General features: G+C 39.6%; 65 protein-coding genes and 1 pseudogene (1 of these 66 only partly in view). 21 read left to right on the forward strand and 45 right to left on the reverse strand.

The genetic code is table 11. The features are described 5' to 3' along the window. Window positions 1-192 precede the first annotated feature (192 nt). The 11 genes from P8610_RS03490 to yfcC all read right to left on the reverse strand — a co-directional run bounded on the left by P8610_RS03490 (window position 193) and on the right by yfcC (window position 11284). Window positions 193-1020: a GNAT family N-acetyltransferase gene (locus P8610_RS03490; protein WP_394603103.1), complete on the reverse strand. Its 828-nt coding sequence runs from the start codon at window positions 1018-1020 to the stop codon at window positions 193-195. Window positions 1021-1148: 128 nt separating this feature from the next. Then, a complete protein-coding gene (locus P8610_RS03495) occupies window positions 1149-1787 on the reverse strand; it encodes a response regulator (protein WP_289495998.1) in 639 nt (212 codons plus the stop codon). Window position 1788: 1 nt separating this feature from the next. Further along, window positions 1789-3609: a GAF domain-containing sensor histidine kinase gene (locus tag P8610_RS03500; RefSeq protein ID WP_394603104.1), complete on the reverse strand. Its 1821-nt coding sequence runs from the start codon at window positions 3607-3609 to the stop codon at window positions 1789-1791. A 252-nt stretch (window positions 3610-3861) separates the two neighbouring features. Beyond that, complete coding sequence (mgtE, locus tag P8610_RS03505) at window positions 3862-5220, reverse strand: magnesium transporter (RefSeq protein ID WP_394603105.1); 1359 nt, start codon at window positions 5218-5220, stop codon at window positions 3862-3864. Between the two features lie 174 nt (window positions 5221-5394). Further along, window positions 5395-5796, reverse strand: a complete 402-nt coding sequence (locus P8610_RS03510) for a DoxX family protein (RefSeq protein WP_394603106.1) — start codon at window positions 5794-5796, stop codon at window positions 5395-5397. Window positions 5797-5954: 158 nt separating this feature from the next. Beyond that, window positions 5955-6704, reverse strand: coding sequence for a type I methionyl aminopeptidase (gene map, locus P8610_RS03515; protein WP_394603107.1), 750 nt, complete (start codon window positions 6702-6704; stop codon window positions 5955-5957). Between the two features lie 92 nt (window positions 6705-6796). Then, the gene (locus P8610_RS03520; RefSeq protein ID WP_289496004.1) at window positions 6797-7402 is read right to left on the reverse strand and encodes a TVP38/TMEM64 family protein; all 606 of its coding nucleotides are present in this window, start codon (window positions 7400-7402) and stop codon (window positions 6797-6799) included. Window positions 7403-7523: 121 nt separating this feature from the next. Continuing rightward, window positions 7524-7910 carry a hypothetical protein gene (locus P8610_RS03525; protein WP_394603108.1) on the reverse strand — a complete coding sequence of 129 codons (387 nt, stop codon included), beginning with the start codon at window positions 7908-7910 and terminating at the stop codon, window positions 7524-7526. Between the two features lie 114 nt (window positions 7911-8024). Further along, window positions 8025-8480: a pyridoxamine 5'-phosphate oxidase family protein gene (locus P8610_RS03530; RefSeq protein ID WP_394603109.1), complete on the reverse strand. Its 456-nt coding sequence runs from the start codon at window positions 8478-8480 to the stop codon at window positions 8025-8027. Between the two features lie 96 nt (window positions 8481-8576). Then, window positions 8577-9749: a beta-aspartyl-peptidase gene (gene iadA / locus P8610_RS03535; protein WP_394603110.1), complete on the reverse strand. Its 1173-nt coding sequence runs from the start codon at window positions 9747-9749 to the stop codon at window positions 8577-8579. Window positions 9750-9781: 32 nt separating this feature from the next. Then, window positions 9782-11284, reverse strand: a complete 1503-nt coding sequence (yfcC, locus tag P8610_RS03540; protein ID WP_289496008.1) for a putative basic amino acid antiporter YfcC — start codon at window positions 11282-11284, stop codon at window positions 9782-9784. Window positions 11285-11457: 173 nt separating this feature from the next. Between yfcC and P8610_RS03545 the strand changes: the two genes are divergently transcribed. Together P8610_RS03545 and P8610_RS03550 are read left to right on the forward strand one after the other, a co-directional pair. After that, window positions 11458-13050 (forward strand): sigma-54 interaction domain-containing protein, encoded by a 1593-nt coding sequence (locus P8610_RS03545; protein ID WP_394603111.1) that lies wholly within the window; start codon window positions 11458-11460, stop codon window positions 13048-13050. Between the two features lie 37 nt (window positions 13051-13087). Then, the gene (locus P8610_RS03550; protein WP_394603112.1) at window positions 13088-13525 is read left to right on the forward strand and encodes a winged-helix domain-containing protein; all 438 of its coding nucleotides are present in this window, start codon (window positions 13088-13090) and stop codon (window positions 13523-13525) included. Window positions 13526-13817: 292 nt separating this feature from the next. Here P8610_RS03550 and hpaD read toward each other — a convergent pair whose 3' ends face one another. From hpaD to P8610_RS03580, 6 genes are read right to left on the reverse strand one after another with little or no spacing between them, the layout of a single operon-like run. Further along, window positions 13818-14801, reverse strand: coding sequence for a 3,4-dihydroxyphenylacetate 2,3-dioxygenase (hpaD, locus tag P8610_RS03555; RefSeq protein WP_394603113.1), 984 nt, complete (start codon window positions 14799-14801; stop codon window positions 13818-13820). An 11-nt stretch (window positions 14802-14812) separates the two neighbouring features. Then, window positions 14813-16288: a 4-hydroxyphenylacetate 3-monooxygenase, oxygenase component gene (hpaB, locus tag P8610_RS03560; protein ID WP_394603114.1), complete on the reverse strand. Its 1476-nt coding sequence runs from the start codon at window positions 16286-16288 to the stop codon at window positions 14813-14815. A 12-nt stretch (window positions 16289-16300) separates the two neighbouring features. Continuing rightward, the gene (gene hpaE / locus P8610_RS03565; protein ID WP_394603115.1) at window positions 16301-17815 is read right to left on the reverse strand and encodes a 5-carboxymethyl-2-hydroxymuconate semialdehyde dehydrogenase; all 1515 of its coding nucleotides are present in this window, start codon (window positions 17813-17815) and stop codon (window positions 16301-16303) included. Further along, window positions 17799-18590, reverse strand: a complete 792-nt coding sequence (locus P8610_RS03570) for a fumarylacetoacetate hydrolase family protein (protein WP_289496013.1) — start codon at window positions 18588-18590, stop codon at window positions 17799-17801. The genes hpaE and P8610_RS03570 overlap by 17 nt, the downstream gene beginning before the upstream one ends. Beyond that, on the reverse strand, window positions 18591-19514 hold the full coding sequence (hpaI, locus tag P8610_RS03575; RefSeq protein ID WP_289496014.1) for a 2,4-dihydroxyhept-2-ene-1,7-dioic acid aldolase: 924 nt from the start codon (window positions 19512-19514) through the stop codon (window positions 18591-18593). Further along, on the reverse strand, window positions 19511-20191 hold the full coding sequence (locus P8610_RS03580; protein WP_394603116.1) for a GntR family transcriptional regulator: 681 nt from the start codon (window positions 20189-20191) through the stop codon (window positions 19511-19513). Before P8610_RS03580 ends, hpaI begins: the two co-directional genes overlap by 4 nt. 211 nt (window positions 20192-20402) lie before the next feature. Here P8610_RS03580 and P8610_RS03585 point away from each other — a divergent pair, with 211 nt between their 5' ends. Together P8610_RS03585 and cspD are read left to right on the forward strand one after the other, a co-directional pair. After that, a complete protein-coding gene (locus tag P8610_RS03585) occupies window positions 20403-20693 on the forward strand; it encodes a late competence development ComFB family protein (protein WP_066237155.1) in 291 nt (96 codons plus the stop codon). A gap of 196 nt (window positions 20694-20889) precedes the next feature. Next, window positions 20890-21090: a cold-shock protein CspD gene (gene cspD, locus P8610_RS03590; protein WP_066237152.1), complete on the forward strand. Its 201-nt coding sequence runs from the start codon at window positions 20890-20892 to the stop codon at window positions 21088-21090. A 95-nt stretch (window positions 21091-21185) separates the two neighbouring features. Here cspD and P8610_RS03595 read toward each other — a convergent pair whose 3' ends face one another. Both P8610_RS03595 and P8610_RS03600 read right to left on the reverse strand, forming a co-directional pair. Next, a complete protein-coding gene (locus P8610_RS03595) occupies window positions 21186-21338 on the reverse strand; it encodes a hypothetical protein (RefSeq protein WP_289496016.1) in 153 nt (50 codons plus the stop codon). A gap of 292 nt (window positions 21339-21630) precedes the next feature. Beyond that, complete coding sequence (locus P8610_RS03600) at window positions 21631-22506, reverse strand: hypothetical protein (RefSeq protein WP_394603117.1); 876 nt, start codon at window positions 22504-22506, stop codon at window positions 21631-21633. 134 nt (window positions 22507-22640) lie between these two features. On the opposite strand from P8610_RS03600, the gene P8610_RS03605 reads away from it, so the two are divergent. Together P8610_RS03605 and P8610_RS03610 are read left to right on the forward strand one after the other, a co-directional pair. Continuing rightward, window positions 22641-24116 carry a methyl-accepting chemotaxis protein gene (locus P8610_RS03605; RefSeq protein ID WP_394603118.1) on the forward strand — a complete coding sequence of 492 codons (1476 nt, stop codon included), beginning with the start codon at window positions 22641-22643 and terminating at the stop codon, window positions 24114-24116. 79 nt (window positions 24117-24195) lie between these two features. Then, entirely contained in the window at window positions 24196-24672 is a 477-nt protein-coding gene (locus P8610_RS03610; protein ID WP_394603591.1) for an NUDIX domain-containing protein, read from the forward strand. Between the two features lie 26 nt (window positions 24673-24698). Here P8610_RS03610 and P8610_RS03615 read toward each other — a convergent pair whose 3' ends face one another. Continuing rightward, on the reverse strand, window positions 24699-25100 hold the full coding sequence (locus P8610_RS03615) for a hypothetical protein (protein ID WP_394603119.1): 402 nt from the start codon (window positions 25098-25100) through the stop codon (window positions 24699-24701). 326 nt (window positions 25101-25426) lie between these two features. Continuing rightward, entirely contained in the window at window positions 25427-26371 is a 945-nt protein-coding gene (locus P8610_RS03620; protein ID WP_394603120.1) for a hypothetical protein, read from the reverse strand. A 268-nt stretch (window positions 26372-26639) separates the two neighbouring features. Here P8610_RS03620 and P8610_RS03625 point away from each other — a divergent pair, with 268 nt between their 5' ends. Continuing rightward, window positions 26640-26975 carry a toprim domain-containing protein gene (locus P8610_RS03625; protein ID WP_289496021.1) on the forward strand — a complete coding sequence of 112 codons (336 nt, stop codon included), beginning with the start codon at window positions 26640-26642 and terminating at the stop codon, window positions 26973-26975. 105 nt (window positions 26976-27080) lie between these two features. Here the strand turns inward: P8610_RS03625 and P8610_RS03630 are convergent, their stop codons facing one another. From P8610_RS03630 to P8610_RS03645, 4 genes are all read right to left on the reverse strand, one after another. Further along, the gene (locus tag P8610_RS03630; RefSeq protein ID WP_289496022.1) at window positions 27081-27455 is read right to left on the reverse strand and encodes a VOC family protein; all 375 of its coding nucleotides are present in this window, start codon (window positions 27453-27455) and stop codon (window positions 27081-27083) included. Window positions 27456-27473: 18 nt separating this feature from the next. Beyond that, entirely contained in the window at window positions 27474-28697 is a 1224-nt protein-coding gene (locus P8610_RS03635) for an MDR family MFS transporter (RefSeq protein ID WP_394603121.1), read from the reverse strand. A gap of 580 nt (window positions 28698-29277) precedes the next feature. After that, window positions 29278-29910: a DsbA family oxidoreductase gene (locus tag P8610_RS03640; protein WP_394603122.1), complete on the reverse strand. Its 633-nt coding sequence runs from the start codon at window positions 29908-29910 to the stop codon at window positions 29278-29280. 15 nt (window positions 29911-29925) lie between these two features. Beyond that, a complete protein-coding gene (locus P8610_RS03645) occupies window positions 29926-30414 on the reverse strand; it encodes an NUDIX hydrolase (protein ID WP_394603123.1) in 489 nt (162 codons plus the stop codon). A 167-nt stretch (window positions 30415-30581) separates the two neighbouring features. On the opposite strand from P8610_RS03645, the gene P8610_RS03650 reads away from it, so the two are divergent. Together P8610_RS03650 and P8610_RS03655 are read left to right on the forward strand one after the other, a co-directional pair. Then, the gene (locus tag P8610_RS03650; RefSeq protein WP_394603592.1) at window positions 30582-31241 is read left to right on the forward strand and encodes a deoxynucleoside kinase; all 660 of its coding nucleotides are present in this window, start codon (window positions 30582-30584) and stop codon (window positions 31239-31241) included. A gap of 44 nt (window positions 31242-31285) precedes the next feature. After that, window positions 31286-31501, forward strand: coding sequence for a hypothetical protein (locus P8610_RS03655; RefSeq protein WP_394603124.1), 216 nt, complete (start codon window positions 31286-31288; stop codon window positions 31499-31501). A 19-nt stretch (window positions 31502-31520) separates the two neighbouring features. Here P8610_RS03655 and P8610_RS03660 read toward each other — a convergent pair whose 3' ends face one another. The 7 genes from P8610_RS03660 to P8610_RS03690 all read right to left on the reverse strand — a co-directional run bounded on the left by P8610_RS03660 (window position 31521) and on the right by P8610_RS03690 (window position 36968). After that, window positions 31521-31853: a hydrolase gene (locus P8610_RS03660; RefSeq protein ID WP_289496027.1), complete on the reverse strand. Its 333-nt coding sequence runs from the start codon at window positions 31851-31853 to the stop codon at window positions 31521-31523. A 336-nt stretch (window positions 31854-32189) separates the two neighbouring features. Continuing rightward, window positions 32190-33125 carry a magnesium transporter CorA family protein gene (locus P8610_RS03665; protein WP_394603125.1) on the reverse strand — a complete coding sequence of 312 codons (936 nt, stop codon included), beginning with the start codon at window positions 33123-33125 and terminating at the stop codon, window positions 32190-32192. Window positions 33126-33215: 90 nt separating this feature from the next. Then, a complete protein-coding gene (locus tag P8610_RS03670; RefSeq protein ID WP_394603126.1) occupies window positions 33216-33590 on the reverse strand; it encodes a cupin domain-containing protein in 375 nt (124 codons plus the stop codon). 11 nt (window positions 33591-33601) lie between these two features. Continuing rightward, window positions 33602-34024, reverse strand: a complete 423-nt coding sequence (locus P8610_RS03675) for a DUF1992 domain-containing protein (RefSeq protein ID WP_289496030.1) — start codon at window positions 34022-34024, stop codon at window positions 33602-33604. Between the two features lie 106 nt (window positions 34025-34130). After that, the gene (locus tag P8610_RS03680) at window positions 34131-35060 is read right to left on the reverse strand and encodes an MFS transporter (RefSeq protein ID WP_394603593.1); all 930 of its coding nucleotides are present in this window, start codon (window positions 35058-35060) and stop codon (window positions 34131-34133) included. After that, window positions 35027-35353: an MFS transporter gene (locus tag P8610_RS03685; protein ID WP_394603127.1), complete on the reverse strand. Its 327-nt coding sequence runs from the start codon at window positions 35351-35353 to the stop codon at window positions 35027-35029. Before P8610_RS03685 ends, P8610_RS03680 begins: the two co-directional genes overlap by 34 nt. A gap of 655 nt (window positions 35354-36008) precedes the next feature. Next, complete coding sequence (locus P8610_RS03690; protein ID WP_394603128.1) at window positions 36009-36968, reverse strand: ABC transporter substrate-binding protein; 960 nt, start codon at window positions 36966-36968, stop codon at window positions 36009-36011. Window positions 36969-37165: 197 nt separating this feature from the next. Here P8610_RS03690 and P8610_RS03695 point away from each other — a divergent pair, with 197 nt between their 5' ends. The 6 genes from P8610_RS03695 (at window position 37166) to P8610_RS03720 (ending at window position 41891) form a co-directional block, all read left to right on the forward strand. Then, window positions 37166-38167, forward strand: coding sequence for a FecCD family ABC transporter permease (locus tag P8610_RS03695; protein WP_394603595.1), 1002 nt, complete (start codon window positions 37166-37168; stop codon window positions 38165-38167). Further along, window positions 38164-39207, forward strand: a complete 1044-nt coding sequence (locus P8610_RS03700) for a FecCD family ABC transporter permease (protein WP_394603129.1) — start codon at window positions 38164-38166, stop codon at window positions 39205-39207. Before P8610_RS03695 ends, P8610_RS03700 begins: the two co-directional genes overlap by 4 nt. A 16-nt stretch (window positions 39208-39223) precedes the next feature. After that, window positions 39224-40042 carry an ABC transporter ATP-binding protein gene (locus P8610_RS03705; protein WP_394603130.1) on the forward strand — a complete coding sequence of 273 codons (819 nt, stop codon included), beginning with the start codon at window positions 39224-39226 and terminating at the stop codon, window positions 40040-40042. Continuing rightward, window positions 40017-40775: an IucA/IucC family C-terminal-domain containing protein gene (locus P8610_RS03710; RefSeq protein ID WP_394603131.1), complete on the forward strand. Its 759-nt coding sequence runs from the start codon at window positions 40017-40019 to the stop codon at window positions 40773-40775. Before P8610_RS03705 ends, P8610_RS03710 begins: the two co-directional genes overlap by 26 nt. 90 nt (window positions 40776-40865) lie before the next feature. Continuing rightward, window positions 40866-41150 (forward strand): hypothetical protein, encoded by a 285-nt coding sequence (locus P8610_RS03715; RefSeq protein ID WP_394603132.1) that lies wholly within the window; start codon window positions 40866-40868, stop codon window positions 41148-41150. 15 nt (window positions 41151-41165) lie between these two features. After that, window positions 41166-41891 carry a hypothetical protein gene (locus tag P8610_RS03720; RefSeq protein WP_394603133.1) on the forward strand — a complete coding sequence of 242 codons (726 nt, stop codon included), beginning with the start codon at window positions 41166-41168 and terminating at the stop codon, window positions 41889-41891. A gap of 45 nt (window positions 41892-41936) precedes the next feature. Here the strand turns inward: P8610_RS03720 and P8610_RS03725 are convergent, their stop codons facing one another. From P8610_RS03725 to P8610_RS03735, 3 genes and pseudogenes are all read right to left on the reverse strand, one after another. Continuing rightward, the gene (locus P8610_RS03725; protein ID WP_394603134.1) at window positions 41937-42299 is read right to left on the reverse strand and encodes a cupredoxin domain-containing protein; all 363 of its coding nucleotides are present in this window, start codon (window positions 42297-42299) and stop codon (window positions 41937-41939) included. 112 nt (window positions 42300-42411) lie between these two features. Continuing rightward, window positions 42412-42729 (reverse strand): annotated as a pseudogene (locus P8610_RS03730) (redoxin domain-containing protein); the annotation flags it as partial. 15 nt (window positions 42730-42744) lie between these two features. Beyond that, complete coding sequence (locus tag P8610_RS03735) at window positions 42745-42927, reverse strand: hypothetical protein (RefSeq protein WP_289496041.1); 183 nt, start codon at window positions 42925-42927, stop codon at window positions 42745-42747. Between the two features lie 124 nt (window positions 42928-43051). Here P8610_RS03735 and P8610_RS03740 point away from each other — a divergent pair, with 124 nt between their 5' ends. Then, complete coding sequence (locus P8610_RS03740; RefSeq protein WP_394603136.1) at window positions 43052-43765, forward strand: thermonuclease family protein; 714 nt, start codon at window positions 43052-43054, stop codon at window positions 43763-43765. A gap of 51 nt (window positions 43766-43816) precedes the next feature. Here the strand turns inward: P8610_RS03740 and P8610_RS20320 are convergent, their stop codons facing one another. The 4 genes from P8610_RS20320 to P8610_RS03755 form a co-directional block, all read right to left on the reverse strand. Further along, window positions 43817-44098 (reverse strand): HesB-like (seleno)protein, encoded by a 282-nt coding sequence (locus tag P8610_RS20320; RefSeq protein ID WP_425590820.1) that lies wholly within the window; start codon window positions 44096-44098, stop codon window positions 43817-43819. 130 nt (window positions 44099-44228) lie between these two features. Continuing rightward, window positions 44229-44423 carry a hypothetical protein gene (locus P8610_RS03745; RefSeq protein ID WP_394603137.1) on the reverse strand — a complete coding sequence of 65 codons (195 nt, stop codon included), beginning with the start codon at window positions 44421-44423 and terminating at the stop codon, window positions 44229-44231. Window positions 44424-44580: 157 nt separating this feature from the next. Then, window positions 44581-45165, reverse strand: a complete 585-nt coding sequence (locus P8610_RS03750; RefSeq protein ID WP_289496044.1) for a DedA family protein — start codon at window positions 45163-45165, stop codon at window positions 44581-44583. 436 nt (window positions 45166-45601) lie between these two features. Next, window positions 45602-46024, reverse strand: a complete 423-nt coding sequence (locus P8610_RS03755; protein ID WP_394603138.1) for a CBS domain-containing protein — start codon at window positions 46022-46024, stop codon at window positions 45602-45604. A 279-nt stretch (window positions 46025-46303) separates the two neighbouring features. Between P8610_RS03755 and P8610_RS03760 the strand changes: the two genes are divergently transcribed. Further along, the gene (locus tag P8610_RS03760; protein ID WP_394603139.1) at window positions 46304-47302 is read left to right on the forward strand and encodes a metal ABC transporter solute-binding protein, Zn/Mn family; all 999 of its coding nucleotides are present in this window, start codon (window positions 46304-46306) and stop codon (window positions 47300-47302) included. Between the two features lie 34 nt (window positions 47303-47336). On the opposite strand, the gene P8610_RS03765 is transcribed toward P8610_RS03760, so the two are convergent. From P8610_RS03765 to P8610_RS03775, 3 genes are all read right to left on the reverse strand, one after another. Continuing rightward, entirely contained in the window at window positions 47337-49145 is a 1809-nt protein-coding gene (locus P8610_RS03765) for an ABC transporter ATP-binding protein (RefSeq protein WP_394603140.1), read from the reverse strand. A gap of 2 nt (window positions 49146-49147) precedes the next feature. Then, window positions 49148-50911, reverse strand: coding sequence for an ABC transporter ATP-binding protein (locus P8610_RS03770; RefSeq protein WP_394603596.1), 1764 nt, complete (start codon window positions 50909-50911; stop codon window positions 49148-49150). Between the two features lie 186 nt (window positions 50912-51097). Continuing rightward, a complete protein-coding gene (locus P8610_RS03775) occupies window positions 51098-51634 on the reverse strand; it encodes a copper resistance CopC family protein (protein WP_394603141.1) in 537 nt (178 codons plus the stop codon). Window positions 51635-51855: 221 nt separating this feature from the next. Here P8610_RS03775 and P8610_RS03780 point away from each other — a divergent pair, with 221 nt between their 5' ends. Continuing rightward, a complete protein-coding gene (locus tag P8610_RS03780; protein WP_082820548.1) occupies window positions 51856-51942 on the forward strand; it encodes a YjcZ family sporulation protein in 87 nt (28 codons plus the stop codon). On the opposite strand, the gene P8610_RS03785 is transcribed toward P8610_RS03780, so the two are convergent. The 3 genes from P8610_RS03785 to P8610_RS03795 form a co-directional block, all read right to left on the reverse strand. Further along, window positions 51939-52091 carry a hypothetical protein gene (locus tag P8610_RS03785; RefSeq protein ID WP_394603142.1) on the reverse strand — a complete coding sequence of 51 codons (153 nt, stop codon included), beginning with the start codon at window positions 52089-52091 and terminating at the stop codon, window positions 51939-51941. The genes P8610_RS03780 and P8610_RS03785 overlap by 4 nt on opposite strands. Window positions 52092-52316: 225 nt before the next feature. Continuing rightward, window positions 52317-54410 carry a peptidoglycan D,D-transpeptidase FtsI family protein gene (locus tag P8610_RS03790; protein ID WP_394603143.1) on the reverse strand — a complete coding sequence of 698 codons (2094 nt, stop codon included), beginning with the start codon at window positions 54408-54410 and terminating at the stop codon, window positions 52317-52319. 144 nt (window positions 54411-54554) lie between these two features. Further along, entirely contained in the window at window positions 54555-55610 is a 1056-nt protein-coding gene (locus P8610_RS03795; RefSeq protein ID WP_394603144.1) for an EAL domain-containing protein, read from the reverse strand. A gap of 94 nt (window positions 55611-55704) precedes the next feature. Between P8610_RS03795 and P8610_RS03800 the strand changes: the two genes are divergently transcribed. The 3 genes in view from P8610_RS03800 to P8610_RS03810 are tightly spaced (at most 12 nt apart) and all read left to right on the forward strand, a layout consistent with a single transcriptional unit that may run on beyond the window. Then, on the forward strand, window positions 55705-56484 hold the full coding sequence (locus tag P8610_RS03800) for an ABC transporter permease (protein ID WP_394603145.1): 780 nt from the start codon (window positions 55705-55707) through the stop codon (window positions 56482-56484). 3 nt (window positions 56485-56487) lie between these two features. Beyond that, window positions 56488-57273 carry an ABC transporter permease gene (locus tag P8610_RS03805; RefSeq protein ID WP_394603146.1) on the forward strand — a complete coding sequence of 262 codons (786 nt, stop codon included), beginning with the start codon at window positions 56488-56490 and terminating at the stop codon, window positions 57271-57273. 12 nt (window positions 57274-57285) lie between these two features. Then, a protein-coding gene (locus P8610_RS03810; RefSeq protein WP_394603147.1) for an ABC transporter ATP-binding protein crosses the window boundary here: on the forward strand, window positions 57286-57429 show its start. It continues 825 nt past the right edge of the window; only the first 144 of its 969 coding nucleotides appear in the window; the start codon lies at window positions 57286-57288; its stop codon lies off the right edge, out of view.

Below are 57429 nucleotides of genomic sequence, written 5' to 3' on the forward strand. Positions count from 1 at the left end.
TCTCTGATGGCGCTCGTATTTCTCTGATGGCGCTCGTATTTCTCTGATGGCGCTCGTATTTCTCTGATGGCGCTCGTTCAGCGTGCATAAATGCCGCTGAACGAGCACATATTTCCACAAATGAACAAAATCATACTCTGAACGATCATATATCGTGCTCAAAATTCAACAATCTTTAAAAAAACAGCACCTTTATTTTACAAGCGTTGTTTGCTGTTCTGCAGATACATGGCGCACAGGATAGTTCATGCTCCAAAAGCCGATATCTTTAAATCCTAACCTCTTATAGATGGATCCTGCTTTCGGATTATCGTAAAAAAGGCAAACCGCTTTCCCCTCAGCCAGGATGTCCTGACACAATGCTTCCATGCATAGAGATGCAAGACCTTGATTTCTTTTATCTGGATGTGAACAAACACCTACAATCATAGCTGATAAAGAATTTTCAGCGGTTGAAGATGCACAGGAAACGATCTTATCATGATCTTTGATAAAATACGTACGGCCTGTTTTAGTAGTTAATGCTTGTTCCAAGCTTTGTTTAGCTGTAGGCCGAATGTCAAACTCTTTTATCAGGTGCCTTAAGTCCATAATGCTATCAACATCTGATAGTTCCGCTTGCCTAATATTTTCTCGAGAACTGCTTTTGTTTAAGAATTGAGCATCTCTTAGTTCAGCAAAATAGGTTTCTTTCATTCGCTCAAAAGCTACATATGGTCGAAACTGTTCGGTTATTTCCTTTTTGCCGGAAAGCATCTCATAATTGTGATCTTTATTGATAATCTCTGAGAATGCTTCGGCATTTATCGTTCCTTTTGCATAAGGCAGATAGTTACCCATGTAACGGAGAAGAATACCTGTTATTGCACCGTCTTCACCCACATCAGCCCAGATTTCCTGAAATTCTGTTTCATATCCAAAGTTTTCAATGTCTGCAATAATAAATAAATTCAGAGCAGGTTCTTCACTTAAATAGTCCATTACTTTTTCATGCCAAGTTTGATCAGTCTTAATAATCATCTGCACTTCTCCTCCCTTATGTTGTATATATTCTAGCTGTAAAATGGAAAAATGCAACATTTTTTTAGTGTGATGGTTTTTAATTATTTTATTTTGGCACAATAAAAAAACCAGCCATATAGACTGGTTTACATCGGTACGAGCTGGTTTTGTACGGCATAGATGACAGCTTGTGAGCGGCTTTTCACTTCAAGCTTCTTAAATATTTTACTTACATGAATTTTTACTGTCTTATCACTGATAAAGAGTTTATCTGCAATTTCTTTATTGCTCAAACCTTCAACTAATCCGATCAACACTTCCTGCTCACGTTCAGTCAGGTTCGTTTCATCTTGTTTTATTTGCGTCTGCTGAAGGTGGATGTTTACTAGTTTCTTTGTCATTCTTGGGGTAATCATTGATTCCCCTCTATAAACCGCATGTATGGCATCTACCACATGTTCGGATGGTGCATCTTTTAACAAGTAGCCATCTGCACCGGCTTTTAATGCAGATAGTAAATATTCGTCATGCGTGTACATAGTCAGAACGAGGATACGGATGTTCGGATGTTTTGCTTTTATAACCGATGTCGTTTCCACACCGTTCATTCCTGGCAAGTTAATATCCATAATAATAACATCTGGCATCAATTCTTGAGCGGCCGTTAACGCTTCTTCACCTGATATTGATTCACCGACAACTTTTATATCGTCTTCAAATGATAAGATGTTCTTTAATCCATCTCGTAAAATAGCATGGTCATCTACAAGTAATATAGAAATCATATTAAAAAGCCTCCTTGGATTCTATTTGAGGAATGTGTAATTTAATTTCGGTTCCCTTTCCTTTTGCAGAATCAATATGAAGGGATGCACCTAGACTCTCGGATAATTCGTTCATGTTCAGTATGCCATAATGAGGCTCTTGCCTAGCTTTGATCATCGATTCAAATAGCGAAAATCCTTTGCCATCATCTTTTATCTTAAAAATGACTTGTTCTTTAGAGTAGCTTAAAAGAATTTCGACTTTGCTTGCATCCGCATGCTTTAGCGTGTTATGAAGACTTTCTTGAAAAATATCAAAAATGACTTTCTCTACCATTGTACTAAGCGGATATCTAGTGCCGCGCTCTTGGAAGCGAATTTGTATGTTATGACCTTCATCTTTGACAGCCTTCACTTTGGATTGGATGGCTTGATGAAGTCCTATTCGTTCGGTTGGATATGGGCGCAAAGCGTAGATAGATTCTCGCAAGTCCTTTAAACTTCCTCTTAATTTTTCAGTACTTACCGCTACAAGCTGTTTTGTTCTTTCAGGCTTTTGTTCAAATACGCGCTGAGCAGTTTCAAGCTGCATAACAGATCCGGCTAATGTTTGTGCAATGCCATCGTGAATTTCACGGGCAATTCTGTTCCTTTCTTCTAACAGCACCCGTTTTTCACGTTCGGAGATCAGCAGTTTGGATTTCCAAGCAACCGCCAGCTGATTAACAAGCGTTGCCATTGACTGCTCATCGACAGAGGAAAATGAATGTGTTCTGGTTCTTCCTGTAAGAAGTACACCCGTAACTTCATCCTCAATGGTAAGTGGTGCGATCATGATCGACTTTATACTGCTTTGAAAATAATGAAACACCCATTCGTTATCTTCACTCTTTTTATTAAACAAAACCATTTTAGAGTTAGCCTCAATATGCTGGAGCAAATTCTCTGAAAGATCTTTGCTTGTGGAAAGACCGCCATTTTCGTACGCTAGTTTCCATGTCGTTCCATCAAAGAGATAAAGAAGCACAGCATCCGTGCCAAGAAACTCTAAAAAAGGAAGTTCAACTTGCTTTAACCAATTCTTTGAAGGTAATTGAGCATTAAACGTAGTACTGATATCATAAAGTGCTTTTAACCTGTTTTGCTCCTGACGCAGCCTTGCTATAAAGGAACATATAAGTGCAATTGCGACCAAGGGAGAGAAGAAAAAGATATAGGAAAAAGCATCTACCACACCACGATTTTGGCTGCCCAACAAAAACATTAACGTAATGTAGAGAACAGAAAAGAGCGTTACAAGTGTTTCTGAGATCGTTTTTGTTTTCCAAAATTGAAAATAATAAACTTGCGGCCGTAAAAGAAGTACGATATCTACTATTAAATTATTGAAAAGATAATAAAAAATCGCTATTCCAATCATCCGTATTTCAGCGGACCAAAACAGACTCCATTGTGCACTAAAAGTTAATAGTAAAAAGTCTGTCATATGAACGGCACCAAAAAAGCTGATCATTAGCTGAGAAGGATTGAAAAGTACGATACGCAACGGGCGCTGATTCAATGCGTTAACTAAACAAACCATGCACCCAAAAACAAAAACCGCTATCCCCCATCCGTAAAGAAGCTCTATCGTGTACAGCAAAGGAAAGCTAAGTGCACTTATACCTTTCCAGATTGGAATCGGATAATACTCTGTTATAAAGAGAAAGATCAATAGCGTTAAGAATACGAGAAGATCTGGTGTTTTGGAAATCGAAAACAGACTTAGAATCAAGATGACCATACCTGCTGCAATAATAAGCGAAACAAATGAACTAGCTGCTTTATCCCGGTTTATCCCCATTTTTCTCACCTGCTTTATTTAAATGCCTCTTATAAAAAACCTGTCTAAATAATCTGTCAATTTATTCTATTATATCATAGGGTTTCAACCGCTTTATTCAGCCGTAAAAAAACCGAAATTAGTCGAATGGCATATGCCGCTGACCAATTTCGGAAAAAACTAATGTTTTATTTCATTATCGCATGTTAAAAGAGTGCGTTCTATTGAGCAAAAGATGTAGATTTCATAGTACGAAATATCTAACCTGATACACTATAATAAATGAGATAAGAACATTGTAGCTGTACCAAAATAAACTAAAAGCGAAAAAATATCATTCAATGTTGTAATAAGCGGCCCTGACGCTACTGCCGGGTCAATCTTAAGTCTGTAAAGCAGCAATGGAATGAGTGTGCCTGCTAAAGTCCCAATAATTAAAGTAAAAAATAAAGAGCTTCCAACTACAAAACCTAAAATCAGATTACCTTTCCATAGATAAGCCACGATCGAAATTAAGATACCACATGTAACACCTATAATAAAACCAACACCAAATTCACGCATGATTAATTTAAGGATCGTTTGACGGTCAATATCATGTGATACAAGTCCGCGTACTACAACAGCAAGAGACTGTGTCCCAGTATTTCCTGTCATTCCCGCAATCATTGGCATAAAGTAAGTGAGGGCTACTGCTTTTTCAATCGTTCCTTCGAATGTACTGATAATGCTTCCTGACAGAATTCCGATAAACAGAAGTAAAATGAGCCACGGAAGTCTACGATATGAAGCGATAACTGCACTCGTCTGGAAATCAATCGATTTACCAGTAGCTGATAATTTCTCAATATCCTCGTTTGCTTCTTCAATTAATACGTCCAGCACATCATCGACCGTGACAATTCCTATTAATCGATCTTGTTCATCTGTTACAGGAACCGCGATAAAGTCGTATCGCTCTATCGTTCGGGCTACTTCTTCCTGATCCGTTTCTGCAGGAACGGAAATGACCCTGTTGTACATAATATCTTCAATCTTTTCGTGCATCTCGGCTAGCAGAAGATCACGATATGAAACAACACCAACGAGTTTTTTATCATCGTCGATAACATATAGATAATAGATGTTCTCAGCAAATCCTGCGAACGTTTTAAGTTTTTCAACCGCATCGCGAACGGTGTACACTTGCGGAATCCAAACAAAACGGTTCGTCATGATTCCACCAGCAGTATCTGAATCATATTGCATCAAGCTTTGAACTGTTTTGGATTCATCTGCTTTCATGGATGATAAGAAATCCTGAATTTCATTAACGTCCAAGTTGCCGAGAAGATCGGCAAGGTCATCGTTTTCCATTAAGTTCATGATATGAGATGACCGTTCTATGCCAAGTTTATGCAGAATCTCCATTTGCAGATCGCTATCAAGTTCTTGAATTAATGAAGCAATCTGTCTAGTCGTTAAAAACGTTACGAACTTATGCCTGTGTTTTTCCGGCAGATTCTTATACACGTTAGCTATATCATAAGGGTGCAGTTCATCAATTAATAGCTGAAATTCTTTCTTGCGCAGCTCTTTTAAATTTTTAATTACATATAATAAAATCTGATTTTCTGACATCTCTTTAAACAAGGAACGTCACCTCCTTATAAAGTACTTCACTATTATAAAATATTTATTTATATGTGACTATTGTTTCGTAGCTGAACTTTGCTGTGTTCGCTCTGTTCATAGGATATGGTATTTCACAAATAAAAAACCACTTATCAAAAGTGGTTTCTTCACGTAAGATCTCTATTCTATTCCCTACTTCAGCCAGAGGTAATCCAGTGAATATTCCCCTGCACCAGTTAAGGCAACTCCGACAACTACAGCGATTAAAATCAAGTTGAACTCATAGCCGTTTGCTGTTACCCAAAATCCATTTTGCAAGTGTACTTTTAATATCGCAACGAGCATCGTTCCAGCAATCAAAATAGCTCCAATTTCAGTAAACAGTCCTGCGGCAAATAACAATCCTCCCCCAAATTCAGCAAGACCTGCTATTAATGCCATCGTGTAGCCAGGCTTAATGCCTATCGACTCCATCCATCCACCCGTTCCTTTTAAGCCATAACCACCAAACCAGCCAAATAACTTTTGAGCACCATGTGCTGCCAGTGCAAGACCAACCACTAATCGGATAATAAGCAATCCTAATGATAACATTTAATAATTCCCTCTTTTCGATTAAATTTTGTTTTACTCACTTTATGTTAGTATATTACAATTAGTAACTTGTATATGTCAAGTTACTTTAAAAAAATAATTTTATAAGTAAAAAAATTTACCGCCTTCTTATTAGAGAATATGCGGTAACAAAACTTTTAAAACTGTTCAGTTAAAATTATCGGTCCCTCTTTTGTGATCGCAATTGTATGTTCATATTGAGCGGATAAACTTCGGTCAAACGTTACCGAGGTCCATCCATCTGATTTCATAGTTATATAAGGCATACCTTTGTTGAATATCGGCTCTATCGTAATAACCATACCTTCTTTAAGCGTTGTTCCAGTATTTCGTTCTCCAACATGATGAACTTGAGGATCTTCATGAATGTTACGCCCAATACCGTGTCCAATAAATTCTTTTACGATAGAGTATCCCTTTTTCTCAGCATAAGACTGGATAGCATAGCCTATATCCCCTAATCTATTGCCAACTTGCGCTTGTTCAATTCCTTTATACATGGCTTTTTTTGTCGCATCCATCAAACGTTGAGATTCTTGCGAAATGGTTCCAACTCCATATGACCAAGCTGAATCTGCGAGCCAGCCATTTAGATTCACAACAAAGTCTATGGTGATGATATCTCCATTTTTCAACACGTTTTTATTAGGAAGTCCATGACATACCTCATGATTAACAGAGGCACAAGTTGCAAACGGATAGCCCATGTAGCCTTTTTGAGCAGGTTTTGCGCCGCGCTCCAACAGAAAGCTCTCTACAAACTGATCCAGTTCTAAAGTGGTGATTCCTGGTTTCACCAAATTTCTCAATGCTTGATGACAGGAAGCTAGAAGCTTGCCTGCTTCTCTCATCTTCTCAATCTGCTTTTGTGATTTAAGCTTAATCAACCCGAACTCTCCCCTTCCTCTTTTTTATCTATATTCCAGTCTAAAGAGGTTCGTGAAGCGGGTTAAATGAAAAAAGCATCGAGCGATTGTACCTACGCCCGATGCTCTGATTGCTTAAGTCTTGATTCTACCACTTTGCCGCCTAACCATAGCACGAATATGCCAAATGCAATCAACCCTAATTTAAGGGGGCTTTTTAATACGTCAATAAAGTCATAGCCGATAAAAGAAACAATCGCGATCATCACTAATTTGCCGAGAGCTAGAGCCAGCAAAAATGTTTTCGTATTAATTCTCGAAAGCCCGCCAACAACGTTTACTAATGCAGATGGAGTAAACGGAAAACAATAAATAAGAAACAGCATGCCAAAACCGTGTCGTTCCACCCAATTTAGCATCCGAGTTGTGTTTGTGTGTCTGTTCAAAAAATCCAGGAATTTTTTTTGCCCATATTTTCTGACAAGCATAAAAACGATGATTGACCCCGCACATACCCCAATCCACGAATAAAGAAATCCTAACCAAAATCCATATGCTGCTGCATTTCCTGCAACAAAAATAAATAGAGGCAGGATTGGCAGGAAAGATTCTAGCATAGGCAGCAAAACCCCTGGCAAGAAACCAAGATCTTTGTATTGATCAAGCAGCTGCAGAATATTTTTTTCAGTAAAATAGCGTTCCCAGTTTCTCCAGTCCATCTATCGTTCACCCTTTTCTTCCTCATACCCTCATCGTTGCCACAGAAAACTTGTTTAAAACCGACTTTAGGAAAAACAAGGAGTTAGTTCTCTAATTTTATCATAAAGAAAGAAGAGGGTACTATTTACTGACTGATTTTGAAGGGGGATTTTCGAGCCTGTTCCCGATAATGATAATGCAGCAAAAGGCTGCTGCGAATGAGGCTATTCCATAAAATGAACTACCGACGTTCATCCCATTTGCATCCGGATTTCCAGGGAAAAGAAGCGAGTAGATTCCCTGTGAACCGTGAAGCAATATCCCTAAAGCTGCTAAGAATTTAATTATCCAAGTGTATTTGAATCGGTTAAGTCCAATCATGAGTGCAGCAATTCCCCAGAAAAGCAGAAGGTAACCCCAAACATTCAGCCCTTTAGATTTTTCCTCTAGTAAACTGGTTATGTTCAAAATGCCAATGAATAAGGAAATAAGACCAGAAAAAAGCAATAAGCGCCATGTTAATGACATTGCAGATCCTCCTATACTTTTTCCGAATTAAGCGATAAATAAAAACCGCCATAACAGGATGTTTTGACGGTTTAAGCTAGTATTCTGCGGTTTTCTTCGTTGTTAGAAGCTGGTTTATTTCATCAGAGCAGCATAGACTTGCTCGTCCAGCTCTTTTGCTTTCTTTTCATTATACGTTTTTTCGTATACGGGTTCTTGAACGATCTTTGCGCCCCAGAACATGCTCTCAAATACATGCTCGATATCAACTTCAATCTTTGCAAGCTTTAAAGGCACGCCTTCCATTGCAAGTTGGAGTATATTTGCTTTTCCGTTAATCGAATACACTGTCTCAAGTCCAACAACCGTAAGAACGACATTCGGATTATCCTGGATGTTCGTTACGATGCGGGAGTTGTTTGTAACGGTAAATCTAATCTTACCTTCTGACAAACTTTTCACCCAGGAAATCGCGTTTACGGATGGAGCTTTCGTTTCTGCGTCAACTGTTCCTAGTAATACGAGTTGCTCGCCTTGCAGGTGTTCAAACAATTCAGGACTTAACGTTGTTGGTGTTTCCTGTTTCGCCATATGATCGCCACCTTCGAATGATTTATATGTATGTTTCTTATTTTACCATATATTTCTTAACTTAAAAGTGAAAAGGAAGCTGAAAATCAGCTTCCTTTACTCTTCAAATGTTCCCTTGATCACGGCTTCTCCATCTCGTACCATTACTTGCCCTAAAGCAATAACAGAATCAATGTTTAGGTCTTGGTTAAGCAGAACAAGATCAGCATCCAGACCTTCCTGCAGCCTTCCTTTTTCTCTGAGCTTTAAAACTCGGGCAGGATTAGAAGTAATTGTCTGCAATGCTGTTTGAAGTGGAACACCTTCAGTCAGGATGGCATCTCGCACTTCACCATATAACGAGTTTACCTTGCCGATACGAAGTCCTGTAAATTCACCAAATTCATTAAATGCAGGCAAACTTCCCTGTGCGTCTGATGTGAACGTTATTTGCTCAATCAACACTCCTGCATCGAGCATTCTTTTAAGGCCGATGCTGCATTTAACTTCGCCTTCTTCTAAAAATTGCTTCGTTGTACTTGTTGTAAAATCTACGATACCGCCTTTTTTCGCATATTGAATTCCCGCTTCAAACAAATAGGAATTTCGGTTAATATGCGTCGGGTAAAATTGGGAAATAGGCAGATCTGTCGTCTCCACAACTTCTTCAATTAAAGATAACATACGTTTACTGTCGCCAAGGTGGATATTCACTATACCTGCTTTTCCTGAAAGCATGCCCCCAACTCTTGCTTGTGAAGCTAGCCTTGCCAGTTCGTGAGCGTCCGGCTGGCTGGAACGATGGTCAGCGATAGCGATCTCACCTACACCAATGATTTCATCAATCATCATAATGTCTGTTTCAATATTCCCCGTTAACGTTTTAACAGGAACTTGATAGCTTCCAGTGTGCACAAAACATGAGATCCCTTCTTCTTTTAAGGCTTTTGCTTTTGCGATTAGGTTGGTCATCGTTCGGGCTGTTCCGTCTGTACCAATCACACCAACAATCGTTGTCACACCTGCTTTAGTAACATCAGACAAATAGATCTCAGGAGTCCTCGTTTTATATCCGCCTTCTCCTCCGCCGCCAGTAATATGAACATGTGCATCGATAAAGCCTGGTACCACCATTTTTCCTGTTGCATCAATAACATGGATATCAAGTGCTGGTGCCGGCCAATCAATATTTTCTGAGATGCTGGCAATCTTCCCGGCAGCTATAAGAATATCCCTTTTACCGAGATAATGAGGCGCGTATACCTCACCGCCTTTTATAAGTGTAAACATGTAAATCAGTCCTTTATTTTTTCAAAGATAAATTATTTAAAACCAATTAATACAGCTATAACAATTATGATTGAGGCAAATGTAAACAGAACGGCCTGGAACTTAATTTGGAACTTAAACCATTTTCCCCAATCCAGTCGTGCGACTCCTAGTGTTCCCATAAGAGCCGCAGAAGTTGGTACGATCATGTTTGTAAAACCGTCACCCAGCTGGAAAGCAAGAACCGCTACTTGCCTTGTTACACCTGCAAGATCAGCAAGCGGTGACATTAAAGGCATTGTAAGTGCCGCTTGACCTGAACCAGATACAACAAAAAAGTTAAATACAGATTGAAACACATACATGATCCATGCAGAAAGTGCAGCAGGAACATCTTCAACAATGCCACCAGCTGCATGAAGAATCGTGTTCAAAACTGATGCTTCAGCAGGGTTGTCTCCACCAAGTATAATAACGATTCCTTTCGCCATACCAACGATAAGTGCTGCTGGGAGAAGATCTTTTGCACCTTCTTTAAAGCCATCAGCGATTCCGTTCACCGTCATGTTGTTCATCTTGAAGATAATACCAATTATACCCGCAACTAAACCAATCGTAAAAAATTGAGTAGCGATTTCTGGAATATAATATGCTCTTTCCACAACTCCCCAAACGATCCAAGCAACTCCTGCTAAAATCGTAAGAAGAATGAGGATATGTCCTGTTCCAAAGTTTGACTTAATATCTGTATGTTTAAAATCGTCACGGAAGTATGCATCTGAATCATAAGATAAGGAACGCTTCGGATCTTTTCTAATTCTTGACGCGTAAATCCATGTATAAACAATCCCTACTAATGTAAAGAAAGCCCACATACCGATTCGGAATGGCGCCCCGGAAAGCACTGGAATTCCAGCAACTCCTTGTGCAATTGCTACACCGAACGGGTTCATCCAAGATGTTGCAAAACCAATCTGCGTTGCAACGTACGTAATCATAATCGCTGTTATAGCATCATAGCCAAGAGCTACAACAACGGGGACAAGGATCATGGCAAAGGCAATCGCTTCCTCGCCCATTCCAAAAACAGCGCCGCCTAGAGAAAACAATAAGAACATAAGCGGAATAATAAGTGCTTCTCTGCCTTTCGTATGGTCGATCATTTTTAAAATACTGTCTTCAATCGCACGTGTTTTCATAATGATACCGAAGGCGCCACCAATAATTAGGATAAAGGCAACAACACCAACAGCTGATCCCCATTTATCTCCAGAAACAAGTCCTTCAAAGATATAGTTCAAAAACCCAGCGCCGCCGCCTTCTTCAAAAAGGCTTACACCTTGAGTAGCAGGCTCACCATCTTTCCCTTTTACATATGAAAAACTATCAGGGACAAGCACTGTTTTTGTCTGCTCTTCACCGCCCTGCATAAAGGTTGTTTCTTTTGTCTCAAATTGACCTGCCGGAATGATATACGTTAATAATGCCATTAGTGCAACAACAAAAAACACGATAACAAACGTATCCGGCATTGTAATTCCTTTTTTCTTATCCACGTTTATTCCCCCTTTTCTTAATCACCTAATCTAATTGCAAGAATTGTGCCAACATTCCGCCTCCCTTTGTAAAGGTTTCTTAAGTTTTTGTTTCCTTAATTGGGTGTTTATTAGATAATAGTTTCATAACCAATTAACAACCTAAAAAAGACCATTTAAAGAAGGTGTATAGGATGGAGCTCCAAAAACAGATTGTTCTATTAGCAGGTACAAAAGAAACACGTATTGCACTGTCTCATCAGCTTCAATCAATTTTAGGCGATTATTTTCATATTAGAAGCTATTCTTCCGAAGAGATGCTGCCTTCACAGCTTCAGAACGAAATTGTTATTTTATCCTCTTATCTTATAAGACGTGAGGTAGCTCACTGTTTAAGTGAATCTTGTAAAGTCATCACGGCAAGACGCACCGTAAATTATGAATATATGGATCAGCTTCTTCAGCTGCCTGAAGGTACAGATGTTATGTACGTTAACGACTTTCCTCAAACAGTCGAACAGTCCGTACAAACTCTCGTACATCTTGGAATCGATCACTTAAATTACCTTCCCTATTATCCTGGCATTCCTCACTATCAATACTCAGAGATCGCTGTGACACCTGGGGAGATGCATCTAGTGCCAAGAGAGGTTAAGAGAATTATTAATATCGGCGTACGCTTAATCGACATAACTACTATAACAGAGATTTTGAGCGAACTCGGTGTATTGGATGACAGGGCGACAGGTATTTCTGAACGGTTTACCAAAAAAATTATTCAGCTGTCCAAGAAACTTGCACTTGCTAATCAAAAAGCTCTTCAACTTAACGAACACCTAGACAAAGTATTAAATGGTGTAAATGATGGTATTTTGTCATTTGATCATTCAGGAAAAATTACCGTATTTAACGAAGAACTGGAGAACATATTTTCAACTGCTTCCAAACAAGCTGTCGGAAAGCATATTAAACAAATTATTAAAGACAAAGAACTGCTAGACTTTTTATCAGATACTGAAAACGAACAATCTGACCAGTTTTTCACAATCAACGATACAAATGTCATGGTTCACCGCTTTACATTACCAGCTGAAAATACGATGATTGCGACATTTAAGAACACGAGCACGACCATCTCGATGGAAAAAGCCGCACGATATGAACTGAAGCGAAAAGGTTATATTGGTAAGTATTTTTTCAGTGATATCATCGGCGACTCCGAACAGATCATCTTAACAAAAAATATTGCAAAGAAGCTGGCGGCAACAGACCTTTCACTTCTTATTCAAGGCGAAAGCGGAACAGGCAAAGAACTCTTTGCGAGCTCCATTCATAATGAATCGAGCAGGAGAAACGGGCCATTCTTAGCAGTAAATTGTTCTGCGCTTTCAGAAGATTTATTAGAAAGTGAACTTTTCGGTTATGAAGAAGGAGCATTTACAGGAGCAAAAAAAGGCGGAAAACAGGGTCTCTTCGAACAAGCAGAAGGCGGAACTATTTTTCTGGACGAAATTGGCGACATTAGCGTTAAACTCCAAACACGCCTCCTACGGGTTCTGCAGGAAAAAGAGTTGCGGAGAGTCGGAGGAACACGCGTCCTCCCTATAGATGTAAGGGTCATTTCTGCTACCAACAAGGATCTGGCGACTGATATAAAGAACGGACTATTTCGCGAAGATCTGTATCATCGGCTGAACGTTCTCTATTTAAAGATTCCAGCGCTCCGAGAACGCAAAGGAGACATTCCGCTTTTACTGAATCATTTTTTTAGGTATGCGTTCTACTAAAAAGATGACCGTTGAAAGCGAAGTGGTACGCCACCTTATGAATAGATCTTGGTCGGGTAATATTAGAGAATTAAAGAATGCCATTGATTATATGCTTGCAGTGTGTGACGGGGAAAAGATTACTGTTCAGGATCTGCCTCAAGAAGTGATGCGAATCAGAAGTTTGGAGAGGACTTTAGAGGCAGAAGTTATGAAAGAGACTGCTGTGACCTCTGATGAATTGCCGCTTATAGCGCCAAATGAAGAAGCTGCGATTTTGAACTGCATCTATCAAAACCACTGTTCTGGTAAACCATCCAGCCGGAAAAGCTTATTGATGGATTTAGAATTAAAAGGCGTAAAACTATCGGAAGCTCAGATCAGATTGCGCTTAGACCTCTTGGAGCGGAAAGGGTTTATCGTGAAAGCAAAAGGGCGAAAAGGAACAAGGCTGACCGAGAGCGGGCTTGTTTATATTAAGAATGAATTGGCGTGAGAGGGTTTTTTTATGGTAATAGGATGTTATTTTCAGGGGTGCAATTATAAAACTTTGGAATCGCTCGTAAACCTCTAGAATCGCTCGTAAATTTCTAGAATCGCTCGTAAATTTCTAGAATCGCTCGTGAATTTCTAGAATCGCTCGTAAATTTCTAGAATCGCTCGTAAATTTCTAGAATCGCTCGTAAATTTCTAGAATCGCTCGTCCAGCTTGCATAATCTGCCGCTGGACGAGCACAAAAAGCTGACTTCACTAAGGAAGTCAGCTTTTATCTTCTATCCATAATAGATCAAGTCACAAAATCTGGTTTACGCTGCGCCAAAGTAGGACTTTTCAGCTCTACAGGCTCTCCTTTTTCAAGATTCAAGAAAGAAGTCGCCTCGTTAAACCAGCTGTCAGGAGCTTTGTGGCCCCAGAACGTTTGACGTCTCGGGTCATTAATGTCCCACTTGATCGGTTTAAAGTCAGGATCACTCGTCAGATAATCCCCGTTATATAGCTCTATTCGATTTCCATCCGGATCGCGAACGTATAAGAAGAATGCGTTCGATAAACCATGTCGTCCAGGACCGCGCTCGATATTGTCTGCATATCCCATGCTCGCCATCACATCACAGCAATGAATTAGACTCATTGGATCAGAAAGCCAAAAGCCTACGTGATGAAGACGAGGCCCTTCTCCGTTCATAAAGGCAACGTCATGAACAGTCGGCTTGCGGTGAAGCCACGCTGCCCATGTTCGATCGTCTTCTGTTGCCGTATATTCCGAGACTCTAAATCCAAGTTCATCTGTATAAAACTTAACAGCCCCTTCCACATCCGGAACCATACAGTTGATGTGATCGATACGCTGAACACGTGCACCGCGGTATAGATCATACTTTTGGATACAGCGTTCAACACTCTCCATCTCAACAAAAAACTCTAGTGGTATGCCAGAAGGGTCTTCTACGCATAAGGTTTTACCGATTCCAACTTTAGAGTCTGCATCTTTCCACAGCACTTTGGCACCTTTTCCTTTAAAAAAGGATTCCAGCTCATTCAAGTGGCTGTCTTCCCAAACTTTGTAGCTCACCACATGAACCCCAGGCTTATCTGCCTTTTTCAACAGAAGGCTGTGATGCGAGTGTTCTTCCAACCCGCGTAATGCCATCCACTCTGAGGTAGCGGCCGTTTCGATAAATCCCAGAGCATTCACATAAAAATCACGGGAAGCATGGAGGTCTGTTACGTTCATGACAACACGCGCAATTCGTATAATGTTAAAATCCATGACGACTCCTCCTATACACTCGTGTAATTATGGCTTTTAGAATTCACGCGCTGCAGAAATTCTTTCACCATCGCTTTATAAGGCTCTTTGTTAAATTGATCATAATAAATGTTCGACATACGCGCTGGATCTCCAAAGAAGTAGTACTCATATAGCGCTTGACGGCCTCCGAACGTACTGATGGAGATGTCCCATGCCAGGCGGAACAATTGCGTGCGCTCATAACCATCAATGTTTGCGCCTTGTGTATAGCGATGCACGAGTTCACCGATATCGTCTGCGTTAAAGTCTGCTTCTGTCGGAATCCCCATCAAACCTGAAGCTCCGAGGATTTTCACGATTTCAACGATGCGCTGATACATTTTCGGGTACCAGTTACGCGCTGCATTCAGCGGCGCAAAGTCTGGCGTCATGTTCCCGTATTTATCAATGGAAGCGTTGTGTTCTGCACGGTAAAGGTGAGAACGCATCGTTTCGAGAATTAGCATGACTTCAGATGCTTTCTCTTTAACATGCGGAAATACATCGATGCCGATCGATTCCATCATGTTTAAAATAACGCCTAGCACAAATTCCGTTTTTACCGTATTTTTAGCAATTACTTGATGTGCCATATGAACGATTGCGTTTGTTTCAACGTACGTACGGTTACAAATATCGGAGCTTCCGCTTACAAAAACGCGCTCCCACGGTACTAGTACATTATCAAAAACAACGATTGCATCACTTTCCTCAAATCGCGAGCTTAGTGGATGATCCCATTGGCTTCGTCCCGTATCGAACGATTCTCGGCAAAGGAACTTCAATCCTTCCGTGTTGTTCGGAATCGCAAAAGCCATTGCATAAGGATCGTCTTCAGAAGATGCTTTATTCAGCGTCGATGGGAAAACGACGATCTCATCCGTTACCCCACCGAGCGTTGCTAACAATCTAGCACCTTTCACTACAATTCCATCTTTATTTTTTTCAACGATGCGAGCTGATAAATATGGATCTTTTTGCTCAGACTGCTTTTTCGAACGATTTGTCTGAGGATGAATGAGTGTATGCGTTAAGCTGATGTCATTTTCTCGGCAATAGTCGTAATACTTTCTGGCGTTCTCCGCAAACATCGGATCATTTTGTGCAAAGAAGTTACCAGACGTACCAAATGCCATGACGCTCGTATTCAAATAATCAGGTGTACGCCCCATCATGCCACCCGTGTAGCCCGCCCACTCAGAAATCATTTCACGGCGGCGGATCAGATCGTCTACCGTTTTAGGGGCAATAAAGGAAAGTCCAACTTTATCACCCGTTTGTTCAGAGGTGTATAGCATCTTGTCTGCTTTTTCGTGCTGGAGGTCATACAAGTTGGCAATGGATCTTACGATGTTTCGAAATGCGGGATGAGAAGGTACATCTTCTACTTTCTCACCATGAATCCAAACATTATTCTTAGCCTTTGAAATTCCTTGAATATATTGTTCCCCCGTGCGTGCAGGCAAAGAAATCCCTCCTTAATGTTTCGCTTCCGTCTGAAGCGTTTGTTTTTTCTTTCCAAATTGCTGAATGTGATGATCTGCGAGTGCAACATGCACCACTTTCATCTCTGTGTAAAACTCAAACGCGTAATGGCCACCTTCACGACCGATTCCAGAATTCTTGGACCCACCGAACGGAATACGAAGGTCACGAACGTTTTGCGAATTCACCCACAGCATGCCGGCTTCAACGGCGTTTGCAACGCGAAGACCTTTTTTCATATCGTTCGTCCAAACATAACCAGCGAGGCCATACTTGATATCATTTGCGTAATCAATCACTTCTGATTCGTCTTTAAACGTCATAACAGACAAAACAGGTCCAAAGATTTCTTCTTGTGCGACCGTCATATCATTTTTCACGTTCAACAGAAGAGTTGGCGCGACAAAGTTTCCTTTTTTGTGAGATTCAGAGAGAGTCTGGCTGTATACTTCAGCCCCCTCATTTGCAGCGATCTGCAGGTAACGCTTCACATTTTCATAGTGTTCTGTATGGATGAGAGGTCCGACTTCTGTTTCTGGATCAGATGGATCACCAACGATAATGTTATCCACCCTCTCTTTTAAGCGGGCAACAAACTCATTCTTAATCGATTCATGAACAAATAGTCGGGAATTCGCTGTACATCTTTCCCCATTAAAAGAAAAGATTCCCCATACACATGCGTCAAGTGCGCGTTCAAAATCACAATCATCAAATACGATAATCGGTGACTTTCCTCCAAGCTCCATAGAAAAGCGCTTAAGCGAGGCGGCTCCGTTTCTCATAATCTCTGAACCCGTCTTTGTCTCTCCTGTAAACGAGATCAGCTGCACATCTTCGTGAGCAACAAGGGACGCACCAGCTGTTTCACCAAAACCATGCACGACGTTAAATACCCCATGAGGCAGCCCTGCTTCATCAACAAGTTCTGCTAGTTTGTTAGCCGTCAATGGTGACCATTCTGCAGGTTTTAAGATGACGGTGTTTCCTGTCGCAAGAGCCGGGGCAATCTTCCATGTTTCTAGCATGAAAGGTGCATTCCACGGTGTGATTAGCCCTGCTACGCCTACAGGCTTTTGGATCGTATAATTCATGAACTCGTCATCTACGTGATACGCTTCACCCGACATACGGTTTTTTACCATTTCAGCATAAAATCTAAAGTTATCTGCTGCACGACCTACCATTTTTCTCGTTTGGGCAATCGGAAGTCCTGTATCGTATGATTCCAGCAAGGCAATCTCTTCAATGTCACGGTCGATCAGCTCGGCAATCTTATAAATATATTGAAGACGCTTTTCCTGCTTCATCTTGCCCCAAGGTCCTTGCTTAAAGGCTTCTTTTGCCGCTTTAGCTGCTAGATTAATGTCTTCTTTCGTACCTTCACTTACCGTGTTGATCTTTTCGTTCGTATATGGATTGACATTAACGAAAAAGTCTCCTTTATGCCCTGAAACAAACTGTCCGTCAATATAGTGCTGGATCATCTCTTTAATTTCCGGCTTCATGATCCTTCCCTCCAGTTGGCACCTTTTCTGTGCGTCCATCAACAATCGTGTTTTCAAGTGACCCAAGATAATCAATCTCAAGTCTTACAACATCACCAGGGTGAACGTGAGAAATTCCTTTTGGTGTACCCGTCCAGATCACATCATTCGGTTCAAGCGTCATGAATGATGACACAAATTCAATGATTTCAGGGATTGAATACATCAAGTCTTTTGTGTTCCCTTGCTGTCTAAGTTCCCCGTTTACATACGTGCGCAGTTCAAGGTTTGTAACATCCGGAATATCAGCAGCATCTACATAAAAAGGACCCATCGGACCAAACGTGTCGTGCCCTTTTGCACGGACAGGCGGACGGTACCAGTTATTCACAAAGTCACGCACAGTTACGTCGTTTGCAATGGTGTAACCGCTTACAAATTCCATCGCATTTTCAGCTTTAATGTTTCTTCCCTCTTTACCAATAACAACGGCAAGTTCATTTTCATAGTGCATGTAAGTTGCACCATCTGGATAGAACACTTTTCCTTTGTGTCCTACAAGTGACGAGTTTGGTTTGATAAACAGAACAGGTTCTGCCGGCTTTTCAAGTCCTAGTTCATCAGCATGATCTGCATAATTTAGTGCGAGGCCGATCATTTTGTTCGGCTGAAAAGGAGGCAGCCATGTGTCGATCTCACTTACTTTTGCCGTTTTACCAGATGAGAAAGTAATCACATCATCAACAATTGTTCCTTTTTGTTCTCTTCCTTCAAATATCACGCGTGCATGTTTCATTTATACTTCACTCCCTATTTTTTCTACTAATCCGTAATCAGCAAGTACGCTTCTGATCTCTTTTTGCAGAGACTCCGTTGGCAGGTCCATTGGCAGTCTTAATTTCGGATTGATTCTGCCCATCATTCCCAGTGCTGCTTTTAACGGCGCTGGATTCGTATCTTTAAAGAGAACATCGTTTAATGGCATTAAGTCATAATGAAGCTTCAATGCTTCTTCTACATTTCCAGAATCCCATGCGTTATACACTTCTGCTACTTTAGAAGGCAATACATTTGCTGTTGCTGATATGTACCCTGCTCCGCCAATCGCAAGCATCGGGTAGCAAAGAAGTTCAATGCCTGAATACAGCAAAAAGTCACGACCGCAGTTTAATAACACACGGTTAATGTGTTCAAAGTCTTTATTGGATTCTTTTACACCTATAATGTTCGGACAGTCTTCGTTAAGGCGTGCCAGTGTTTTTACTTCTAAATTAACTGCTGTTCTTCCTGGGATGTTATAGATGATTAGTGGAATGTCTACTGAGTCAGCGATCAGTTTAAAGTGTTTGTATAGAGCATGCTGAGAAGGCTTGTTGTAGTATGGGACGATTACCATAGCGGCATCTGCACCCATTTCTTGTGCGAGTTTTGTTAAGTGAAGAGATTCTTGATGGTTGGTTGATCCTGTTCCAGGTACGATTGGCACACGTTTGTTTACGGCCTTTATCGCTGTTTCCATAACAAGCTCACGTTCTTTTAATGTTAATGATGATGGCTCACCAGTTGTACCAGTTACAGAGATTCCGTGGCTGCCAGACTGAATGTGCCAGTCTATCAAACTTTTGAGTGTATCGAGATCCAATGACTCATCATCATGAAAAGGGGTGATGATGGGTGCAATGGATCCTCTCAATGATTTTTTTGCTTCTTCTACGTTCATTTTTTCATCTCCTTAAGATTATTTTGAGATTCATCCTCGAGAAATGCTTTTAGCGTATTCAATTTATGATTCCTTGTAAAAGTCTCAATCTTCTTTGGGTCTTCTCTATTTTCGAGCATCTCAATCAGTTGATAATGTTCAGCAATGGAACGCTTCATTCTTGATGGTTTCATCGTTGTTCCTTGTTTTCGGACTGTCCCTAATCTTTCCCATGTTGAATGAATCTGTTCCATTAAAAATTGATTGGTGCAATAATGGTAAGTAAGTTTGTGAAATTCTTTGTTGTAGTTGGAGAAGAGAGAAAAATCAAGATCATCAAGGGCATCTTCCATAAGTCTTGTATACGCTCTTAAATCTTCAAGCTTTTCATGAGGAAAGTAGATAGATGATTCTGCAGTCGCAAAACCTTCCAATACGGCTAAAACGGATAGTGTTTCTAAATATGCTTGTTCATCGAACGGGGTTACAATCGCTCCCGAATAAGGTTTAAATGAAATTAAGGAATCCGCTTCAAGCAATCTGATCGCTTCACGAACAGGTATGGCACTCGTTTGAAGTTCCCTTGCTAGTTGGTCGATCACAAGTTTGTGACCAGGCGGATACCTGCCATCTAAAATACGAGAACGGATGACTTGGTAAGCATATTGCTGTTTGTTTGGTTTATTTCGAGTCTTCATATTTCTATGTTAATCTCAAATCATATATGATTTCAAGTATATTTTCAGAAAAATCATATATTATAGTTAATTTAGTAAGATGGTAGCGGTTTATAATAAAAACGAAAATAATTATAGTCAAATAGTCTTGTTGAATGTAGTATAAGTTTACATATGTAGTAAGAATAAGCTATTCTATTCATATAGATTGTGTAAAAGGGGTAAAAAGCCCATGAATGTAAAAAATGCAATGGAAATCCTAGTAGACGAAGCACTAAAAAATTATTGGGGACAACTTCAACTTCCATGCAAATGTGAGATTTGTAAAGCAGATGTATTTGCCATTACTCTCAATAATTTGCCTCCCCGCTATGTGTCAAATGAAGATGGCTATGCTTTTGTAAAAGCACAAAACTTCGATGACCAATCAAGGGTTAATATTCTAAATCAGATCGTAAAAGCAACTGGCATCGTAGCAACACGTCCTTCACACGAATTAAAACCATCTCCTGCTACTGAGTAGAAGGAAGATGGTTTTTGTTTGGCCGATTAACTCCTGTCTCTTTATTCCTATTTTTCAGAAAAGTTCCTTGCGATAGCATTACCAATTGTGATATATTTGTGACAACCATTCAGTACTGGATTTCGTCTTATTTAAGAGTTTGAAAGTAGTTTGGTAATTCCGGCACAAATGTGCAAACGTTCTAGGAGGCATTCACATGCAAACAGGTAAAGTAAAATGGTTTAACGCAGAAAAAGGTTTTGGATTCATCGAGGTTGAAGGTGGAGACGACGTATTCGTACACTTTTCTGCTATTCAATCTGAAGGATTCAAATCTCTTGACGAAGGTCAAGAAGTAGAATTCGAAATCGTTGACGGAGCTCGCGGACCTCAAGCAGCTAACGTAACTAAAAAATAAGCCTAAACCATATATAGAAAACCCGGCAGCGATTGCCGGGTTTTTTTCTATGTAATGCTTTATCTGTAAATGAAGAGGCTCCCTTAAAGGAAGCCCTAATCTTTTATTCCAATTTTCATTTTATAGTTATCTATTTTACCTAGTATGTCTGTCTTATCTTCCTGCGAGAATATTCCTAATTTGTGAAGAATCAATGTGTACTGCTGAAGTTTAAATAATGAACTCTCTTTGTACCACATGGCAATCACCTATCTTTCCTAAAGGAAACTTTTTTAACCTTTGTAAATATTATATGCCACATGCTACAGTTATGATTCTTATTTGTCTTTTAACATAATGGTGATGCATTTGCATGGTCCTTTATTCGCTTCATTGGCTAGTTGATTGGAGTGGAAGGTTCGAGACTCCTGCGGGACGAGCGGGTAGGTGAGACCACTAAAGGCGCAAAGCGGCAGGGGGCTCACCGATCGCCCCGCGGAAAGCGAAGAACCCGGAACGGAAATCAACTACTTCCAAGAGCAACCAAGTTGGTGAAACACTTTATTTCGTTTGAAGCGTAGAAAGCATAGCCCAGATCGCTTGCTCCCATTTTTCTTTATTCTTATGATGTGGTAAATTCACCGTGTATTTCACCTTATCCCCATTACTTAGGGTCTGGATCACAATGTATTTCTTGAATGAATCTTTTGAAGCTGTAATAAATAGTAAAGTAGATTCAAACGCTGGCCCTGCTATCTCACTCCCGTTCACTTCTTTTACCTCACCAACCGCTTTCAGTTCATCGTTTGCCCATTCTTTCAGATCATCAATAGATGCATCTTCTGAGAGAGGCTCGATTCGTACGAAAGTCTCAGCAAAAGCCGTTGCAAAAAGTAAATCTTTTCGCGGTTCTTCCGCTGTAAACTCAAAGTCACCTAGTTTATAAAAATGATAGTCCAGCTGCTCACTCTTTGTAAGTGCTGCTTCCTCTTCCACAGAAGTACCGTTTACAGAGTAAGTTAGCATTTTTGTTTCTTCCTCTTCATCTGAACTTGTTTCCGATGGTGTTATTTTCTCAAGCAGCCACTGATCATTCTCATTCTTCTTATACGTAATGAGTACTTTTGATCCTTCTTTTAAATTCGCTACCGAATCCCTTACCTCTTCCGATAAACGAAGAACGAGAGTCTCACCTGCAGCTTCCACTTCAATTGAATTATTATCGATCTGACCAATGTACGTACCCTCTTCATCAATAGAAGATACGGGTTCTGAAGCTGGTTCATCTTTTGTTTCTTTCTTACTTTCTTTTTGTGTTGGCTCAGCTGTCTTAGAAACGGGTTCTTTCGTTTCAGTTTTATTCGATTCACTGTTACATGCTGAGAGCATAACTACTATCAATGCTATCAAAATCATTGTCCATGTCTTTTTTGTCATTACAATCACCTCATAAAATTAGACGAAAATAGAAAAAAATTGTTACGTTCTTGAAAAAATCGGCTTTAATTCTGTTACTAAATTGTCGATATTATGAACAGCACTTATACATTCTAAAACGGAGATGACTAAATTTGAATCCTTCATTTGCCTCAAATTTACAAACCAACAAGCTTGTTACAAAAATGTTATGGGGAATGTATTTTCTAGGACTAGGAAGTACTTATGCTAGTACGAAGACCATCGATAGTGTTATGTTCTACGGTATAGCCGGATTGGTTATCCTTCTCTCACTTACCGTATGGACGTATCGAAAATGGGCTCCCCACGCTGTTCAATATTATGTTGTGATTGGTCTTACTTTGCTGACTATTATTATGGCAGACTCTAATCCAAAGATCTCCACTTACCTCATGACTTATGTTTGCTTAGCTGTTATCACGTTATATCACAATTACATTTCTATCTTACTATCGGGTATTTGCGGTTTATTGTTAACGAATTTTTTCTTTTTTCAATACAAAGACACAATGTTTGCGGGACAAGACCCTAAAATAATCATATCATTAAACGTGTTTCTAATCGTTATTACTGCGGCGCTTGTCGCTCAAGCAAAAATGGGTCAGCGAATGCAAGAGAATATTTTAAGCGCTGAAAAACAAGCAGAAAACGACAAAAAGAAGCTTCAGCATTTATTAGCAAAAATCCAAGATGCATCAGAGAATCTGCATAGATTTAGCCAATCGGTAAAAGAGAACGTTTCAAGAACTGGAGAGATCTCAAGCAACATCACATACGCTTTTACCGAAGTTGCAAAAGGCGTAGAATCACAGGCAGTTAGTGTCGGCGGAATGAGTCAATCGGTAACTAGTACAAACGATGTAGCAAAGGGACTGTTTCAGCACTCTAACGATATGAAACAACTATCTGAACAAACGGCAGCTATTACAAAAGCTGGAGAAAACCAAGTATCCGAGCTCACTTCAAAAATGAAAAAAGCAAACGAACTTATGAACCAAACGAATACGTTGATGCACGAATTGAATGCACAGAGTGAATCGATCGAAGGCATTTTAACGACGATAGAAGAAATCTCCTCACAAACAAACCTGCTCGCTTTAAATGCAGCTATTGAAGCAGCACGTGCTGGCGACCAAGGCAGAGGGTTTGCAGTTGTTGCCGATGAAGTTCGCCGTCTAGCTGAGGATTCACAAAATTCTACGAAACAGATTGCTAGTATCCTTGGAGAAATTCGCAGTAAAGCTCAACAGGCAGCTCAATTTGTGAACGGTTCACAAGGCGTTGTTACTTCAAGTCTTGAAGCAACACAGAAAACTGCTGATAACTTTAGCCAAATTCTTTTGAATACCGATCAAGTTGCCGTACAATCTTCACAAGTCCAAGAATTGATCAATCAATTGTACGAGTCTACCGGTTATATTGTTGGAGAAATCCAATCTGTTTCAGGAATAGCAGAAACATCAAGTGGATCTGTTGAAGAAGTCCTAGCATCTGTTGAAGAACAGCATCGATGTGTGGAAGAAGTAGTTGAAAGCTTCAACCAGTTCGAGGCCCTAACCTCAGAACTGAATAATCTTGTAAAAGAATAAACAGTTAAATGCCTTTTCATGTTAAAGTGAAAAGGTGTTTTTGATGCAGGAGGGGTAACGTATCCATACACATAGGGGCATTTATTGTATATGTTTAAATGAAACGGGACACCTGCTTGTGATTGAAAAAAATGGTGGTCCTTATAAAAATCGACTTGACCTTCCTGGCGGGACACCTGAAGAAAACGAATCAGAATACGAGACTGTCGTCCGTGAAGTTTTAGAAGAAACAGGATATCACGTATTGAGTGGCGTGAAGCTGGGAGAACGCTGCTACGAACTTCCGTGGAACTACAAGCAGTGGAATCTGTCACGACATACTGCTGTTTATTATGTATGTACAATTGATGAAGATTACAAATTGCCTATTGCAGACATACCTCTTCAAGATTCAATCGGCATTCAGTGGATTGAACCTCAGGAATTAATAGAAGATTGGTGTTCCCCTCTCGTATGGGAAGCCGTTCAATATGTATCATCAAAAAGTTTGCCCACTAAAAGGAAGACGTATCATTCTTGGGATGTGCTGGGACGAACACTATATCCAAAATCATAAAAACAACCGCCCTTTGGCGGTTATTTTTAATAGCAATAAAATGAGCTGATTTGGCGTGTATCCATACCGAAGTAGACCCATCGGTAACCAATCCAACGGTATCCTGCAATCGTTCGGCGTCTAGCAAACGTAAGCCAAGCCCAGAAACCCGGTCCCCATGTCGGCCAAATATAAACGTATCGATACAGACATTGCCTTATTGTAATTGGATCAATAGCGTAAAGCCCCGGTTGGCCTCCACCGCCACCTTGCAAGCTATATCCTTGTGACTGGGATGGTGTGAATGAAGGTGGTGCTGATGTTGGAGCCATTCCGCCTCCTGGAGGTCCACCCGGAGGTCCGCCTGGCGGGCCACCTGAAGGGCCAAATCCTTGCCCGCCTCCTGGTCCGCCTTGGCCAGGAAAGAAAGGAAAATCTCTATTATTCAATCAATTCAACTCCTGAAAAATTGTATTCTCTCTACTTTATTCATTAATCCTTGAAACGTATAGACAAGTATCCCGTAATGAAATAAAAGGATTGCAGCAGGTAGAATTCGGGTATATTACTTGAAACACCTATGTTTTTAAAAAGGAGGATGAAAAGATGGGACGAATAAGCAAAGGAATTAAAGGCATGGCTTTCGCCTATTTATTAAAACAAGGAAAAAAGAGGCTGCTGCCTATCATAAAACGTAAATTAAAAAGCAGATAAAGAAATTGACCCTTTTAACGGGGTCAATTTTTTTTATTAGCTGGGTTCAATATTTATTTTTTCAATCCCCTCTAATTTCTCTGTATAGACGCATTTCATCACGAAGAAAACGAACCTCAAACTCGATGACGGACATCCCTGTTTCTTTTTGAAACAATTTATAAAAGTTTTCTTGATTGCTGAGCAAAAGATTTTTTATTTTTGCTTCTTTTCCGTCACGAACTAGCTGATCAATCGCATAATAACTTTGACGATACGGTAGATGGGGTGAATTACGGCGGTTTTCATATGCCCATTCTTCTACAGAATCTAAGCGAGAAAATGGTATTAAGTTAAGCGGTGAAAAGTTCGGCACTTTTCTAACACTTTGTTTACCCGCATATTCGGCAATTCCTTCTTCAAACCACCTTGGCAAGTGCCGATTATCCATTCCATTTTCAGATAGATAACTTACAATCCAATGGTGCGTATACTCATGACCAATTAATTCTAGAAATCGTTCTCGGTCGCCGTCCATTTGTTTTGTAACGAGCAGGTGGATCGTTTCTTCAGACGGAACATACAGTGCTTGCAAATTTTCATAGGAATGGAAAGGTAAGTACTTTTGAAAAATTAAAGGATTTCGATATAAAATAATCGTGACTGGAACAGGTTGGTGAATGTCAATCAGTTTATTAAGGTAAGCTTGCACTTTTCGAATATGCACAAGCGCTGCCAGCGCCAAGTTGTCATCAGGTTTTTCATAAAAGACAAATGACGCAGGATCTGATTTATTTTCCAATGTCTTTAAAAACGAAATCTTTTCAAAGATCCTATCTTTTTCAACAAGCAGCGCTTCCAGATAATATTGATTTTTCACTCTAGCTGATAGTGATTGAGATAATGAGGTATCTAACACATAATTCGTTACAGAAAAGAAGACGGTTGATATCGCGATTAGAATAATAATAAAGAATGAGGCACGCCTTTTCAGTTTGACTTCAGTTGATGAGTTTCCTTTCATCAAATCGATAAACCCTAAACAAAATACGATGAAACAAAGGATTAATATGAGAACACCTATTAATAAACCTTTTATATCATTTAGCAACAAAAACAAGCCATATATAAGCAGGGGCCAAAAGAAGCTATAAATCATTATTTTTAAGATGAATATCAGCTTCTTCAAATACATACACTTCCTTTTCTTTGTCCAAATAAATCCGTAGAAGTTGTACTATTATCGATATGCTCTCCATAAAATTATAATGAATCTTAGTTTTACAGGAGGCGCTATGACCGGATACATCGTTGAAGGCAAAAGTGATCAACTGAAAGTGCAAAGTGTTCATCCCCATGCCCATTTTGTCATTTTAAACGGGATTTCGTTTCGTATTAAAGAGAGAAGAGCAATTGAAGAAGCATTAATCCTTTGTGATGAAGTTTATGTATTAACAGACCCTGATGAGCCCGGTGATAAAATCGCATTAAAAATCATGGAAACCTATCCAGAGATCAAGCGAATTCATATTGATCCAAATAAAGCACGCAATGTAAGAGAACATCGCTATAAATATGGTGTTGAATATTGCTCTAATCAGTATTTAAAAGAAACGCTCCCTGGGATCTAGGTATGTTCATGGATTTCTTTATGGCGATTTCATAACCCTTTTCTTTTAAACAAACTTTACAAAACGCAAAAAAGACTGCAAAGAAAATCTCTGCAGTCTTTCTTTCTATTTACTTTCAAAAAACTCAAGCGACTCTTCGTCAGGACCATAAAAGAAAAAGTATTTTCCATTTGGAAGTTCTGTAATTTCTTTATCTTTCATCGCAACACCTTTTTCTATTAATTGTTCATACTTCTCTTCGATGTTCGTTACAGAAAACGCGATGTGATGGACTTTACCTTCGTTCGTAACTTCACCAGTATAACCAGCGATCAATTCCACGAGTACTTTTTCATTTACTCCCAAAAAGGCTAACTCTACTGGAACACTCGTGTGGTCAAAGCGATCTAAAAGTTTGAGACCAAGTATCTTGGTGTAAAATTCGATTGATTCATCCATGTTAGATACCATAATACCTGTGTGTTCAATTCCTGTAATCATTATTAAAATTCCCCTCTCTTAAGTTGAAACAGATTGTTGCTCTGCAAGTGATTTACGAATACCTTCTCCATACTGAAAAAACGGTAAAGACAGAAGTGAAATAAGAGTTAAGCAGCCAAACACGTAAAATCCATGTTCAAATCCAAACGTGCTTAGTAGCAATCCGCCAATCCAAGGCCCTGCACTAAACCCTATAGAACGAAATGACATCGCTCCAAAATATGTACCCCTCATATGCTCCGGCGCTAAGTCGTCGAGAAGCACATCACTCATCACAAAGACTATAATTTCTCCAACCGTTAAAAAAACCATAGAGATAACAAGAAAAATCCAGCTCGTCGACAAACCGAAACCCAGTAGCGCAAGGCTGAATGCAAAACTTCCAAACCTAAGTGCGTTCATCGGTTGAAATCGTTTGACATAGTTTGTGACAGGAAACTGCAGAAGCAAGACAGTTACAGCATTTGTTACGACCAGATAAGCAAAAAGCTTAACGCCGTTTTTAAATTGCGGCGCATTACTTATATATTGCGCAAGTGTAGTATCCATTTGTGACTGTGCCATCATTACAATTGTGTTCCCAATCAGAAAAAATGCAAGCACCTTGTCTTTTGATAGTACAAGGATAGCTGACTTCATGGAGAACTTTCTTTCTTCTCCAGCTTTTAATTCGGACGAATGTCCTTTTAATGTGATTACGATGACCAAAGCATATAAAAGATAAGCGATTGCCGTGATATAGAAGGCTTTTGTCGAGGAAGTTGTTCCTAGCTGTGTTCCAACAACAGGACCGATTGCTGCACCGACATTGATAGCAAAATATCGAGCGTTAAATACGCGCAGACGGTTTTCCTTTGTTGTGACATCTGCAAGCAAAGCCCTGGATATTGGTTCAAACCAAGATCGGCATAGTCCGTTCAACATATTTAACAAAAAGAAATGCCACACTTGATCTGCGATAGCAAACCCAACAAACACAGCACTCCATGTAAAAATAGCGACTGTCATTACAGGCAGCCGCCCGATACGATCAGAAAGATAGCCTCCAAAAAAACCGCCAAATGTTCCAGTAAGGGCACTGATGCCAATAATCAAACCTACTGTAGCAGGCTCAATTCCTTTTACACTATACAAATAAATCGCTAGAAAGGGCATTGTCATAAAAAATGCCGCTCTTGTAAAAAGGGTGCCTGCTACAATCACTAGAACAGCAGGATGCCACTTCGTTAGAAAACCCCTCATCTATCTATTCCTTCTCTCTTCCGTTCTGTTTTTCTACTTTATCACTTTTTTCAAAAAAACAGAAAAGAAAATTCGGATTCTTTGAAACTTTCTACCATCTCATACGTCTTATAATGGTGTACCCCCCTTTCCCGAAAAAAGCCCTCCCCTAATGGGCTTTTTTCTTTTGTGTTTGGCATTCTTTAGTCCGTCAGCGCGACTTTGTCACAAAGTGATAACGTTTATCAAAAAAATCACATATTCGTCCATTTTCTTTTTTGTCTTGCTATATTATAGACATCCCTATCAACAACCCCCTTTTTTCATTGTTAAGAACGAAAAAGAGCGCTAAGAAGGAAATCCTTCGAAGCGCTCTTTTTTAATCCCTTTTAAAAGGCTCTTTTCTCTTTAAATTATTGATGCTTAAGAGGTATTATGTTCGAATCTCTTCTCTTTTAAGTTGATTGAAGAGCAAGGTGCAAGACTCCAACAGTGGGTCAGGTGAGCCTCCTAAAAGTGCAAAGCGCTAGGACGCTCACCGCACCCCCCGCGGAAAGCGAAGCACCTAAAGCGGAAATCAACCACTTTCAAGAACAACATTCTATTCACATTCGTCACCTTCACAAAACTCGAATTTCGCATCTCGGAGGGCACCTCTTAAGGCTCGTTCAATATTTGCCTGAGGATGGAGTCCTTTTAATACCCGGTCACCGATAAAGATGGTAGGAACAGCTTTAATTTGCAGTTCTTCATTCGCTTGCTGCAAATACATTTCTCTTTCCATTTTAAATTCACGGGACTCTAATGCTTGTTGAAATATTTCACCATCAAGACCAACCTCTTCGGCAATTTCTCGAAGCACCCTAACCTCTCCAATATTTTTTCCTTCTTGATAGAAAGACTTGAAAACTTGATGAGTATATTCCTTTTCCTTACCATGCCTTTTTGCAAAAAGAAGACCTTCATGAGCAAAATGTGTATGCGGCTGAGGCGAGACATCTGGCAGGATCATTTGAACACCCATTTTTTTTGAAAGAGGCTGAACGGATTCCTGCCACGATCTTTGTAAATAGTCGCCTTCTGGTTTCAATGTTTCTTGCGGATATGGACGCAGTTCGTACGGCATCCATTCGATATCAACATCTTTATCTTTCGTTGCTTCAAGTAGTGGTGTTTCCGCTAAATAGCAATACGGACAAACAAAATCCGAGTAAACTTTTATTTTAATCGTCATTTTTATTCCCCTTACTTACGCCTCTATTTTATGAATAGCTGAATTGATTGAGACGCTAATTATCTTTCCCATATCGTCATAATTCAAGTGATATGTTTGCGGATTGTCCGATTTCATCATATCAGGAATCAAAACAGGGAGGTTATTTACGATGCCTAAGTTATCAGGATGCAGAATCCATAGAATGTCTTTCCAGTCTAAAAGCCCTTCATCCGTTCCGACTGGAGTTTGGTATATAAATTTATCAGGTAGATTGATCCAGAAAAAATGGAGATGCAGCTTCCCCCAAGTTCCTTCACAGATCACCTCTCCTTTATAATCTGCTTGTTTAGCTTCTATCCCTGTTTCTTCTGCAACTTCACGCAACACACTTTCCTCTATCGTTTCTTGGTTTTCAATCTTTCCTCCTACACCGTTCCACAAACCCATGAGAGGAGCTCTTATACGGTTCAAAAGCAGAAGTTGCTGGTTACGTTGTATAAAACATACTGTGTACTCTTGCATGAAAATTCCCCCATATATTTTTGTGATCAGCAAACAACCTCTGTTCACCTTTTCTATTACATGATATATTTAGAAAGGCTCTAAAGCCCTACATACCACATATAGATTATTCATTTTTATTTCTTACATAAGTAACGAATTGAAACGGAGGATATACCGTGATTTTAATGGCAGGTATGATCGGTACGGGTAAGTCCACATATGCTGAGTTTCTTAGTGATCAGCTTGGCAGCGAGATTTTTTACGAGAGCGTTGTTGACAACCCTATTTTACCCGATTATTACAAAAACCCGAAGCGATGGGCTTTTCCGCTTCAAATTTATTTCCTAAATACACGATTCAAAACCATTCGCCAAGCGAGAACGAGTCCAGATAATGTTCTGGATCGAAGTCTTTATGAAGACTTAATCTTTGCCGAACTTAACTTTGATTCTGGCAATATGACTCAGCTTGAATTTGACACTTACAAGGATCTACTAGAAACGATGATGAACGAGATCGACAAAACCCCAAAATCACGTCCTGATTTACTCATCTATTTGGACAGTGACTTTGACACGGTATTAAACCGTATCCGACAAAGAGGCCGTTCTTATGAACAAGTGGATGAGAATCCTGAATTACTGGCGTATTACAAAACCCTACACGCTAAATATAAAGACTGGATTTCCGCTTACGACAAAACAGCGGTATTGAGAATCGAAAGTGATCAATACAATATTTTTGATGAAACAGATCAAGAACGAATTTTAACGCTCGTAAAAAACGAACTTCACCGTCTTGATTCATTGAATGAACCTTCCGTCTTGATGCATGAAACCCGCTGATTTCACAAAAGCTAGAATAAACAAGATGTAAGGAGTGAAAACGTTTGTTTACACTAATCCTAATATTGTCTGTTCTAATTTTGGCTGGTGGACTTTGGTGGACGATTCAAATTGGAAGAAAGCAAAAAACGTATACACAAGATAAAGTAAATGCTGCAGTTACGAGACATACAGCAGTTCTTAACCCTATATTTTTGACGTATATCGGCTTTACAGCAGTCGTAATTATCATCATCTACATCGCATTTTTCGTTTATTAAAAAAGTAAAGGCCAAGAGATTACTCAGTCTCTGGCCTTTTTACTTGATCCCAATTACTCATGGTCTCTATGAAATTCCGCGTTTCTTCCTGCCCTAAATCATGTATTAGCTGATAAACTTCTCTTAACTTCACATCATACCGGTCGTTATCGCGATCATTGGAATAGGGTACATAAGGAAGATGTGTACGAACGAATGTATCATTTGCCGTACTCTCCATTTCATCAAACATTTTTGCAAGCTTTCTTACGTCTTCATCTGATGCTGATATTTCAAACTGAAAAGTCGAAGCCGTTTTAATTGGCAGAATTTCACCGGATTCCACGTTTATATAGTAAGGCCGTTTTTCCAAGCGTGCCGCCTCCTTTTCCTTATTTTCCGCCTCTTACTGTTTTTTATGTGGACTGTTTTCGTAAAATTTGTTTTTATTGGGAGTGGTTGATTTACGTTCAAGGTACTCGCTATCCGCGGGGCAGGCCGGTAGCCACATTTGTACGTTCCACTCTTAAGTATCTCACCTGCCTGCTTTAAGGAAGTATTCTTGCTCGTGCGTCTATAAGTAAACCCTACCGATGTAGAATTCCTCGTTGCTTGCTTTGATAGAAATTTCTCAATCAACTGTCCACAGAAGAGGATAAAAATAAGCTTTGAAAGCAACAACCCTATAAGAACAGAGTCATATGTAACACTACCACCATCTTTTTTTCTTAAAATAGCCGATGATGAGTATGGACATTACTACGCATAGCGATAACATCGAAAAATACCCGTAATGCCATTTCAGTTCAGGCATATACTCAAAGTTCATTCCGTATAATCCTGCTAAAAAGGTGAGTGGAATAAAGACCGCGCTAACGAGCGTCAGTGTTTTCATAATGGTGTTCATATGATCAGATTTTAAAGACATCTGAAGATCTAAAATACCTTGCAAATTTTCCTTAAAACTGTCAAAGGCTGCTGTTACTCTGGAGAAAGAGGAAAGCAGATCTTTAAAGTAAAAACCAGACTCTTCATTCGCGTACTCAAAGTCATCGTGCCCCATCTTTTGAATAATGCTCTCTTCCGCTTCAACATATTGTCTAAGCTTATGGAGACGGCTTTTCCATCGGTATACGTCTCGCCCGATCTCCCGCTTTTGCGGATCAATGAACACACTTTTTTCAAGCTCTAGGAACTCATCTGACAACTGATCAACGACTTCTAAATATGAGCTAACAATATCTTTCATGAAATAATACAGCATGTAGCTCACATGTTTCATATGCTCCGGATTGTCCGTGAAATCTTTTACGAGCTGTTCCCTGAAAGGAATCTCCCGTTCGGCCAATACAATCAAATACTGCTCACCAATTAATAGGTTAATCCGAATGGGCTCTAATTTCTTTGTCTCTAAATAAAAAGTGGAAACAACAGCATGGTTAGCATAAACATTTATTTGTGGATGTTCTGAAAAGCTTGTGAAAGCAGCTTCGGCTAATGGATGAAGCTGTAATTGCTGCAAAACGCTGTCGCTCTGCAATTCTTGAGGAGACTGATAGAACATCCAAAGGGTATTATTCTCTTTAGGCATTTCAAAATGTTCAATTCTCTCTGTTTTATTTGTGGCTTTTGAGTATTTAAGCATCTTTTTGCTCCAATTACTTTTTTACTATCTTTCCCTGATACTGAACAGTCATGTCTAAAGATTTCAGATAGAAAAAAGACCCTTTTGCTATTAAAGGGTCACCGTGCTGATGCTTTTTACTTTTTTCACAACCACTCTGTCTCCATGAGCAGGCGGCTGAGATGTTACAAGAAACTCAGCAGGATGATCTGATTCGTTACGGACTTGATGAGTAGTTCCTGCAGGTATCTCTATTCCTTGATGAGCACCAAGTATTATTTCCTCTCCATCTTTTTCAATAAGAAGTTCACCGTTTAATAAAAAGAAAAACTGATGCGAAAACACATGATAATGCCTTACTTCAGCTGATTGAGGAGGCATTTTTTCATGAATGATGCTTAAATCATCTTGCTTAAGAAGGTACCAGCCATCACATGCATCTCCCCATTGGTAATGTTCTGCATTTAACGTACTTATTTTCGACATACACCCTCCGATTATTTCTTCAAAATGTCCTCCAGATTTACTTTCATCCGCTGTGCAGTTGGCGGACATGTTAAGTTATGCTGAAACACTTTTTGGTTAATGGTTTCTACTGTTTTTTTGATGTTATATTCAACCGTATATGTTTTGAGTTCTTCTTTTAATACGTCTATCTCTTGGCCAAGTTTCACCCAACTGGGTAATATATGATTATCTTTCATAATCTTATGAAGACGCTTTTCCGGATTGTACACAAGATCTTCATCAATATTGAGAGGTTTGCCAAACCCTTCGAGATGATCAAAAGCTCCCTCTTTTTTCGCTCGGTTCACGATTGCTGTTATATGATCTTCGTAAAACCAGGCATTCGTTTGCTCGTCCTTCATTAAGATTTCTCGTTTTTGTATTTCCTTTTCAAATGACGGTTTTTTATTCATTGTAAAAACCTCCAGGAATAAATTTATTTCTTACTTATACATTATGTTTATTTCCTTTATCCCCTTGGAAAAAATATGGCAGTTCTGTAGACAAAATGTGTACATATTAAGAACGCTTATCTTCTGGTCTAAAGTTGCGTATGAATGGAAGTGAAAACACGATTACAGCCACTATCATCTCCATTAATCCACCCCAAACAAAAACATCTGCGGCTCCTATTTTTCCAATAAGTAGCCCTGCCGTTCCTGCTGCAATCGGTTCGGAAATCCCCATAATGATTACCATAATTCCGATTACGCGCCCAAAGAGTTTTGGTGGGATAAGCGCATGGTTTACACTCGGAGCAATAACATTAACAGCTGCTTCAAAAAAGCCTACAAACGAAAGAAGCAATAACAAAACAGCTAGTTCCCTAGAAAAGAATCCTATTAATACTATGCTGGCACCTTGCAGAAAACATGTTAATAGCGTCATATACGGTTTTGGTTTCTGGATGACGAATAAAGAAAATACGATAGCAGCTATCACACTTCCGACTGCAAGTGACGTTTGCGCCCAACCATACCCTTTAATGCCAAAGTCTAAATCTTTCATAAGAAAAGGCAAGCTGACCATTACAGCTCCAACCGCCGCATTTGCAAAGAACGCAAATACTGCCATAGTCGCAAGTACAGGAGCATTTATGAAAAACGTGAATCCTTCTTTAATCCCCGAAAAGAAAGATGTATGCCCTTCCTTGTTGTCTTCCTCTTTAACTTGTATAAAAAGAAACAAACCCGCAGCGACGAAGAAGGCTACTCCATTAATTAGAAAAGCCATTTTAGCACCATAAAGGGCGTAAAGCATAGCTCCTAAAATCGGCCCTGCTACTCCAGATGCCTGTCCTGCCATCATAAGAAGGCTCATCGATTGTGTGTAATGCTTTTCAGGCACGAGACGTGTTCTAAAGGTGATGCCCGCTGGTTCACTTATCGCATCAATAAGTCCAAAGAGGACACCTGTTATGTAAAAAAGTAGATCGGCGGCTGTGCGTATGCGATGACAAGAAACAGAAGAAGTAAGATAGCACCTCTTCCTAAAGCAGAACCGATTAGGAGTTTTCTTACTGAAAACCGATCAACAACTGCTCCACCAAAAAGAATAAAAGAAAACTTTGTTAATGTCACAAGTAATATGTATGTCCCTACAATAACAGGTGACCCAGATAACTGAACGAGCAGCCACATCAGGGTAATCATAAAAATACTGTCGCCCATTGCTGTTAATATCGAGCTTAACCAAAAGTAAAGAAAGCTTTTATTGCGAAAAATCTCCCCAGATAACTTCATAATGTTTTCTTCCTTAAATTTTTATCTTTTTACATTTATTATAAGGAAGTTTAATGGCAAAAACGATCACTAGTTGAAGGATCTTAGGGTGGTTGCAGTTCCGCTACGAATATTCTATGAAAGTTGACATTAAGATCCCATTGAAAAAGGGTGTGGTGCGCGCAAAAAAGCTTTTACTTCGTGTGAATTTAACAAAACTGCGCGCGATCAAGGAGAACGCGCGTGAAAACAGGGTTATACTGCACGTAAGAAGCTTTTACCTGCGCGGATGTGTACCAAATATAATAACACGTACCGTAAAACCTAAATACGAACGGAGATCAATCACTTTCTAGAGCAACATAGATTGCCCAAACAGCTCTTAGAAAAAATTGTTTTAATATAGCACACATTTAACAGATTCCGGCTTTCGAATGTTCTTTCTCTTCATTGAAAAAGTTGATTGGAGTGTAAGGTAGCGAGACTCCTGCGGGACAGGCGGGCAGGTGAGACACTTATACGTGAAACGTACGAATGTGGCTCACCGCCTGCCCCGCGGAAAGCGAGCAACCTGAAACGGAAATCGACTACTTTCAAAAGCAACAATGAATAAGACAACTGCTTTTTATAAAAAGAAAGGAAGCGACTGCTCGCTTCCCTCCTTCATAAACAACTATTATTTTTCTAAGAAATACTTCTCTAAGTCATCAAGCATCAGGTTCGCCGCTTTAACACCGCCAGCTGTATTCCAGATCGCATCGTCTACTTTGTGTGCATTTCCAGCTTTCACAACGTCAAGGTTTTTCCAAAGCGGATTGTTCGTCCATTCTTTTTCTGTTTCAGTCGCTTTCCCGTCTCCAGCTTCATATGTGAAGTAGAACAGGATGTCTCCGTTCATATCAGGGATACGCTCTTGTGTTACTTCTTCAGCAAAGTCAGATTTGCTTTGGTCGCCAGGACGAGCAAAACCAAGTTGATCAAGGATTACACCAGAGAATGAATCTTTGTGGTAAATACGAGATGTTCCAGGCAGGAATCGTACTACTGATACTTCTGTTTTCAGCTGGTCAGCCGCTTCTTTCTTCATGTCTTCAATACGTTGGTCAAATGCCGCTAAAACTTCTTTCCCTTTTTCTTCTTTATTTAACGCTTTTGCATATAATTCGAAATTGATTTTCCAATCACCGCGCAGCTCTTCTGAGAATACAGTCGGTGCAATCTTGCTTAGTTCATCATATTGCTTCTCTTGACGCTGTTTGTTACCGATGATTAGGTCTGGCTTTAGTGCTGCTATTTTCTCAACGTTAACCGCACTCTCGTCACCTACAACTTCTACGTCTTTCATGTCACCTTTAATGTGGTCATACCAAGGATCACCTAACCAAGATTTAACCGCACCAACTGGTTTTACACCTAGAGCAAGTACTGCTTCAGTTCCTTCGTTTGTTAAAACGACAACGCGTTTATTTTCTTTAACTTCTGTTGTACCCATCGCGTGCTCTACTTTATAAGAAGCTGAAGCTCCTTCTGATTTCTCTTCTTCTTTCGCTTTATCTTTTCCGCCGCAAGCTGCTAAAGCAAGCATAAGAGTTAGGACAGCTGCAAACGCAAGCCATTTGTATGTATTCTTTTTCATTCTATTTTCTCTCCCCTTTTTATGTTTACGCAAATGATAATGATAATCAATTACAACTCGTATCATAATATGTTCTGAATCCGTTGTCAATAACTAAATGATAATGATTTTCAAAGTCATTGACAGATTCCTGCTTTCCTCTTAAACTGGTAATTGAGAATATTTTTCATTATAAAAAAGAGGATCACATGAACGGAATATTATATGGAAATAAAAGAAAAGCTGCTGGCTTGATTCTGGGTGTGATTTTAGCGCTCATTGTAATGGTGCTGAGTGTTGTGCTTGGTTACACAAACACCTCATTAAAACAAGCCATTGAGGCTTATACCGCCTTTAACGGCTCGAACGAACATTTAATCATTCAACTATCTAGAGTGCCTCGCTCTCTTGTAGGTATGGCAGTCGGCATCTCATTAGGAATTGCCGGTGTTCTCATGCAAGCGCTAACCCGTAACCCAATCGCATCACCAGATATTTTTGGAGTAAATGCTGGGGCAGGATTTTTTATAGTGTTTGGTGTTACTTTTCTAGGAATCTCATCCATTCAACAGTTTATGTGGATTGGCTTTCTAGGAGCTGCGGTGGCAGCAGGGATGGCTTACGCACTTGGATCTGCCGGTAAAGGCGGACTTACACCTGTTAAGTTAACGTTAGCAGGTGCGGTAATGGCTGCTCTATTCGCTTCTCTTACACAAGGGATGCTCGTCACAAATGAGAAAGCACTTGATGAAGTTTTATTTTGGCTGGCAGGTTCAGTAGAAGGAAGAAAACTTTCCATGCTTGCTGCAGTTTTGCCTGCTCTTGCAATGGCTTGGATCATCTCAGCCCTCTTATCACGCCAGCTAAACACATTCGCACTTGGTGAAGATGTCGCGGTTAGTTTAGGACAAAAAACAGTCGTCTTTAAATTAGCTGCCGCTTTAATGGTAGTCTTGCTAGCTGGAGGATCGGTTGCAATTGCAGGACCCATTAGTTTTATAGGAATTGTTGTGCCGCATTTTGCAAGATACCTAGTAGGAAGTGATCATCGCTGGATTGTCCCGTATTCTGCTGTGATCGGCGGAATCATGCTTGTTGCAGCAGATATTGGTGCACGTTACATTATCATGCCAGAAGAAGCACCCGTGGGAGTCGTTACGGCACTGATTGGAACACCTTTCTTCATCTACATTGTTCGAAAAGGAATTTTTCAAAAATGAGAAAGTACTGGATTATACAGCGTAAATCATTTTCTTTTTTAGTTGATAAAAAAACGGCAATTGGCATTCTTGTCTTATCGATTGCTGCACTTCTTGCAATGCTTATAAGCATTGGTGTTGGTGACATGTACATCGCACCATGGGATGTCTTTCATGCATTGATCGGTACAGGTCTTGATATCAATAAGCTGATTATCACGGAATTTCGACTTCCAAGAGTTCTAGTAGCCTTCATTGCAGGTGCATCTCTAGCTCTTTCAGGTGCTATACTGCAAGGAATCATACGCAATCCGCTCGCATCACCCGATATGATCGGGATTACAGGCGGCGCTGGCTTTGCTGCAGTAGCTTTCCTAACCATGTTCAGTGATGATGCCAACAACCTTTTGTTAAGCATTAATTATTTGCCGCTGTTTGCATTTGCAGGTGCGACGATCGTTGCTTTTTTAATCTACGGTCTTGCATGGAAAGACGGTGTAACCCCCATAAGGCTGATCTTAATCGGCATTGGACTTATGGCTTTATTACAAGCATTAACAACTCTAATGATGTTGATCGGACCGATTTATAGAGCGAGTCAAGCGACGATTTGGCTGACAGGAACGGTGTATGGCACTTCATGGAACGAAGTAAAAGCACTATTGCCATGGTTTCTGGGGTTGATGCCCATACTGGTCCTTCTTGTTAGACGATTGAACATCCAAGGTTTTGGTGATGACCTGACAAAAGGAGCAGGAATTTCTGTTCACCGTGAACGATTCATGCTTTTAATGGTATGTACGGCTCTAGCAGGTTCAGCGGTCGCTTTTGCAGGAGCAATGGGGTTTGTTGGTCTGATCGGACCTCATATTGCAAGAAGAATTACGGGGTCATCGTTTGGCGGTTTGTTTCCTGCATCAGCTTTGATCGGCGGCATCATGGTTGTTTTGGCTGATCTAGCAGGACGAACACTTTTCTCACCTTTAGAAGTGCCAGCTGGGGTCTTTACAGCGGCAATCGGCGCACCGTACTTTATCTATCTTTTATTTAAAAACCAATAACAGGAGTGGATGACAGATGGCTGTTTTAACAACCTCAAACCTAACGTTAGCTTATGGAAAAGAACCGATCATTGACGAGCTGGATTTACAGATTCCTAAAGGTAAAATCACCGTCTTGATCGGAAGCAACGGATGCGGCAAATCCACTCTGTTACGTTCAATGGCACGGCTGTTATCTCCTAAAAACGGTCATGTTTTATTAAATGGAAAAGATATTGCAAAGCGCTCTACAAAACAAGTAGCTAAAGAGTTAGCCATTCTGCCACAAGGGCCTATAGCTCCTGAAGGCTTGACTGTGCTGCAGCTAGTGAAGCAAGGACGCTTTCCCTATCAATCTTGGCTTCAGCAATGGTCACGTGAAGACGAAAAAGCTGTCATGAATGCTTTGCGTGCAACGAACCTGATTCCATTTATGGAAACACCAGTCGACTCCCTTTCAGGCGGGCAGCGCCAGCGTGCATGGATTGCGATGACACTCGCCCAAGGAACAGATACGATTTTACTTGATGAACCAACTACTTACTTAGACATGACACACCAGGTTGAAATACTCGATCTTTTGTTTGAGTTAAATGAAAAAGAAAAGCGAACAATAGTGATGGTACTTCATGATTTAAACCTGGCTTGCCGCTATGCACATCATATCGTGGCCATTCAGGATAAAACGGTTTACGCTCAAGGTGCTCCTGAAGAAATCATGAATGAACAATTAGTAGAAGACGTTTTTCAAATGTCGAGCACTGTGATTCCAGACCCAGTTTTCGGCACACCAATGTGTATTCCATTTGGAAAGGGGCGAGTCGTGCGACATGTCAATACTCCTCAGTACGCCTAAATCATACGGTTGGACCGCTGATGAAAAAAATCATATCAGTTCAAACTATCGCTTCTCTTTCCAGGCTCCATATGAGAATGAAGTGGTGGTTTCTGCTGAACAATTGCTGAATCAAGAAAACTTGCTCCATTTTTTAGACCAAACAGGGCCTCGTATCGGATCTAATAAACGTGCCGTAACAGCATCATTATTCTTTAAAAGATATGCTTATTGCAGCTTAACATCATGTTTGTATGGCATGACGATGCTTAATAAATCGTTTGATATGAACATTAAAAACGTATATCTCATCGACCACAACTCTGAGAGCATGTGGCTGCCATCCTTTACCTTAAAAGATGCATCAGCTCGTATATCTACTGAATCAAGAGAAGATTGGCGTTCAAGTGTTATTGAAACACTTTTTAAAGAGAATATCTCTATAATGCTAAACCATGTGGCAAGCTCTGCGCGCATCTCAAAAGCTACACTTTGGGAAAATGCGTGGATATACATACGCTGGGTTTATGAAACTTGGTTAAGTGAAGATCATCCACCTGAAGTAAAACAGCGCATTCAAGATGATTATTCATTCTTTATGGATGCAACACCATTCCATTTTGGAGTAACTAAAAACCCGTTTCAACGTTTCAAAGCTCCCATTGGATGCGGACCAACAAAGACTCGAAAAACATGCTGCCTTTATTACAAAACTGAAAACGGGACTTGTTGTTCAACTTGTCCAAAGCGATAAAATCGAGGATTACTTTCCTCGATTTTTTTAGTTTTTTAAACTGCATTTCCGGGTATTTTAGTATAGATAGACTGATTGGAGGCGATGGTAATGATGTGGTTATGGATTTTTCTAGCTTTATGTGCTGCTGCGGCACTATTTATTCTCATTCCTGGCATTAAAGCTGTAAAAGAATCAATGGGAACGGTTCAAAAAATGAAGAGCACCGGTGACAGCATCACAGCACGAATGAACGATGTGAAAACACAGCAGCAGCTTCTTCAAGAAAAAAAAGATTATCTGCGTTATGACATTTATCAAAAGAAAAATAGTTTTACAGCAGTTAAAGAGGGATTTACAGGGTTAAAAGATACCTTTCAAAAAATCAAAAACTAGAGGAATGTGACGATCTTGCGGATTACTATCTTTGTAATGACAGCGGTTGAAACGCCAAATGAACAAACAATGAGTAAGTTAATAGAGCAAGACCTTCCTCACTACGAGTTTTCGAAGAGAGGGTTATTTGCAGGTTATTCCCTTGAAACAGGCGAACGTTTGTTTAAAGATGAAAACGATACGTGGTATGTCTGCTCTTCCTTTGAAAAAAAGACACTTCATGAAATAAAATATGGCAGGCAAACATATGCACCGCCTTATGCTGAAATTCCGTCAGAGCAGTTATCCTTTGTTGAGATGCTGGAGAGTTACGAATTGAAACCGCTAAATTCCCATTATGATAAAGGGTTATGTCATGTCATAGCTGAGGTTGAAAATCTCGATCCAATACCCTTGGAATTGCAATCGCGGTTAGCCCATGCTGATGGTGATGATGATCCGCAAGTTGCTCATTCTCTTCACTACATAGAATCGAAACTTGCTGGTAAACGTTCTCGTTTTATTTCGGGATGGGAATCACATTCTTTTACAACGATAACAGAGAGTCGAGAATATGCAGATGAAATTTTATTCCCCGTTTCTTCGTGGCTATATTTATTGTATTTTCAGTACTTTCTCCAGCATAACGGTACAATTCCGTCTGATCAGATGATGCCTCGATTGCTCGGAAATCTCTGGGCATCGACCATGAAAGATATTCCTTACAACAAGGAACTGCTACAAATTCAGAAATTATGCTAACCACATAAAATAAGCCCCCGGCTAGAATGCTCGGGGGCTTACTTCTTATTCAACTACTAATTTTGAAACCATATCTGCATGCCCGTTACCACAAGGAACGCTGCATCGAAGCGTGTATTCACCTGGCTTAAGGTTTACAACATCTGATGAACCGCCAGCAATGTTTACTTTTTCGCCTTCAATCATTAATCCGTGATTCCCATCAACATTTTCCAATTTAAGGGCAACGTCTTTGTTGGCAGGAATTTTGTATTCTTCTTTATCAAACTTAAAATTACTCGCTTCAATCGTGATTGTTTCTTCTGCATTTTTTGTGCTTTCTTCTTTATCTTTATCGCCACCACAAGCAGCCAAGATTCCAATGGCAAGAACTGCGATTGCTGCAAGCCAAAATGATTTTTTTAACATATGATTTGCCTCCTTCAGTCTTTCTGATTTCATTATAACCCCATTTTAAACCAACTAGTATGGAGAATCTGTGACAGTTGTCACATACAAAAAATAGTCCGAGTGATCCGGACTATTTTTCTAGTTTCTTGTATTCGTTGTGTATTTGTTTTGAAGTTTGGTCAATCTGTTCTCCCCAATGGTCATTTACTTCTGTAAAAATCACCTTTCCCTTTTTATCAATTAAAGCGTATCCCCGTTTAGCTACACCTTCACCCTTCATATCAAGGTGATCGATCAGCTTAAATTCGGGATCTGATAAAAACGGATACGGAGGTTTCATCTCTTGATGTAAAACGGACAAATGTTCAACCGTATCTGAACTTACTGCATAAATGTTTACATCCATATCGTCAAACTTTTCTACATTCTCTTTCAGCTGAACCAGCTGAGTTTGACAGAGTCCTCAGCCAGCAGTTGTGAATAGAAAAATTAAGGACGGCTTGTCGGACGGAAAGACAGCAACAGGCTCGCCATTCTGATTCTCTAATTTTGCTTCTTTTACTTTTGAGTCATTTCCACAACCTGCTGCAACAAGCGTAAGAAGAACAGCTAAACAAACGGCAAATATTTTATGTATCTTTTTCACAATATCCTCCTTTCTATACATACAAACTACTCATGTATGATAATATATAAGCTATTTTATCTATCATTTATTATAATTGAAAGAAGCGTGCCCTATACAATATTTTGATTGAGAGAGGATACATATGAAATTAAGAGTTATAAGAATGGTTCTTTTAAGCACCATAATTTTTATTGCAGGATGCAGTTATTTTAATTCTAATGATGGAGACCGCATAGCTGTAAAAGTAGTTGATGTTGTTGATGGAGACACGATAAAAGTTCAGGTTGGCGGAAAAACGGAAACGGTTCGTTTTTTGCTTGTTGATACACCGGAGAGCGTTCACCCTTCAAAGCCAGTACAACCTTTTAGTAAAGAAGCTAGCAACTACACACAAGAACTGATAAGCAGTGCAAAAGTTGAGCTAGAACTCGGCATTGGAGAAAGAGATAAGTATGGTCGCCTTTTAGCTTATGTTTATGCTGACGGACAAAGCGTGCAGGAAAGTTTGCTGGAAAAAGGCTTAGCTCGGGTCGCTTATGTGTTTGAGCCTAACACCAAGTATGTTGATGAGTACGAAAGCATTCAAAAGCAGGCTCAAAAAGATGGTGTTGGTATTTGGAGTTTAGAGAACTATGTACAAGAAGAGGGCTATGTTTCAATTGAACCAGTAGCTTCTGATGATGAACTCGGCAGTGCTACAAGTGATGAATGCAAGATCAAGGGAAATATTAATTCCTCAGGAGATAAGATCTATCATGTGGAAAGCGGCAGATATTATAATATAACGAATCCAGAAAAATGGTTTTGCTCTGAAAACGAAGCGATTGAGGCTGGATTCAGAAAGTCTCAACAATAAAAAACCGCTAATGACTTGAGTTAACCTAGTCATTAGCGGTTTTTTAACTTGTTAACAGCATTCATCCTGACCGAGCATCACAAGACCTGCGCCATGCTTTGAATCTTCAAAGTCTAGCTTCAGGGTTGCTGTCTGGTCTTTAATTCTTGTGTCAAATGCCACTCTAATTCCATTAATCTCTTCAATTACATCTGTGTTTTCCGGCTCATCCAGAGCCAGGCCAAGCTTAGGACCGCCTCAGCCCATGCCTGCAAAATATACTCGAATTCCGTTGGCGTTGTTCATCTCAAGCACTTCTTCAATATATTTTTTTGCGCTTAGCGTAATTTCCACAACCATCACCTCTTACTAAGTAGTATAACGTAAATGTAGCGGTCTAGTCTAAGAAATGGCTGTTTATGTGATGAAGAGAATACCGTTTTTGTCCTTCCTAGATGCACAAAAACGGTGAAAGTGTAATTGTCTAGGGTCTGTCCCCCCCTCTCAGCTGCTTAAGAACCTGCTCGATGTCACCAGGGCTGAAGCCGCATATTTCCATTGCTTCCGACACTTTCGCTGCCATGCTTTCCTTATCGTTATGAGCTTTGATGCGCAGCAGCAACTCATTTACTTTCGCTGCGTTGTACGTTTCATGATAGTTTTTAATGAATGCTTCCATTCACCATCCCTCCCATTTTTTCATTTTTTTGCACTAGCCATATATATGTTTTGGACATTCAATTTTAGAATTTGTCCTGCCACTTCAAGACAATAATAAAAAGCCTGGCGAGTACACCAGGCTTTCATAATTATAGAATTAGAATCGGACTATCAACTTATTTCTTTTTTACTTTGTACAAAATAAATAAGAAGATAATCACCACTGCTGCAATCATGATGCCCCTTGTATACGGAGCTGCAATTGTTTTGATGTCTTCCCAGTTAGCTCCAAGTCGGCTTCCTAATTCAATAAAGAAAATTGACCATGGAATAACAGCTAGCGTAGTAAACAGTGTAAACTTAGCAAAAGACATTTTCGCAATACCAGCTGGGATACTGATCGCATGTCTGACAACAGGAATGAAACGTGCAAAAAAGATTACTCCTGTTCCGTATTTATTAAACCATTTCTCCGACAGGTCAATTTGTTTTTTGGAGATCAGAATATATTTCCCGTACTTCTCAAGAAATGGACGGCCTCCGTAGTACCCCATCCAATATAAAAAGAGCTGAGCAAGCGTTCCTCCAATCGTACCTGCAATAACACTTAGCGTGAAGTTCAAATGCCCTTGAGATACCATATAACCACCATAAGACAGAACGAGTTCGCTCGGAATGACTTCAACCATCAATCCCAGCGCAATTCCTAAATGACCTAAACTCATAATCCACTCTAAAAGGGAAATCACTAATTCTTTCATTATATCTCCTTAAACGTTTTTATATTTTGCTGTTTTCGCATCGGGGAATGTGTGCTCTGTTTGCCAACCATGCTCCCGACCTCGCTTCCTGGCAAATACCATAGGAGGTACAATCACAAAATGACCTCACACAAACCTGTATAAACGACCTTATAAGTTTTCAGTAAAAATTAACCTGTCCAAACTACAGTCAGTCCTAATGTATACGTAAGAAATATTTATAATAGACCGCTTTTTTCTTCATACAAAGGTATTGAAGGAATAAGGCTATGTGTGCACACCACCCACCACCCAGGCAAGATGCTTACACCTAATTTTACATTTATGTTCCCAGAAGAAATCTAAAATCCCTTCCAGAATCCAAAAGCACTAACCCGATGTTACTAACAGTATTGAATTCCCCCTCTTGTATTACAAAAAGATTAAGACAGCTGCCTTAATCTTTTGTAAGCTCTTTGTTCCAAATTAAATTTGCACAATACTTGATAATGTCCCGTCTTCTTATAATTCCAATAAAATGACCGTCATCGTCTGTAACTGGTATAAAGTTTTGGTCCGTAGACAAAGTAATAAGATCTTCCATATTAGAATTAATGGATACAGATATATTATTGATTCGTTGCGGAACATCTACCAACTTTGTTTTCAATACTTCATCATACCCTTTGTCAAAAGCTTCCCTAAGCTTCCATAACAGATCTCCCTCTGTTAAAGTTCCTATGTAGCGGCCTTCTTCAGATACGAGAGGCACAGAAGTATACTTGTGGTAAGATAACTTTTCAAGTGCCTGTCTCATCGTTGCTTCAGGGTTCAAATACTTCACTTCATCTTTAGGCAACAAATAAAAAGCAATATTCATGTTAGTACGCGCTCTCCTTTTTAAGCATGATTCACGCTTATTTAAACGCTTTTATAAACACCTTCTTTATTATAACAAAAAGAACATATGTCTGCTTTATAAAACATTATCCATAAGAATTCCTATTAGACCTCTTATGTATCTTTATTTTTAGCTAATAATCAGGAACCTTGAGAAAAAGAGCCTAATAAAAAATTCATCATAACAATAAATAACATTTTACAAATCGTAATCATTCCGTTTATAATGAGTAAGGATTGTTTGAAAGGAGAGTTTATTATGAAAAAAATTGGTTTACTTAGTGCAGTTATACTATTGCTCATAACAGCAGCATGCGGAAACAACAACGCATCTGATAAAAAAGACGGCACATTGACAATCTACACAACAATGTATCCGTTAGAATATTTTACAGAAAGAATTGGTGGCAAGCATGTGGAAGTATCCTCTATTATACCTCCTGGTGCCGACGCACACACGTATGAACCCTCAACAAAAAAAATGGTGGAGATCACTGAAGGAGATGCATTTGTTTATAACAAATTAGAATCAGACGAATTTTCCTCTTCAGTTGCAGATACGCTAAAAGAAGAAGACATGCCAATTATTGATGGTGCAAATGGTATTACGTATCATGAATCAGATGAGCATGTTGATGAGCAAAAAGATGAACATAAAGATGAACATAAAGATGAACACGATAGCCATGAGGGTGAAGAAAAAGGGCATGAGGAAGAAGCTCACCATGACCATGGTTCTATTGATCCGCATATCTGGCTTGATCCGGTCTTAGCTCAACAAATGGCAGATAATATCTATAACGGACTTGTTAAATTAAAACCAGAAGCGAAAGAGACGTTCCAAAAAAATCATGAAGCATTAATTTCAGATTTAAAAGAGCTAGATTCATCTTTTAAATCAAGTGTTGAAAACGCACCTAAGAATTCTTTCATTGTGTCTCATGCAGCTTACGGATATTGGGCTGAGCGTTACGGCTTAGAACAAATTGCAATCAGCGGACTTTCTCCATCACATGAGCCAAGTCAGCAGCAGATTCAAACCATTATTGAAAACGCAAAAAAAGAAAAAACGAATTATATCTTATTTGAAGAAAACGTGAACAATAAAGTAGCTGCGATGATTAAAAAAGAAGTCGGCGCAGAAACGATGACTCTTCACAACTTAGAAACATTAACGAAAAAAGATATCCAAAATGACCGTGACTACCTAACGATTATGAAAGATAACATTTCTACTCTTTCAAAAGCCTTACAATAAGCAAAAACGCCAGGGGAAAATTCCCCGGCGTTTTTTATATGGCATCAAGCATCTTAAATTGAGAAACTACAAGGTGATAATAAATTCCTTCAGCGTTCATAAGCTCTGAATGGTTACCTTGCTCCATAATTTCTCCATGATCAAGAACAACAATATTGTCAGCTTCTCTTATAGTAGAAAGTCTGTGGGCAATGATAATAGCCGTTCTGTCCTTTAACAAGGTCTTTAATGCTTTTTGTATCTTTTGTTCAGACTCCGTATCAATGCTTGCTGTCGCTTCATCCAGAATCAAGATATCTGGATCAGCGAGAAGGGCTCTAGCAAAAGAAAGGAGCTGCCTCTCACCAACGGATAACACGTTCCCTCGTTCTTCTACTTCTGTTTCATATCCATTTGATAGCCTCTCAATAAAAGCATGAGCACCAACAGCTTTAGCAGCACTTCTTACTTCTTCATCAGATGCATCTGGTCTTCCGAAACGAATGTTGTCCTTAATCGTACCAGAAAAGATAAACGTGTCTTGAAGAACCACACTCACTTTTTCACGTAAGCTTGCCAAGTTCACATCTTTTAAATTCTTACCGTCGATCAAGACTTCACCTGCGGTTGGATCATAAAATCTGCTCACTAAGTTTGCGATTGTAGTCTTACCTGAACCCGTATGACCCACTAGAGCTACTGTCTGACCACCTTGTATGGAAAGATCGATTCCTTTTAACGCTTTTCGGTCAGCGTTATACGAAAACTCAACCTCTTTAAACTCGATATTCCCTTTGATCTGTGAGAAGGAATACGCATTTTCTTTTTCATGCACATTCGGCTTCTCGTCTAGAAACTCAAAAATTCTTTCCGAAGATGCCATACCTACTAAAAGCTGATTATACACTTGGCCTAGCCTTGAGATCGGCTCCCAAAACATGCCGAGGTAAAAGGCAAATGTAACAAATACCCCGATTTCCAACGCTTCACCTTGAATCAAGTAGGAACCAAACCAAAGCAGAATGGCTGTTCCGATCGCGTTTGACATTTCAACGAATGGGCGGAACAACGCATTTTGCTGTGTAGCTGTTCTCCAGCTGTCATACGTTTCGTTGTTCACACCGTTAAAAAAGTTCATGTTCTCTTTTTCTTGAGTATAAGATTTCGTAACCCGAATTCCTTGAATGCTCTCGTTTAGATGCGAGTTTAGCTTGGCTTGTTTGATTCGAACAACCTGCCAAGAACGTCTGATTTTTTTTCTAAGACTGGTTGAAATAAAGAACATTAGTGGAAGAATGACCATAATCGCCAAAGTGAGCTCCGGGCTATAAACAAACATGATCACGATAATGCCTAACAGCAAGATGATATCCATGAGGACATTGATAACCCCATTCGTGAACAAATCTTGCAATGAATTAACGTCGTTTATGATTCGAACTAGTATGGAACCAGCAGAACGCTGATCGAAAAATCGATGTGACAGACGCTGAATGTGTTTAAACAGATGCTTCCGTATGTCATAAATCACATACTGGCCAAGATAGTTCATCCATTTGATGCGAAGTGTATTGGCTCCCCACGAAAGCAAGTAAAGCCCTGCAATCGCAATAATTAATTTTATTAGCAGATTTGTATCTTTGTTCTTGATCGCATGGTCGAATGTCAGAACCCCAATAAACAAAGGTACGACAAGTCTAACAGCGGTTGAGACAATCATAGCTAAAATCGCTTTCGGCAATAAGTTCTTGCTGTAAGGTTTCATGTATTGAAACAAGCGAATGATCTGTCCCCAGTTGAACGGCTTGTCGATGACTTGTTCAGATGAATATCGAAATCGTGTTCTCTTATTTGTTTCTTTCACTATTACACCCCCCGCCCTGTCATTTGAAACACTTTATCTTTGTCTTGGTATTGAATGTCATAAATTCTGCGGTAAGCTCCTGATTCTTCGCTAATGAGCTCTTCATGTGTTCCGCGTTCAATCACTTCTCCCTCATGAAGAACAAGAATCTCATCAGCATGTTTTAGTGAAGAAATTCGGTGAGCGATAATAAATGTCGTCCGGTCGTTCATCACTTCTTTTAAAGCTTTTTGTATTCTGAATTCAGTTTCCATATCTACCGCACTTGTAGCGTCGTCAAGAATTAAGATGGTCGGGTCGATCAGTATGGCTCTTGCAATTGAGATTCTCTGCTTTTGCCCACCAGAAAGTCCGAGTCCCCTCTCTCCTAACACTGTGTCGTATCCGTCAGGGAGCTCCATAATAAAGTCATGTGCTTGTGCTCGTTTGGCTGCATCCACAATATCATCCATATCCGCATCAGGGTTACCGTATGAAATGTTGTCTTTGATCGTTGAAGAAAACAAAAAAGACTCTTGCAGCACGGTACCTATGTTCTTTCGAATCGTTCTAAGCGAATACCTTTCAAGTGGCTTCCCATCGATAAGAATGGAGCCTTTCTCTGGCTGATAGAATCTTGACAGAAGCTGTGTGATGGACGTCTTCCCTGAACCTGTTGCCCCAATTAGTCCAATCGTCTGTCCAGGTTTAGCTGTAAACGTTACATTTTTAAGAGCATCTTTTTTCTCATTTTTATAACGATGCGTTACGTCTTCAAAGACTACTTCTCCATCAAAGCGAACCCTTTCAAGTTCCCTGTCTTCCACGTCCATCTCAAGAGGTTCGTCTAAGATCTCTAACAATCGTTCTCCTGAAGCTTTCGATTGAGAAAAAGTATTCATGATAAACCCTAGATTCATAATCGGTCCCATAATGTACCAAACGAGGCTAAAGAAAGCAACGAGCTCCCCTGCTGTCAGGTTCCCTTGAATAACAAGATAACCTCCATAAGCAAGTAGCAGGACGACAGAAAGGTTTCCGATCAATTCCATGATTGGAAAGTATCTTGCCCATATTTGGGAGGTTGTTAGAAATTGAGATTTATAGTCCTCATTCGATTTATCAAATTTATTAATCTCAAAATCTTCACGAGATAGTGACTTTACTGTATTGATACCGCTAATATTTTCCTGAACCTTCGTGTTGAGGTTAGCCATGGATTTTCGAATTCCTCTAAAAGCGGGATGAACTTCTTTATCAAACTTGTAAACGACGATTGCGAGGAAAGGCATCATGCATAGTGTAATGATGGCCAAAGGAATGGAATAGAAGAACATAACAGAAAGACTGAAGCCAACGATTAGAACAAAGTTAATAAGCTGAGAAAATCCAAACGACAGAAAGAAGCGGAACCCTTCCACATCTGCCGTAAGTCGGGACATGAGATCACCCGTTTTCGCGTTATCGTAATAATCAAATGGAAGAAACTGCAGTTTTTCATACAATGATTCCCGAAGCTGGTAGACGGAACTAATGCCGAACAGATCTCCATAGAACTGGTGACTATATGTAGCAGCCCCTTTAATGGCCATGAGTATGATAAAACCGATTGCTACATAAGGGACGAATGAATATTCCCCTTTAATAATGATCTCATCAATGGTAAATTGCAGGACCATTGGATAAACAACGGTAATTCCTGAAACAAGAAACAACGTAAGAATCGACCAATAAAAGTACTTTTTATAAGGCCAATAAAAGTCTTTTAATCTTCTGAATGTATCCAGATCAATCACCCTCCCCCTATTTAAAAATAAAAGACAATATACATCATATAACAGAATAGTTAGAAAAAACTATAATTTTGCTCATTTTATTTATAAAACACAAAATAAAATATCAACTTCGTTAAACAAGTCACCCCCTCTCCTATCGTACTAAAAAAAGCCTCGATATATTCGAGACTTCTTACATTAACGTTTTCTTCTGAATGCAAAGAACGATACGATGGCAATTACTATCACGAGGCCAATCGTAAGGGGTGCAAAATAGCTTGGGTTTTTTGGCTGATCTTTTTTCTCTGTATCTGGCAATGCTTGCTCACCAGTGTCTTCTTTTTTGTCTTCTGGATTTTCTTCTTGCGCTTGATCTTGTTCAGGACGATCTACAGAAAATGTATAGTTTCCTTCAATCACATGACTGTCGGCACCAATAATTTTGTAGACTACCGTATAATTGCCATTCTCTAACGGATTGTTGATCGCACCAGTCATTTGGTCATCTTCAATACTGATCTGGAGAGGAATTTCTTTATCACCGTTTTTTAAAGTCATCGTACTTAGCGATTCAATCTTTGTTGAAAAGGTTAAGACGACTGCTTCAAGATCTGTTGTAACCTTTTCTCCTTCAGCAGGTGTTGATGATTCAAGTTCGGAATGAGCAAACGCGGATAAAGGCAATTGTATAACCATTATCAGCAATAAAATAAAGGATAAGAGCATTTTTTTCATAACTTGACTCCCTGTACCATATTTTCTTTCTCTCTTCATTAAAACAAAGAAAAGGCATTCCTCACAAGTATTCAGTCTTTACAAATACTTGACACTTTTGTGGTCAAACATACATTTTACGCCTATTTTACTGGAATCTAGGCTCCTGCCCACTTCGAAAACGAAAAGAGGCATAGGATATATGGAATTAACAATTGCAAGAATTAAAGGAGGAAAAATCGATGGGTTATTCTTATGGCAATTCTTTTGCATTGGTAGTAGTGTTATTTATTCTATTGATTATTGTTGGGGCAGCTTGCTTCTGCTAATAATGAATAGCGAGAAAGGAGAAAACCGGCTTAGGCCGGTTTTTTTCTTTTTTCTTTTGGCAATTCATGTTGTTCTTGAAAGTAGTTGATTTCGCTCCAGGTGCTCGCTTTCCGCGGGGCAGGCGGTGAGCCACATTCGTACGTTTCACGTATAAGTGTCTCACCTGCCGGCTTTCATGGAAGTATCTTGCTCCTGCGTCTATAAGCAGATTCTCGGAGGTAAATTCCTCGTCGCATGCCTGGCATAGAAGATAATCAGGTGGTAGGCACGCACCTTACGCTCCAATCAACTTGTCAATGAAGAAAGTGATGCAAAAAACCCAATAACAAAAATCTTATAGAAATTTGCATTTACATAAACAAAAAACTCAGCATCATTGTGCTGAGTCCTCTGCCGCTTCTTTATCTTTTTCTAAATTACCGTTTACCGTCTCTGCGTTTTCACCGTATTTTTCTTTTAAATCCCAATACGCTTCTAATGCGCGCTGTCCGATGTATTTATTGACTTTTTGAAAATTACCTTGTGGTGTTCCTTCTGGGACAACAACCGCAAATGCAATCTCAGGATTTTCAAAAGGTGCATATCCAACTAATGTAAGGTTATGTTTTTCAACTATTTGCCCCGTTCTCGGATGTTTAAGAATTCGTTGAGCTGTTCCAGTTTTTCCGGCAGGATTATGATATTTTTCTGCATCATCAAAATAGCTTTTTGCCGTACCACCTGGGCTATGCATAACTTGCCAAAATCCTTGTTGAACTCTTTTAATATTCTCCTGAGACATTTCTAGTCTATTTAAAATCTGGGGCTCAAACCGTTTTAAAAGCTTTCCACCATTACCTGTTGAATCAACAGGTTCTCTAATCTCTCTAACTAGCTGGGGCTTAACTCGATAACCGCCATTAGCTATTGTTGAAACATACTGGACTAATTGGAGAGTGGTGTAGGTATCAAATTGACCAATTCCTAAGTCATATAATGTCCCCGATTGACCTTCAATCGGAGTACCTCTATATCCAGTTGCTTCATCTGGAAAGTCTATACCTGTTTCAACACCTAATCCAAATTGACTAAACATGTACCGGGCTTCATCATATGTTTCTGTCCAATGTTCAGGTCCAATCATCCGGTCCATAATATTGAACATATATACGTTAGAAGACATTCTTAGAGCATCTAGTTCATCAATGTATCCCATGTTTTTCCAAGATGATTTTGGTTGACCACCAGCTATCTTAAAAGGTCCATCATATAATACTGTACCTCTAGAAATTACTTTCTCATGCAGTCCAGCTAATACTGTTGCACCTTTGACTGTTGAACCCATCTCATATGAATTAAATAATGCTCCATATTCCTGATTAATGAATTTTCCATTTTCATAACGTTTGCCGGCAATCCCTTTAATTTCACCTGTTTTTGGATTCATCATAACGATATATGCAGAGTTTAATAGATCATTTCCTGGCAAAGGTTTTGCTTTTAATATTTCTTCCTCTAGTATTCGTTCTAACTTGAATTGCAATTCCATATCAAGGGTAAGTACAATATCTTTTCCACGTTGTCCTGGAATAGTTTTAGGCTCACCGATTGTTTTTCCTGTTTTAGGGTTAGTTAAATATACAGATTTTTCTTTGGTACCCCTTAAAACCTGTTCATATTGTACTTCTAAACCACTAATACCTACTTGATCACTTCTGTCATATTCCCTTGTCATAAAATGATCCATTTTCGACTTAGGTATTTGTTTAACAGCTCCAAAAATGGCTGATCTTCCATAAGGATAGATTCTCTCTGAATCCGCCATTATATCAATCCCTGGCAGGTCACCTAGATTTTCAGAGATAATGGAAACTTCTTGATTGTCTAAATTCGTTTTAATGCGCTGTGCTGAATACGCATACCCTGTTTCCATCGCGCGTTTGTATGCAAGAATCTTAATGTCTTCATCTGAGAGACTTTTGATTTCTTCCTCGGTAATCTTATCAACAAGCGCTTTATATTGATCCTTGTCGCTCAGCTTCTTTTCTTTCTTGCTGAGTCGTTCTTCTATTAGTTCAGTTACATCGTGTTTTGCAATGAAATAGTCTTTCTTATCGCGTTCTGTAATCTTCTTTTCTTGATCTTTTGTTACGCCAAGGCGTTCAGCCAGCCATTTTGCAATCCGCATCGTGTCTTCTGCTTTTGTATCTACTGTTTTTGTATATGTTAAAGAAAAGAAAGGTTTGTTTCCAACCACTTCGCGGAAGTTGCTGTCCAGCAGCTTTCCACGCGGTGCTTCTTTCCTCGCAATTACTTCTTCAACTGCTTCTGACTCTATACGTTTTTCCTCTCCATTTACGATCTGGAGAACACCTAACCTTAAAATTAGGACAGAGAATAGAAAAAAGACGACCAAAAACAAGACATTTAAACGAAAGGGTACTTGTGTTTTCTTCCTCTTTCTTTCCGGATCCGCTTTCGTTACCATCATTCCGCTCCTTTTGGAAATTTTCCCGTTAATTTTACAATTATATTACAAAAGCTTCTATCTATAGATTACTAGAAGTTGACCACAATTCCAAGATATTCATCAAAAAAAACCTTATCTTTTTTTGATAAGGTTTTAAGGCGTTTAAAGGGCTGCTGCGGTAAGGCTTTTTGTAGGTACAGGTCTTCCGTAATAGTAGCCTTGTGCGAGCTCAACACCACAGTTTAAAACGACCTCTGCTTCCTCTTTTCTTTCTATGCCTTCTGCCAATACGACCGCATTTATTTCCCTTGCTACTTCTACAATCTGCTGAATCATTTCTTTTTTAGATTCGTCTTCATCACAGAAAGAAATAATTTTGCGGTCAATTTTCACATAGTTAGGTTTCAGTTCTTTTAATACTGCAAGAGTTGAATGGCCGGCACCTAAGTCATCAAGTGCTACTTTCATTCCTTGATCTTGGTAAGCCTTTAAGATGCTCTTCAAGTGATCTATGTCTGCAATTTCTTCTGTTTCCACAACTTCAAACACCAAGTCATTCGGATCAACTCCTGCCTCGGCTGCTGCTCTAAATGTTGTAGCCAAACAATGCTTTGGATCATAGATGGATGACGGAAGGAAGTTAATGAAACGCTTCACTCCTCTAGGCACTGCTCCAGAACTATTCTGTATGGAGGTGATTCGTGCATTTCCATCTAAGAGGGCTTGTAATCCTGATTTTTCAGCATACTGAAAAAGTTCGTAAGGTTTAAATTCAATACGATCCGGCAATGGGCGAAGTAAAAATTCATACCCATAAATTTCTTCTGTCTGCAATGAAATAATAGGTTGTGAGTATGTAGTGAACAATTGCTGTTGTATAACTTCATAAAGATCTCTGTTTTTTATTCTTTCCCTAAAGTGAGGAAACGGGATCCATGTAATAAAGCCATTTGCTTCCTCGAAAGTTAGAGTAAGCGCACAATAGAACGATTGTATAGCTTGGTTATTAAATGTGCTTGAAAGACCTTCACATAGTGATTGGAGTAAGGGAAGATTGTTGTATTTTGCAGATACCGCATTCGATGATGCCATTACCTCTAAGCCTACCTCAGTAAAAAGCTGCTCCAAACTTTGTAAAAGAACAGGATGGTCTGTACGGATATGAATGAAACCTTCTATAGGGAAATCACGTGATGGTCGACACTGAGAACATGACATTACAAAACCTCCAAAAAAGAATTGCAAACTTTTGTAAAATTTGCTATTTTATAATTCTGCGCTTTAAAAATGACAACTACATAAAGGGGGACTTATGGTTTATTGGATTCTTCTACAAAAGAGCTTTATGCGAAATATGCAGTATAAAGTTGCCCATTTGATCAATAATGCGGCCAGTGCCATCTTTGGCTTCGTATTTATTGCGATATGGGTCGGTGTATTACAAGGTAAAGAAAATGAAAGTCCCTACAGTGCACTGGACATGACGTATTACATTGCTGCGGTTCAATGCATCCTTTGGCTCTCAGGATTTCTTACAGCGGGACTGAACATTCAAAACGGCGTAAGAAATGGCGCCATTTCATTAGAACTCGTAAGACCTATCAATTTTTTTCTGTATGTTACCTCACAAGAAGCTGGCCGGTTATTGTATAACTTTTTCTTTCGTTCCATTCCGATTGGGCTTGTTTTTTCACTAACAGTTGGTTTCTATGTACCTCAACACGTACCAAGTTATCTATTTTTATGTATTTCAATCTTTTTAGCTATAATCATATCTATCAATCTGCACTACTTGGTTGGGATCAGTGCTTGCTGGACAACTGAGATTGACTGGGCACATTTTGTTAACTTCACCTTACTAATAGGTCTTGGCGGACAGCTCGTACCCATCGATTTACTTCCTGCCCCACTGTCTTTCATCACACCTTATTTACCTTTTGCTGGTGCAATCTATTATCCGGTAATGATATTCCTTGAAAAAGTGTCGAGCGAGGTTTTATTCATACAGCTTTTTTGGGCTGTTTTATTAACGCTCATGAATTTGTGGCTCACCGAAAAAGCACGCCACAAATTAGAAATACAAGGAGGATAAGGTATGAATCTTTATATAAAATTGATTTCGGGAAGCCTGCGATCTCGCATGCAATATAAAATGAACTTTCTTGTATCCTCCTTATCATACGGACTGATTATGGCTGTTGATTTTGTCTTACTGGCTGCTATACTGCAGCGTTTTAATGATGTGAAAGGTTGGAATCTTTTTGAAGTGGGCTTGTTGTACGGAATCTCATCCGTTGCAATTACGCTCTACCGAGTATTTTGTGTTGAGGTACATAATTTTGAACGATACATGGTCGAAGGCGAATTTGACAGTCTTCTGATCAGACCCGTTTCTCCTTTATCGCTGCTCTTAACGAAAAATTTAGATCTGTCACGTATCGGCGGTACGATACAAGGAATACTTATCCTTATTATTTCTATTATCGGTCTGAATTTAGAGAACGTTGAATTATTTTTACTATTGATTTATTTACCTATATCAATTTTAGCAGGGGTCATTATTTGTTTTTCACTTGGTCTTTTGACCGCAACCATTGCCTTTTGGACGCAGAGAATTAAAGATTTTCAAACGTTTACGCTGTACGCACCTTTTAATGCAGCCAACTACCCGATGAACATCTATCCGGGCTGGCTGAAGATTATCTTTTTCACAGTTATTCCAGTCGGATTTATGAATTACACCCCTATTCTTTTTCTGTTGAATAAGGGCGGAAGTCTTTGGAACTTAGCATTGCCTCCGGCGGTTGCTATCGTTTTTCTATTTCTATCATTACGTTTCTGGCATTTTGGAATTCGTCACTACCACAGTACAGGCAGTTAAGGAGGTCTACTTATGATTGAAGCTCACAAGCTCAACAAGCATTTTAAAATCTATGAAACAAAAAAGGGATTTATCGGATCATTTGCTTCCCTTCTTTCCACTAAACATCACATTGTAAAAGCAGTAAACGATATTTCTTTTTCAATTGAAGAAGGA

The organism is Fictibacillus sp. UD, assembly GCF_043558025.1.
Taxonomy (GTDB): Bacteria; Bacillota; Bacilli; order Bacillales; family Fictibacillaceae; genus Fictibacillus.

Coding starts and splice junctions, on each gene's coding strand:
- P8610_RS03750 (WP_289496044.1), bottom strand. CDS start 45,165: ATGAAAGAATTAGTGATTTCCCTTTTAGAGTGGATTATGAGTTTAGGT.
- P8610_RS03740 (WP_394603136.1), top strand. CDS start 43,052: ATGAAATTAAGAGTTATAAGAATGGTTCTTTTAAGCACCATAATTTTT.
- P8610_RS03570 (WP_289496013.1), bottom strand. CDS start 18,590: ATGAAACATGCACGCGTGATATTTGAAGGAAGAGAACAAAAAGGAACA.
- P8610_RS03550 (WP_394603112.1), top strand. CDS start 13,088: ATGAATAGATCTTGGTCGGGTAATATTAGAGAATTAAAGAATGCCATT.
- P8610_RS03635 (WP_394603121.1), bottom strand. CDS start 28,697: ATGAGGGGTTTTCTAACGAAGTGGCATCCTGCTGTTCTAGTGATTGTA.
- P8610_RS03500 (WP_394603104.1), bottom strand. CDS start 3,609: ATGGGGATAAACCGGGATAAAGCAGCTAGTTCATTTGTTTCGCTTATT.
- P8610_RS03780 (WP_082820548.1), top strand. CDS start 51,856: ATGGGTTATTCTTATGGCAATTCTTTTGCATTGGTAGTAGTGTTATTT.
- iadA (WP_394603110.1), bottom strand. CDS start 9,749: ATGTTTACACTTATAAAAGGCGGTGAGGTATACGCGCCTCATTATCTC.
- P8610_RS03580 (WP_394603116.1), bottom strand. CDS start 20,191: ATGAAGACTCGAAATAAACCAAACAAACAGCAATATGCTTACCAAGTC.
- P8610_RS03705 (WP_394603130.1), top strand. CDS start 39,224: ATGGCTGTTTTAACAACCTCAAACCTAACGTTAGCTTATGGAAAAGAA.
- P8610_RS03530 (WP_394603109.1), bottom strand. CDS start 8,480: ATGGCGAAACAGGAAACACCAACAACGTTAAGTCCTGAATTGTTTGAA.
- P8610_RS03710 (WP_394603131.1), top strand. CDS start 40,017: ATGTCAATACTCCTCAGTACGCCTAAATCATACGGTTGGACCGCTGAT.
- P8610_RS03600 (WP_394603117.1), bottom strand. CDS start 22,506: ATGACAAAAAAGACATGGACAATGATTTTGATAGCATTGATAGTAGTT.
- P8610_RS03525 (WP_394603108.1), bottom strand. CDS start 7,910: ATGTCATTAACATGGCGCTTATTGCTTTTTTCTGGTCTTATTTCCTTA.
- P8610_RS03790 (WP_394603143.1), bottom strand. CDS start 54,410: ATGGTAACGAAAGCGGATCCGGAAAGAAAGAGGAAGAAAACACAAGTA.
- P8610_RS03800 (WP_394603145.1), top strand. CDS start 55,705: ATGGTTTATTGGATTCTTCTACAAAAGAGCTTTATGCGAAATATGCAG.
- P8610_RS03630 (WP_289496022.1), bottom strand. CDS start 27,455: ATGATTACAGGAATTGAACACACAGGTATTATGGTATCTAACATGGAT.
- P8610_RS03760 (WP_394603139.1), top strand. CDS start 46,304: ATGAAAAAAATTGGTTTACTTAGTGCAGTTATACTATTGCTCATAACA.
- P8610_RS03690 (WP_394603128.1), bottom strand. CDS start 36,968: ATGAAAAAGAATACATACAAATGGCTTGCGTTTGCAGCTGTCCTAACT.
- P8610_RS03670 (WP_394603126.1), bottom strand. CDS start 33,590: ATGTCGAAAATAAGTACGTTAAATGCAGAACATTACCAATGGGGAGAT.
- hpaD (WP_394603113.1), bottom strand. CDS start 14,801: ATGGATTTTAACATTATACGAATTGCGCGTGTTGTCATGAACGTAACA.
- P8610_RS03650 (WP_394603592.1), top strand. CDS start 30,582: ATGGCAGGTATGATCGGTACGGGTAAGTCCACATATGCTGAGTTTCTT.
- P8610_RS03700 (WP_394603129.1), top strand. CDS start 38,164: ATGAGAAAGTACTGGATTATACAGCGTAAATCATTTTCTTTTTTAGTT.
- cspD (WP_066237152.1), top strand. CDS start 20,890: ATGCAAACAGGTAAAGTAAAATGGTTTAACGCAGAAAAAGGTTTTGGA.
- P8610_RS03755 (WP_394603138.1), bottom strand. CDS start 46,024: ATGAATATTGCTTTTTATTTGTTGCCTAAAGATGAAGTGAAGTATTTG.
- P8610_RS03625 (WP_289496021.1), top strand. CDS start 26,640: ATGACCGGATACATCGTTGAAGGCAAAAGTGATCAACTGAAAGTGCAA.
- P8610_RS03685 (WP_394603127.1), bottom strand. CDS start 35,353: ATGAAGTTATCTGGGGAGATTTTTCGCAATAAAAGCTTTCTTTACTTT.
- P8610_RS03675 (WP_289496030.1), bottom strand. CDS start 34,024: ATGAATAAAAAACCGTCATTTGAAAAGGAAATACAAAAACGAGAAATC.
- P8610_RS03490 (WP_394603103.1), bottom strand. CDS start 1,020: ATGATTATTAAGACTGATCAAACTTGGCATGAAAAAGTAATGGACTAT.
- hpaE (WP_394603115.1), bottom strand. CDS start 17,815: ATGAAGCCGGAAATTAAAGAGATGATCCAGCACTATATTGACGGACAG.
- hpaI (WP_289496014.1), bottom strand. CDS start 19,514: ATGAACGTAGAAGAAGCAAAAAAATCATTGAGAGGATCCATTGCACCC.
- P8610_RS03775 (WP_394603141.1), bottom strand. CDS start 51,634: ATGAAAAAAATGCTCTTATCCTTTATTTTATTGCTGATAATGGTTATA.
- P8610_RS03510 (WP_394603106.1), bottom strand. CDS start 5,796: ATGTTATCATTAGGATTGCTTATTATCCGATTAGTGGTTGGTCTTGCA.
- P8610_RS03640 (WP_394603122.1), bottom strand. CDS start 29,910: ATGACGATTAAAATAAAAGTTTACTCGGATTTTGTTTGTCCGTATTGC.
- P8610_RS03585 (WP_066237155.1), top strand. CDS start 20,403: ATGAATGTAAAAAATGCAATGGAAATCCTAGTAGACGAAGCACTAAAA.
- P8610_RS03805 (WP_394603146.1), top strand. CDS start 56,488: ATGAATCTTTATATAAAATTGATTTCGGGAAGCCTGCGATCTCGCATG.
- P8610_RS03665 (WP_394603125.1), bottom strand. CDS start 33,125: ATGCTTAAATACTCAAAAGCCACAAATAAAACAGAGAGAATTGAACAT.
- P8610_RS03745 (WP_394603137.1), bottom strand. CDS start 44,423: ATGGAAGCATTCATTAAAAACTATCATGAAACGTACAACGCAGCGAAA.
- P8610_RS03545 (WP_394603111.1), top strand. CDS start 11,458: ATGGAGCTCCAAAAACAGATTGTTCTATTAGCAGGTACAAAAGAAACA.
- P8610_RS03715 (WP_394603132.1), top strand. CDS start 40,866: ATGATGTGGTTATGGATTTTTCTAGCTTTATGTGCTGCTGCGGCACTA.
- P8610_RS03795 (WP_394603144.1), bottom strand. CDS start 55,610: ATGTCATGTTCTCAGTGTCGACCATCACGTGATTTCCCTATAGAAGGT.
- P8610_RS03725 (WP_394603134.1), bottom strand. CDS start 42,299: ATGTTAAAAAAATCATTTTGGCTTGCAGCAATCGCAGTTCTTGCCATT.
- P8610_RS03520 (WP_289496004.1), bottom strand. CDS start 7,402: ATGGACTGGAGAAACTGGGAACGCTATTTTACTGAAAAAAATATTCTG.
- P8610_RS03645 (WP_394603123.1), bottom strand. CDS start 30,414: ATGCAAGAGTACACAGTATGTTTTATACAACGTAACCAGCAACTTCTG.
- P8610_RS03495 (WP_289495998.1), bottom strand. CDS start 1,787: ATGATTTCTATATTACTTGTAGATGACCATGCTATTTTACGAGATGGA.